54 protein-coding genes (1 of these 54 only partly in view) are annotated in these 56652 nt (G+C 72.0%); 35 read left to right on the forward strand and 19 right to left on the reverse strand.

All coding sequences use genetic code 11. The features are described from left to right. Together FB470_RS00005 and FB470_RS00010 are read right to left on the reverse strand one after the other, a co-directional pair. Window positions 1-402: hydantoinase B/oxoprolinase family protein (locus FB470_RS00005; protein WP_306987659.1), on the reverse strand; the 402-nt coding region annotated here is incomplete at its 3' end. Continuing rightward, window positions 399-2444 carry a hydantoinase/oxoprolinase family protein gene (locus tag FB470_RS00010; RefSeq protein ID WP_306987661.1) on the reverse strand — a complete coding sequence of 682 codons (2046 nt, stop codon included), beginning with the start codon at window positions 2442-2444 and terminating at the stop codon, window positions 399-401. The genes FB470_RS00005 and FB470_RS00010, both read right to left, overlap by 4 nt. A gap of 123 nt (window positions 2445-2567) precedes the next feature. Between FB470_RS00010 and FB470_RS00015 the strand changes: the two genes are divergently transcribed. Beyond that, window positions 2568-3626, forward strand: coding sequence for a LacI family DNA-binding transcriptional regulator (locus tag FB470_RS00015; protein ID WP_306987662.1), 1059 nt, complete (start codon window positions 2568-2570; stop codon window positions 3624-3626). Window positions 3627-3636: 10 nt separating this feature from the next. On the opposite strand, the gene FB470_RS00020 is transcribed toward FB470_RS00015, so the two are convergent. The 5 genes from FB470_RS00020 to FB470_RS00040 all read right to left on the reverse strand — a co-directional run bounded on the left by FB470_RS00020 (window position 3637) and on the right by FB470_RS00040 (window position 7627). Next, window positions 3637-3765 carry a hypothetical protein gene (locus tag FB470_RS00020; protein ID WP_306987664.1) on the reverse strand — a complete coding sequence of 43 codons (129 nt, stop codon included), beginning with the start codon at window positions 3763-3765 and terminating at the stop codon, window positions 3637-3639. Further along, complete coding sequence (locus FB470_RS00025) at window positions 3762-4451, reverse strand: DsbA family oxidoreductase (protein ID WP_306987665.1); 690 nt, start codon at window positions 4449-4451, stop codon at window positions 3762-3764. The genes FB470_RS00020 and FB470_RS00025 overlap by 4 nt, the downstream gene beginning before the upstream one ends. 123 nt (window positions 4452-4574) lie before the next feature. Further along, complete coding sequence (locus tag FB470_RS00030) at window positions 4575-6143, reverse strand: serine/threonine-protein kinase (protein WP_306987667.1); 1569 nt, start codon at window positions 6141-6143, stop codon at window positions 4575-4577. Between the two features lie 9 nt (window positions 6144-6152). Beyond that, window positions 6153-6740, reverse strand: coding sequence for a CPBP family intramembrane glutamic endopeptidase (locus tag FB470_RS00035; RefSeq protein WP_306987668.1), 588 nt, complete (start codon window positions 6738-6740; stop codon window positions 6153-6155). Further along, window positions 6737-7627: an NAD(P)H-binding protein gene (locus FB470_RS00040; RefSeq protein WP_306987669.1), complete on the reverse strand. Its 891-nt coding sequence runs from the start codon at window positions 7625-7627 to the stop codon at window positions 6737-6739. Before FB470_RS00040 ends, FB470_RS00035 begins: the two co-directional genes overlap by 4 nt. A gap of 125 nt (window positions 7628-7752) precedes the next feature. Between FB470_RS00040 and FB470_RS00045 the strand changes: the two genes are divergently transcribed. Further along, window positions 7753-8289 (forward strand): MarR family winged helix-turn-helix transcriptional regulator, encoded by a 537-nt coding sequence (locus FB470_RS00045; RefSeq protein ID WP_306987670.1) that lies wholly within the window; start codon window positions 7753-7755, stop codon window positions 8287-8289. A 57-nt stretch (window positions 8290-8346) separates the two neighbouring features. Beyond that, on the forward strand, window positions 8347-8586 hold the full coding sequence (locus FB470_RS00050; RefSeq protein WP_306987671.1) for a hypothetical protein: 240 nt from the start codon (window positions 8347-8349) through the stop codon (window positions 8584-8586). A gap of 39 nt (window positions 8587-8625) precedes the next feature. Here FB470_RS00050 and FB470_RS00055 read toward each other — a convergent pair whose 3' ends face one another. Then, window positions 8626-10074, reverse strand: a complete 1449-nt coding sequence (locus FB470_RS00055; protein ID WP_306987672.1) for an aldehyde dehydrogenase family protein — start codon at window positions 10072-10074, stop codon at window positions 8626-8628. Window positions 10075-10253: 179 nt separating this feature from the next. On the opposite strand from FB470_RS00055, the gene FB470_RS00060 reads away from it, so the two are divergent. The 16 genes from FB470_RS00060 (at window position 10254) to FB470_RS00135 (ending at window position 23565) form a co-directional block, all read left to right on the forward strand. Then, entirely contained in the window at window positions 10254-10763 is a 510-nt protein-coding gene (locus FB470_RS00060) for a cupin domain-containing protein (protein ID WP_306987673.1), read from the forward strand. Window positions 10764-10766: 3 nt separating this feature from the next. Then, window positions 10767-11702 (forward strand): PDR/VanB family oxidoreductase, encoded by a 936-nt coding sequence (locus FB470_RS00065; RefSeq protein ID WP_306987674.1) that lies wholly within the window; start codon window positions 10767-10769, stop codon window positions 11700-11702. A gap of 3 nt (window positions 11703-11705) precedes the next feature. Next, window positions 11706-11897 (forward strand): recombinase-like helix-turn-helix domain-containing protein, encoded by a 192-nt coding sequence (locus tag FB470_RS00070; protein WP_306987675.1) that lies wholly within the window; start codon window positions 11706-11708, stop codon window positions 11895-11897. Further along, window positions 11894-12937 carry an aromatic ring-hydroxylating oxygenase subunit alpha gene (locus tag FB470_RS00075; RefSeq protein ID WP_306987676.1) on the forward strand — a complete coding sequence of 348 codons (1044 nt, stop codon included), beginning with the start codon at window positions 11894-11896 and terminating at the stop codon, window positions 12935-12937. The genes FB470_RS00070 and FB470_RS00075 overlap by 4 nt, the downstream gene beginning before the upstream one ends. Before the next feature lie 21 nt (window positions 12938-12958). Then, complete coding sequence (locus FB470_RS00080; protein WP_306987678.1) at window positions 12959-13882, forward strand: VOC family protein; 924 nt, start codon at window positions 12959-12961, stop codon at window positions 13880-13882. Beyond that, window positions 13879-14655 (forward strand): aspartate dehydrogenase domain-containing protein, encoded by a 777-nt coding sequence (locus tag FB470_RS00085; protein WP_306987679.1) that lies wholly within the window; start codon window positions 13879-13881, stop codon window positions 14653-14655. The genes FB470_RS00080 and FB470_RS00085 overlap by 4 nt, the downstream gene beginning before the upstream one ends. Continuing rightward, a complete protein-coding gene (locus FB470_RS00090) occupies window positions 14652-15365 on the forward strand; it encodes an alpha/beta fold hydrolase (RefSeq protein WP_306987680.1) in 714 nt (237 codons plus the stop codon). Before FB470_RS00085 ends, FB470_RS00090 begins: the two co-directional genes overlap by 4 nt. Next, window positions 15356-16090 (forward strand): SDR family oxidoreductase, encoded by a 735-nt coding sequence (locus FB470_RS00095; protein ID WP_306987681.1) that lies wholly within the window; start codon window positions 15356-15358, stop codon window positions 16088-16090. The genes FB470_RS00090 and FB470_RS00095 overlap by 10 nt, the downstream gene beginning before the upstream one ends. Before the next feature lie 9 nt (window positions 16091-16099). Beyond that, complete coding sequence (locus tag FB470_RS00100) at window positions 16100-16879, forward strand: SDR family oxidoreductase (protein ID WP_306987682.1); 780 nt, start codon at window positions 16100-16102, stop codon at window positions 16877-16879. 61 nt (window positions 16880-16940) lie between these two features. Next, window positions 16941-18563, forward strand: coding sequence for a thiamine pyrophosphate-binding protein (locus FB470_RS00105; protein ID WP_306987684.1), 1623 nt, complete (start codon window positions 16941-16943; stop codon window positions 18561-18563). 34 nt (window positions 18564-18597) lie between these two features. Continuing rightward, complete coding sequence (locus FB470_RS00110; protein WP_306987686.1) at window positions 18598-19191, forward strand: dienelactone hydrolase family protein; 594 nt, start codon at window positions 18598-18600, stop codon at window positions 19189-19191. Further along, window positions 19188-20564: an MFS transporter gene (locus FB470_RS00115; protein ID WP_306987688.1), complete on the forward strand. Its 1377-nt coding sequence runs from the start codon at window positions 19188-19190 to the stop codon at window positions 20562-20564. Before FB470_RS00110 ends, FB470_RS00115 begins: the two co-directional genes overlap by 4 nt. Before the next feature lie 62 nt (window positions 20565-20626). Beyond that, on the forward strand, window positions 20627-21043 hold the full coding sequence (locus FB470_RS00120) for a GNAT family N-acetyltransferase (RefSeq protein WP_306987690.1): 417 nt from the start codon (window positions 20627-20629) through the stop codon (window positions 21041-21043). A gap of 9 nt (window positions 21044-21052) precedes the next feature. After that, window positions 21053-21982 (forward strand): non-homologous end-joining DNA ligase, encoded by a 930-nt coding sequence (ligD, locus tag FB470_RS00125; protein WP_306987692.1) that lies wholly within the window; start codon window positions 21053-21055, stop codon window positions 21980-21982. A gap of 92 nt (window positions 21983-22074) precedes the next feature. Beyond that, window positions 22075-22260, forward strand: a complete 186-nt coding sequence (locus FB470_RS00130) for a CsbD family protein (protein ID WP_306987693.1) — start codon at window positions 22075-22077, stop codon at window positions 22258-22260. 63 nt (window positions 22261-22323) lie between these two features. Continuing rightward, a complete protein-coding gene (locus FB470_RS00135; RefSeq protein ID WP_306987694.1) occupies window positions 22324-23565 on the forward strand; it encodes a benzoate/H(+) symporter BenE family transporter in 1242 nt (413 codons plus the stop codon). On the opposite strand, the gene FB470_RS00140 is transcribed toward FB470_RS00135, so the two are convergent. After that, a complete protein-coding gene (locus tag FB470_RS00140) occupies window positions 23560-23931 on the reverse strand; it encodes an ArsR/SmtB family transcription factor (RefSeq protein ID WP_306987695.1) in 372 nt (123 codons plus the stop codon). The two genes, FB470_RS00135 and FB470_RS00140, sit on opposite strands and share 6 nt — an antisense overlap. 62 nt (window positions 23932-23993) lie before the next feature. On the opposite strand from FB470_RS00140, the gene FB470_RS00145 reads away from it, so the two are divergent. Further along, entirely contained in the window at window positions 23994-24944 is a 951-nt protein-coding gene (locus FB470_RS00145) for a cation diffusion facilitator family transporter (RefSeq protein WP_306987697.1), read from the forward strand. On the opposite strand, the gene FB470_RS00150 is transcribed toward FB470_RS00145, so the two are convergent. Genes FB470_RS00150 through FB470_RS00160 form a run of 3 tightly spaced genes read right to left on the reverse strand, consistent with a single transcriptional unit; the run spans window position 24939 to window position 30308 of the window. Beyond that, window positions 24939-27554 carry a LuxR C-terminal-related transcriptional regulator gene (locus FB470_RS00150; protein ID WP_306987699.1) on the reverse strand — a complete coding sequence of 872 codons (2616 nt, stop codon included), beginning with the start codon at window positions 27552-27554 and terminating at the stop codon, window positions 24939-24941. The genes FB470_RS00145 and FB470_RS00150 overlap by 6 nt on opposite strands. Window positions 27555-27586: 32 nt before the next feature. Further along, a complete protein-coding gene (glpK, locus tag FB470_RS00155) occupies window positions 27587-29527 on the reverse strand; it encodes a glycerol kinase GlpK (protein WP_306987700.1) in 1941 nt (646 codons plus the stop codon). Window positions 29528-29543: 16 nt separating this feature from the next. Then, window positions 29544-30308 carry an IclR family transcriptional regulator gene (locus tag FB470_RS00160; RefSeq protein ID WP_306987702.1) on the reverse strand — a complete coding sequence of 255 codons (765 nt, stop codon included), beginning with the start codon at window positions 30306-30308 and terminating at the stop codon, window positions 29544-29546. A 153-nt stretch (window positions 30309-30461) separates the two neighbouring features. On the opposite strand from FB470_RS00160, the gene FB470_RS00165 reads away from it, so the two are divergent. From FB470_RS00165 to glpD, 3 genes are read left to right on the forward strand one after another with little or no spacing between them, the layout of a single operon-like run. Continuing rightward, entirely contained in the window at window positions 30462-31277 is an 816-nt protein-coding gene (locus FB470_RS00165; protein ID WP_306987704.1) for an MIP/aquaporin family protein, read from the forward strand. A gap of 18 nt (window positions 31278-31295) precedes the next feature. After that, window positions 31296-32807 (forward strand): glycerol kinase GlpK, encoded by a 1512-nt coding sequence (gene glpK / locus FB470_RS00170; protein ID WP_306987705.1) that lies wholly within the window; start codon window positions 31296-31298, stop codon window positions 32805-32807. 19 nt (window positions 32808-32826) lie between these two features. Continuing rightward, a complete protein-coding gene (gene glpD, locus FB470_RS00175; protein ID WP_306987707.1) occupies window positions 32827-34515 on the forward strand; it encodes a glycerol-3-phosphate dehydrogenase in 1689 nt (562 codons plus the stop codon). A 56-nt stretch (window positions 34516-34571) separates the two neighbouring features. Here glpD and benC read toward each other — a convergent pair whose 3' ends face one another. The 3 genes from benC to benA are packed head-to-tail and all read right to left on the reverse strand — an operon-like array spanning window position 34572 to window position 39106. After that, window positions 34572-37238: a benzoate 1,2-dioxygenase electron transfer component BenC gene (gene benC / locus FB470_RS00180; protein WP_306987708.1), complete on the reverse strand. Its 2667-nt coding sequence runs from the start codon at window positions 37236-37238 to the stop codon at window positions 34572-34574. A gap of 9 nt (window positions 37239-37247) precedes the next feature. After that, window positions 37248-37760, reverse strand: coding sequence for a benzoate 1,2-dioxygenase small subunit (gene benB / locus FB470_RS00185; RefSeq protein ID WP_306987709.1), 513 nt, complete (start codon window positions 37758-37760; stop codon window positions 37248-37250). Beyond that, window positions 37757-39106, reverse strand: a complete 1350-nt coding sequence (gene benA / locus FB470_RS00190) for a benzoate 1,2-dioxygenase large subunit (protein WP_306987710.1) — start codon at window positions 39104-39106, stop codon at window positions 37757-37759. Before benA ends, benB begins: the two co-directional genes overlap by 4 nt. A 222-nt stretch (window positions 39107-39328) precedes the next feature. Here benA and FB470_RS00195 point away from each other — a divergent pair, with 222 nt between their 5' ends. Genes FB470_RS00195 through catC form a run of 4 tightly spaced genes read left to right on the forward strand, consistent with a single transcriptional unit; the run spans window position 39329 to window position 42518 of the window. Then, complete coding sequence (locus FB470_RS00195; RefSeq protein WP_306987711.1) at window positions 39329-40237, forward strand: LysR substrate-binding domain-containing protein; 909 nt, start codon at window positions 39329-39331, stop codon at window positions 40235-40237. Next, window positions 40234-41337, forward strand: a complete 1104-nt coding sequence (locus FB470_RS00200; RefSeq protein WP_306987712.1) for a mandelate racemase/muconate lactonizing enzyme family protein — start codon at window positions 40234-40236, stop codon at window positions 41335-41337. The genes FB470_RS00195 and FB470_RS00200 overlap by 4 nt, the downstream gene beginning before the upstream one ends. Window positions 41338-41372: 35 nt before the next feature. Beyond that, entirely contained in the window at window positions 41373-42218 is an 846-nt protein-coding gene (catA, locus tag FB470_RS00205) for a catechol 1,2-dioxygenase (RefSeq protein WP_306987714.1), read from the forward strand. 24 nt (window positions 42219-42242) lie between these two features. Next, complete coding sequence (catC, locus tag FB470_RS00210) at window positions 42243-42518, forward strand: muconolactone Delta-isomerase (protein WP_306987716.1); 276 nt, start codon at window positions 42243-42245, stop codon at window positions 42516-42518. 123 nt (window positions 42519-42641) lie between these two features. On the opposite strand, the gene FB470_RS00215 is transcribed toward catC, so the two are convergent. Continuing rightward, complete coding sequence (locus FB470_RS00215) at window positions 42642-44018, reverse strand: M14 family zinc carboxypeptidase (protein ID WP_306987717.1); 1377 nt, start codon at window positions 44016-44018, stop codon at window positions 42642-42644. A gap of 405 nt (window positions 44019-44423) precedes the next feature. Between FB470_RS00215 and FB470_RS00220 the strand changes: the two genes are divergently transcribed. Together FB470_RS00220 and FB470_RS00225 are read left to right on the forward strand one after the other, a co-directional pair. Continuing rightward, a complete protein-coding gene (locus tag FB470_RS00220; protein WP_306987718.1) occupies window positions 44424-44918 on the forward strand; it encodes a hypothetical protein in 495 nt (164 codons plus the stop codon). Continuing rightward, window positions 44911-45795 (forward strand): hypothetical protein, encoded by an 885-nt coding sequence (locus FB470_RS00225; RefSeq protein ID WP_306987719.1) that lies wholly within the window; start codon window positions 44911-44913, stop codon window positions 45793-45795. Before FB470_RS00220 ends, FB470_RS00225 begins: the two co-directional genes overlap by 8 nt. A 4-nt stretch (window positions 45796-45799) precedes the next feature. Here the strand turns inward: FB470_RS00225 and FB470_RS00230 are convergent, their stop codons facing one another. Both FB470_RS00230 and FB470_RS00235 read right to left on the reverse strand, forming a co-directional pair. Next, window positions 45800-47365, reverse strand: a complete 1566-nt coding sequence (locus FB470_RS00230; protein ID WP_306987720.1) for an AMP-binding protein — start codon at window positions 47363-47365, stop codon at window positions 45800-45802. Further along, window positions 47365-48261, reverse strand: coding sequence for an NAD(P)H-dependent flavin oxidoreductase (locus FB470_RS00235; protein WP_306987721.1), 897 nt, complete (start codon window positions 48259-48261; stop codon window positions 47365-47367). Before FB470_RS00235 ends, FB470_RS00230 begins: the two co-directional genes overlap by 1 nt. Window positions 48262-48865: 604 nt before the next feature. Between FB470_RS00235 and FB470_RS00240 the strand changes: the two genes are divergently transcribed. The 6 genes from FB470_RS00240 to FB470_RS00265 are packed head-to-tail and all read left to right on the forward strand — an operon-like array spanning window position 48866 to window position 56545. Further along, window positions 48866-49792 carry an ABC transporter permease gene (locus tag FB470_RS00240; protein ID WP_306987723.1) on the forward strand — a complete coding sequence of 309 codons (927 nt, stop codon included), beginning with the start codon at window positions 48866-48868 and terminating at the stop codon, window positions 49790-49792. A gap of 47 nt (window positions 49793-49839) precedes the next feature. Beyond that, complete coding sequence (locus FB470_RS00245; protein ID WP_306987724.1) at window positions 49840-50916, forward strand: sugar ABC transporter substrate-binding protein; 1077 nt, start codon at window positions 49840-49842, stop codon at window positions 50914-50916. A 27-nt stretch (window positions 50917-50943) separates the two neighbouring features. Beyond that, window positions 50944-53145, forward strand: coding sequence for an ABC transporter permease (locus tag FB470_RS00250; protein ID WP_306987725.1), 2202 nt, complete (start codon window positions 50944-50946; stop codon window positions 53143-53145). A gap of 9 nt (window positions 53146-53154) precedes the next feature. Then, window positions 53155-54276 (forward strand): SMP-30/gluconolactonase/LRE family protein, encoded by a 1122-nt coding sequence (locus tag FB470_RS00255; RefSeq protein ID WP_306987727.1) that lies wholly within the window; start codon window positions 53155-53157, stop codon window positions 54274-54276. Continuing rightward, window positions 54273-55820 (forward strand): sugar ABC transporter ATP-binding protein, encoded by a 1548-nt coding sequence (locus tag FB470_RS00260; RefSeq protein WP_306987728.1) that lies wholly within the window; start codon window positions 54273-54275, stop codon window positions 55818-55820. The genes FB470_RS00255 and FB470_RS00260 overlap by 4 nt, the downstream gene beginning before the upstream one ends. A 56-nt stretch (window positions 55821-55876) precedes the next feature. Beyond that, the gene (locus FB470_RS00265) at window positions 55877-56545 is read left to right on the forward strand and encodes a TetR/AcrR family transcriptional regulator (RefSeq protein WP_306987729.1); all 669 of its coding nucleotides are present in this window, start codon (window positions 55877-55879) and stop codon (window positions 56543-56545) included. A gap of 21 nt (window positions 56546-56566) precedes the next feature. On the opposite strand, the gene FB470_RS00270 is transcribed toward FB470_RS00265, so the two are convergent. After that, on the reverse strand, window positions 56567-56652 hold the end of the coding sequence (locus tag FB470_RS00270) for an acyl carrier protein (protein WP_306987730.1). It continues 145 nt past the right edge of the window; the window shows 86 of its 231 coding nt (coding positions 146-231); its start codon lies off the right edge, out of view; it ends in the stop codon at window positions 56567-56569.

Consider the following 56652-nt stretch of genomic DNA (forward strand, 5'->3'; position numbering starts at 1 on the left):
GTGGTGGGCCAGGTTCGCCACCCACGCGGTGATCTCACCGTCGAGGAACACCGGCGACACCAGCACGATGTCGGGCAGGTGCGAGCCGCCGCCGGTGAACGGGTCGTTGCCGATGAAGGTGTCGCCGTCGTCGATCGTGCCCGCGGGGTAGCGGCGGGTGATCTCGTCGACGACGCCCATCAGCGAGCCCAGGTGCAGCGGTGACCCGCCCTCGTCCTGCGCGAGCATCCGGCCGCGCGCGTCGAACACCGACGCGGTGCAGTCGCGGCGTTCCTTGATGTTGGTGGAGTAGGCCGCGCGCACCAGCGTCTCGCCCATCTCCTCCACGATGGACGACAGCGCGGAGCCGATCACCTCGACGAGCACGGGGTCCTGCATGGTCTTCCCTTCCGTGGGCGTCATCGGCCCACCGTCACGACGAGGTTGCGCAGCTCGTCGACGACCGCGACGTCGCCGGGGAGCAGCAGCGTGGTGGTGTCCATCTGCTCGACCACCGCCGGTCCCTCGATGCGGTGGCCGGGCCGCAGCAGCTTGCGGTCGTACACCGGGGTTGTGGTGAACCCGCCGCTTTCCGGCAGGTAGACCTCGCGGGTGGCGCGGATCGCGCCGCCGGCGTCGGCGTCGCCGCGTTCCGCGCGGTGCAGCTCGGCGCGGGCGACCTCACCGACGGCCCGCAGGCGGAAGGTGACCACCTGCACCTCGTCCTCGGTGGCGGAATACCCGTACATCCGCTCGTGCTCGGCGGCGAACCGCTTGGTCAGCTGGCTGACGGTGTCGGCGGTGATCACGCCCTCGGGCACGGGGACCGGCAGCTCGTGGTTCTGGCCGGCGTAACGCATCTCGGCGAACCGTTCGGTGCGGCGGTGCTCGGCGGGCACGTTCTCCTCGGCCAGCCACGCCGTCGCCGACGCCTCGAGCTCGGCGAACACCGCGGCCACCGCGGTCTCGTCGGGCGCCGTGATGCGGGTGCGCAGGAAGTCGGCGCGGATGTCGGTCATCAGCAGGCCGGCGGCGCACTGCGCGCCGGGCGTCTCCGGGACGAGCACCGTGCGCATGCCCAGCTCGCGGGCCAGGCGCACGGCGTGCAGCGGTCCGGCGCCGCCGAAGGGCACCAGGACGTAGTCGCGCGGGTCGTAGCCGCGCTGCACGGAGATGACCCGGATGGCGCGGGCCATGTTGGCGGTGATGACCCGGATGATCCCCTGCGCGGCGTCCAGGACGTCCATCCCCAGTGGATCGGCCACTGCGGACACCGCGGTGCGCGCGGCGGCGGCGTCGATCTTCATCCGGCCGTCCAGCAGGTACTCCGGGTTGAGCACCCGCAGCACGACGTTGGCGTCGGTGACGGTGGGTTCGGTGCCGCGGCCGTAGCAGGCCGGGCCGGGATCGGCGCCCGCGCTGCCGGGACCCACCTTGAGGGCGCCGCCCGCGTCGATCCACGCGATCGAACCACCGCCGGCGCCCACGGTGTGGATGTCCAGCATCGGCGCGCGCACCGGCCTGCCGTCGATCTCGGTGCCGTTGGCCGCCTTCGGGACGCCGTCCTGCACGAGCGAGACGTCCGAGGACGTGCCGCCGACGTCGAAGGTGATGATGTCCGGGAACCCGGCGGCGCGGGCGATCTCGGCCGCGCCCACGACACCGGTGCTCGGGCCGGACAGGACCATGCGCGAGGGCATCCGCTCGGCGGTTTCGAACGGGATGATGCCGCCGTTGGACTGGGTGACGTGCGGCGTCGCGCGCAGGCCCAGCTCGCTCAGGCGGCTCCGCAACCGCGCCAGGTAGCGGGCCACCACCGGGCCGAGGTAGGCGTTGACGACCACTGTGGACAGTCGCTCGTACTCGCGGAACTCGGGCAGCACGGCCGAGGACACCGAGATGTGCACGCCCGGCAGTTCCTCGGCGAGGATCCGCTCGGCCGCCCGCTCGTGCCCGGGATCGACGAAGCTGTAGAGGAAGCACACGGCGACGGCTTCCACGTTCTGCTCGCGCAGCCGCCGGGCCAGCGAACGGACCTGGTCCTCGTCGAGTGGGCGCTCGACCCGGCCGTCGTGGCGGACCCGCTCGTCCACCTCCAGCCGCAGGTCGCGGGAGACCAGCGGGGCGGGCTTGTCGGCCTGCAGGTCGTAGAGCGACGGGCGGCGGCCCCGGCCCAGTTCCAGCAGGTCGCGGAAGCCGGCGGTGGTGAGCAGGCCGGTGCGCGCGCCGCGCTCGGTGAGCAGTGCGTTGGTGCCGACCGTGGTGCCGTGGGCGAAGTAACCCACCTCGCCGAGGTCGCGTCCGCCGATCTCGTCGAGCAGCTGGGACACCCCCGCCACGATCGCCCGGCCGGGGTCGTCCGGCGTGCTGGACACCTTGCGCACGTACAGGCGCCCGGTCTGCTCGTCGAGGGCGCAGACGTCGGTGAACGTGCCACCGGTGTCGACGCCGATCCGAAGTGTCATGTGTGGCAGCCTCGCTGGAGTGAGAACCTTCTCAGTACCTGTTGGATGAGAACCTTCTCAGCCGGTGGTAGGTTCAGTCAAGACATTCGCCGTGAACGGTTCGGTTGCTGGGGAGGCGCGCAGGTGACGACGCACGATGCCTCGCTGATCGACGTCGCACGGGCCGCCGGGGTGTCGACGGCGACCGCGGGGCGCGCGCTCGGCGGGTACGGGCAGGTCAGCGAACGGACGCGGGAGCGCGTGCTGGCCGCGGCGGCCGAGCTGGGGTACCGGCCGAACAGCCTGGCGCGCAGCATGGTGACCGGCAGCACGCACACGATCGGCGTGGTGGTCACCGACGTGGCGAACCCGTTCTTCGCGACCGCGTTGCGCGGCATCACCGACGTGACCTCGCCGGCCGGGTTCGAGGTGCTGCTGGCCAACACGGGCGGGCAGCTGGCGAGCGAGCAGCGGGCGGTCACCGTGATGTCGGAGAAGCGGGTGGACGGCATGATCGTCGCGGCCGCGCGGCCGGGCGAGGGGGCGCACCTGCGGCACGCGATGGACGCCGGGGTGCCGGTCGTGCTGATCGACCGGCAGGTCAGCGGTGTGCCGGACGCGGACAGCATCACGGTGGACAACGACCACGCGGCGGCCGAGGCGGTCGCGCACCTGGTCGAACTGGGGCACCGGCGGATCGGGGTCATCACCGAGGCCGGCGACCAGCTGGCGCGGGTGCGGTCGGGCACCCGGCGGCGCGGGCTGTTCCCCAGTGCCGTGCGGCTGCGCGGGTACGTGAGCGCGCTGCGGTCGGCGGGGCTGGACGTGGACGAGACGCTGGTGGCGTCCGCGCGGTACGACCGCGAGTCCGCCTACGACGCGATGACGCGCCTGCTCGGGCTCGCCCACCCGCCGACGGCCGTGCTGTGCACCGACAACGTGCTGGCCTCCGGCGCCTACCGCGCGGTGCAGGACCGCGGGCTGCGCATGCCGGCGGAGGTGTCGCTGATCGGCTTCGACGACGAGCCGTGGACCACGCTGGTGCGGCCCGGGCTGACGATCGTCGAGCAGCCCACCTACGAGCTCGGCGCCCGCGCGGGACGGCAGCTGCTCGACCGCATCGCCGCGACGGAGGGGCCCCGGCGGCCGCAGCACATCCAGCTGCGCGCGAAGCTGGTCGCCCGCGGCTCGACGGTGCCCTAGGCCGGGCTGGTCAGGCCTCCTCCCCCGGCCCGGAGGGCGTGCGGTCCTCCGGCAGGGACTCGTCCTCCTCGCCGAGGCCCTCGTCCTGCTCGGTGGCCGGCTTGGCCTCGTCGAGGTCCTCGGGTCGCGGATCGGTCATCGGAACGCACCTCCGTCCTTCGCGGCGCGCTTCACCAGGTCGGCGAACACGCCGGGCTCGTCGCGGTCGACCACCGGGAAACCGGCGCCCTGCTCCCCCACCCAGTGCAGCTCGATCCCGGGGTTGTGCACGTCGTGGCCGTCCGGCAGGAACAGGTGCGGACTGCCCTGCACCAACTCCCGGTTCGCGCGGTAGTCGCGCATCATCTCGCCGCGGGCGCGGCCGTCGTCGAGCGACGCGGCGAGCGCGCCGGCGTCGACGTGGGCGCATCCACGAGCGATGTCGAGGATCTCGTGGTGCAGCGAGACGCACCGGCTGTCCCGGAACAGCGCCCTGCGCAACGCGAGGTCGAGCTCCTCCGCGGCCCGCATGGACTGCCGCTTCGCCGCGTGCACCGCCTCGTTGGCCGGCAGGGTGGTGACCGGCCAGTCCGACGGGTCGCCCTGCCACGTGGTCCAGCCGAAGTCCGGTTCCAGCGCTCCCGCCACCGGGATCTCCGAGTCCAGGAACCGCTTCGGGATCGGGACGCGGTTCACGTCCTCCAGCAGGAACAACCGGTGGTCCAGCCGCACGTCGAGGCCGAGTTCGTCACGCGCCCGCAGCAACCGCACGATCGCGACGGTCGACCAGGCGCACGCGACGTCGGTGTAGACGACGATGGTGCCCTCACGCGCCGGAACGCTCATACCGGCGACATACCCATCCGCGGCCGGCGTACCCGTCCCGCCTCGCCGGCGGGCTGGAGGAGTGGTCGTGCGCGGTCAGGGAGCAGGTGGCGGGGTTGTGCCGGGGCGGTCGGCGATGCTCGTCTAGCCCCGGTCGCGGCCGTGGCCGTGCCCCCGGCCCGGGTGGTCGTCCTTGCCGTCCTGGCCGCCCTTGTCGTCGCCGCCCGGCTTCTGGTCGGCGACGGTCGGGGAGGGGGTGGGGGACGGCGGCGGGGGCGGCGGAGTGCTCGTGGTGCTGGACAGGACGGTGTCGCTGTCGATGAGCGGCGCCGGGGCGGCGTGGATGAGCCCGAGCCGGTGCGGTTCGGTCACGACCCGGCCGTCGGCGAGGGTGTAGGCGATGGTCACGGTCACCGTGTTGTCCGCGACCACTTCGGGCGCCGCGGTCACCGTGAGTGCGGTGATGCCGGACCAGTACGCGCGGTAGGCGTCCTGGCCCTGCGCCTGCATCCGGGGGCCGAGGTGGGTCCAGGCGTTGTCCGGCCGGTCCGGCAGCAGGGCGTAGTACTCGCTCACCGTCCGGGTCAGTGACGCCGCGTCCAGCGCCGCGGCGGGCGCGGGCGGCTGAGCCGGCGCCGGTTCGTCGGGCGTGAGCTGCGTGAACAGCACCACGACCGCGATCAGCGCGACCGCCACGGCCGCCACCGGCAGCAGGAACCGCCGCCACGTCCGGGGCGCCTCCGCCACCGGTCGGTTGTCCAGGCGTGTCCCGGCCGGCGCGCCGGCCCCGACCGGGGTGACCGGCACCGTCGGGGAGGACGGCGTGACGACCGGCTGCGTGCGCGCACGCGCGGGGTTGAGCGCGCGCGGCGGCACCGGCTGCCCGTCGGCCACCGCCTGGAGAGCGGTGGTGACCTGCACGGTGCCGGGCCGCTGTGCGGGATCGGACCGCAGCATCGCCATCAGGACCGGGGCGAGCGGACCGGCCAGCTCCGGCGGTGCCACCTCACCCGCCGCCACCCGGTGCAGCAGCGCGATCGAGTTGTCGTCCTCGCCGAACGGCGGCACGCCCTCGACCGCCGCGTAGAGGGTCGCGCCGAGGGAGAACACGTCGGAGTCGGGCGCCGGTTCCCCTCCCCTGGCGATCTCGGGCGCCAGGTAGGCGGGCGTCCCGGCGACCACGCCGGCCTGGGTGAGGGCGACGTCGCCGGTCGCGCGGGAGATGCCGAAGTCGGCGATCTTGACAGTGCCGTCCTCGCCGACGAGCAGGTTCCCGGGTTTGACGTCGCGGTGCACGATGCCCGCGGCGTGCGCGGCGGCCAGTGCCGACGCGGCCTGCGCCCCGATCCGGGCGACGGCCGCGGGCTCGAGCGGCCCCTGCTCGGCGACGACCGCAGCGAGGCTGCGCGAGGGCAAGTACTCCATCACCAGCACGGGCAGGCCGTTGTGCTCGGCGACGTCGTGCACCGTCACCGCGTGCGGGTGCCGGAGCCGGGCCGCGATCCGCCCCTCGCGCATGATGCGTTCCCGCGCCTCGTCGCTGTGCGCGGGCCCGGGCCACAGCTGCTTGACCGCGACCGGCCGTTCGAGCCGTTCGTCGAGCGCGAGCCAGACGACACCCATCGCCCCGGCGCCCAGCCGGCTGCGCAGCCGGTACCTCCCGGCGAGGAGCCCGCCGGCGCCGTCCACGGTCAGCCCGTCCGTAGTCGTCACCCGGACAGGTTACGGATCCGACGGCTCCGGTACGAGAGCGGGCAGGCGCCACACCATCAGCGCCGACCACACCAGGTGCGTCAGCAGCGGCGCCCGGACGCCCCCGCTGGCTTCGCGTTGCCACGCGAACAACGCGCCCATCACCGCCGATGCCGCCACCAGCGCGGGGTTGCGGGTGGCGCCGGTGACGAGGACGTAGAGCGCGGTCGACCGGACGGGACCGACGGCCTCGTGGACGGCGCCGCGGAAGAAGACCTCCTCGGCCGCGCCGTTCGCCAGTGTGGTCAGCAGCACCGCGCCGCGGTTACCCGCCGTGGCATACCGAACGACTTTGCGTAAGGCCCGGCGCAGCGGCGGGACGCGGCGCGCGACCTCCACGCCCGTCCGGAACAGCGCGAACGCCCCGGCACCTGACGCCAGCGGGGCCAGGACCGGGCCGTGCGCGGACGGTCTGCACCGGGCGAGACCACCGGCGAACCAGATGGCCGCGGTGGCCCCGGTCGCCGCGAAGAACGACGGCGATCCCGGCTCGCGCGACAGCGACCAGCCCAGCATCCCGGCGCCGGACGCGGCCGTCAGCCCCAGCGCCGGTGTCACCGCGGAACCCGTTCGGCCGCCCGCTCGCGCAGCGCGGCGACCACCGCGGCGTCGAACCCCATCGGCTCGAACGGCACGACTTCGCGCAGGCTGTGGTCGCGCACCACGACCTCGTTGATCATCGAGCCGACGAGCGAGCGGCCGGTGGCGGCGTCGACGTCGGTCACCAGCGACAGCCACAGCGCCGACAACCGCGGTGACAGCAGCGGGACCGGCACGATCAGCCGGTGCCTGCCCTCGATGCCGGCGACGCGGCGCAGCATGTCGCCGTAGGCGAGGACGTCCCCACCACCGGCTTCGAACACCCGTCCCGGCGGCACGTCCAGCAGGGCGACCAGGTAGCGGACGACGTCGGCCAGCGCGATCGGCTGCGTCCGCGTGTGCACCCAGCGCGGGGTGACCATCGCCGGCAGGTGCTCCACGAGCTGCCGGGTGATCTCCCACGAGATCCCGCCGTGGCCGATGACGATCCCGGCGCGCAGCGCGGTGACCGGCACGCCCGCCTCCCCGAGCAGGCCTTCGACCTGGCGTCGGCTGCGCAGGTGGGGCGAGAGGTCGTCGGCGTCGTCGCCCAGCCCGCCGAGGTAGACGATCCGGGTCAGCCCGGCGCGGGCGGCGGCCCGGCCGAACGAGCGCGCGGCGTCGGCGTCGCGGCGCTCGAAGTCCGGCTCGCCCAGGGAGTGCACGAGGTAGTACGCCGCGTCGGCGCCGGCGAGGGCCTGGTCGAGGGACCCGGCGTCGTGCACGTCGCCGTGGACGGGTTCGCCCGCCCCGGCGTAGTCGTCCGGATGGCGCGTCATCGCGGCGACGTCGTGCCCGGCGCCGGTGAGCGCCGGGCACAGGCGCCGCCCGACGAACCCCGATGCCCCCGCTACCAGCACCCGCATGACGGCTCCTCTGAATCGATGCACGATCGAGGCATGGGATGACGGTAGTCGACGCGGGGCCGGTGTGCATCGTGGAGCTATCTTAGCGGTGATATTCTTACCGCAGAGATTTTCGAGGGGGTGGGATGGCCAAGCGCGACAAGCCGCAGCCGGACGCGGTCGACCTGATGCTCGCCGAGTGGCGCCGCGAGACGCCGGAGATCGACGCCTCGCCGCTGGCGATCTTCGGCCGTCTGCACCGGGCGTTCGACGGGTACACGGTGCAGCTGAACCGGGTCTTCGGCCGGTACGGCATCAACATCTCCGCGTTCGGGATCCTGGCCGCGTTGCGGCGGGTGGGCGCGCCGTACCGGCGGACGGCGGGTGAGCTGGCGGACGCGAACCTGCTGACCACGGGCGGGATCACGCAGCGGGTCGACAAGCTGGCGGCCGCGGGGCTGGTCTACCGCGACCGCGACGCCGACGACCGCCGTATCGTCTACATCGGACTGACCGAGGACGGCCTGGCGCTGACGGACAAGGTCGCCGAGGTGCATTTCGCGAACGAGAACCGGATGCTCGCGGGTCTGACGAAGACCGAGCGCACGCAGCTGGCGCAGCTGCTGAGCAGGCTCGAGCACTCGATCCGGCTGGCCGAGCTCGCCGATCGCGCCGAGTCGTAGGGAACCGATCGGCGGTCCGACGAGGCGGCGGTCCTGTTCGGCACGATCGACCACGCGATGCTGGCGGCGGGCGAGATCGACACCGGTTTCGCGCCGTTCGCGCTCTCGGCGGCCGACGACGGCGGGCGGGTCGCGACGCGGTTCGTCGACGGCGAGGAGGACTTCACGGGGGTCGCCTTCGCGCAGCGGTACGCGCGCCAGGACGACCATCTCGAACCGGCCGGGAACCCGCTGCTGCTCCAGCACCGTCCGGAGCCGCCGATCCCGCCGGCGGCACCCCGGCCGGCCGCCGGCTGACCCGGGCAGTGGGGGACGACGCGCCACCGGCGCCACAGGTCAGCCGGCCCAGGGCAACGGCCCCTCGTCCAACCCCCAGTACACGCTCTTCTGCCGCATGTACCCGAGGATCCCGTCCCGGCCCTTGTCCACCCCGAGCCCGCTCTCCTTCATCCCGGAAAACGGCGTCGAGATGCTGAACTGCTTGTAGGTGTTGATCCACACCGTCCCGGCCTCGACCCGCCGCGCGATCCGCCACGCCCGCCGGTAGTCGGCCGTCCAGATCCCGCAGGCGAGCCCGTAGACGCTGTCGTTGGCCTGCCGGACCAGGTCGTCCTCATCCACGTAGGGCAACAGCACCCCCACTGGCCCGAAGATCTCCTCCTGGCAGGTCTTCGACGTGTTCGGCAAGCCCTCCAGCAGCGTCGGCGGGTAGTAGGCGCCGGCCGACGAGGGCACCGCTCCCCCGCACAACACCCGCGCCCCCTCCTCCCGGGCCCGGTCCACCAGCGCCGCCACCCGGTCCCGGTGCGCGAACGTCACCAGCGGCGCCACCTGCGTGTCCCCCGCCACGCCCGGCCCCAGCCGCAGCCGCGAAGCCCCCGCCACCAGCAGGTCCCGGAACTCGTCGTACCGGGCGGCCGGCAGGAAGATCCGCGAGCCCGCGATGCAGCTCTGCCCGGTCGAGGAAAAGATCCCGTACAGGATCCCGGCCACCGCCTGCTCCGCCGAGGCGTCCGGGCACACGATCGTCGGTGACTTCCCACCCAGTTCCATCGTCACCGGCATGATCTTCTCCGCCGCGATGCGCCCGATGGCCCGCCCGGTCGACGTTCCCCCGGTGAACGCGACCTTGCCGACCAGCGGGTGCCGTACCAGCGCATCCCCCACCACCGAACCCGACCCGGGTAGCACGGACAACAGCGGGGCAGGCACCCCCGCCTCCAGCACCAGCCGCGCCAGCGCGAGTGACACCAATGGCGTCGCTTCGGCGGGCTTGAGCAGTACCCCGTTCCCGGCCGCCAGCGCGGGCGCGATCTTCTGGGCGTCACTGGCGATCGGCGAGTTCCACGGCGTGATCGCGCCGACGACCCCGATCGGCTCGTACACCGACATCGTCAGGTACGGCCCGCGCTGCGGGGTCAGCGCGGTCTCCATGGTCTCCAGCGCCGCCGCGTAGAACCGGAACGTCGCCGCGGCACTGGCCACCAGCGCCCGCGTCTCCCGCAGGGCCTTGCCGGTGTTGCGCGTCTGCAGCAACGCCAGCTCGTCCGCGTCCCGCTCGATCAGGTCCCCGACCCGCATGAGCACCCGTGCCCGTTCGTGCGGCAGCAGCGCCGCCCACTCGGGCACCGCGGCCGCCTGCGCCGCATCGTCGACGTCACGCGCCGACGCCGCGTGCACGACCGCGAGCGGTTCCCCGGTCGCCGGGTCAACGCACTCCAGCGGGGCGCCACCGCCCCGCCGCCACCGCCCGGCCACCAGGATTTCGTCCGCGGGCACTGTCATCGAGCCACCTCCACGTGTCCAGGACCGGCAGAATAGCTTAGCCCTAAGCTAATTAGAAGACGTGAACGGCACGAATCCGGGGCGCCAGAAAACTTAGCGCTAAGGGTTGTCGTCACCCGGGAGGCGGTGCTACAAACACTTCCCAAGTTCCCTTAGAGCTAAGACATCAAGGAGATCCCGTGACGACCACGCAAGCCGGCCTCGAGGAACTGATCGACTCCTGCATCGCGACCCGCGAGTCGCGCTACGAGGACTGGGACACCCTCGGCTTCCAGGCCAAGGCGGGCGAGCAGTTCCGCCGGGCGCAGGTCCGCTACATCGGCTCCGGCGCCACCGGCAACCACGACACCGACAACCGCATCCTGCCCTCGGAGCACTTCACCTTCTCCAACATGCGCCTGCCGGCCGGCGCGATCGGCCCGGAGCACACGCACCACGACGTGGAAGAGGTCTTCTTCGTCCTGGAGGGCACCCTCGAGGTGACCGTCCACGACGTCGAGGACGGCACCAAGACCGCCAGCCGCGTGCTGGGCTACCGCGACCTGATCCGCGTGCCCGCCGGGGTGCCGCGCAGCCTGCGCAACATCGGCGAGGGTGACGCCCTGTTCGCCGTGATCATCGGCGCGCAGAAGCCGCAGTTGCCGACCTACCCGCCGACCTCGCCGATGCACGGCGTGACCCGCGGCTGAGCCATGACCCGGACGGTACGAGTTCACCAGAGCACCTGGCTGGCCGACGGGGTCGTGGGCGTCGAGCTGCGCGACCCCGCCGGGGCGGCCCTGCCGGCCTGGGAGCCGGGCGCGCACCTGTCGCTGCACCTGCCCAACGGGCTGGTCCGGGAGTACTCGCTGTGCGGCGACCCGGCGGACGGGCACAGCTGGACCGTGGCCGTCCTGCGGGAACCGTCGTCGCGCGGTGGCAGCGCCTGGGTGCACGAACGCCTCACCCCCGGCACGGTGATCGAGGTCGACGGGCCGCGCAACAACTTCGCGCTGGAGGACGCGCCGCGGCACCTGCTCATCGCCGGTGGCATCGGAATCACACCGTTGCTGGCGATGGCGAACGCCCTGCAGCAGCGCGACTCCGCCTGGTCGATGCTCTACTGTGGACGTTCTCGGTCGGGCATGGCCTTCCTCGGCGACCTGCCCCCGGACCGGGTGCGCGTGCACGCCGACGACGAGCGCGGCGGCCCGCCGGACCTCGCGTCCGAGCTGGCCGGCCTCGAGCCGGGCACGCTCGTCTACTGCTGCGGCCCGGAACCGCTGATCGCCGCGGTCGAGGCCGCACTCCCGGACACCGCGATGCTGCGCGTGGAGCGGTTCCGCGCCCCCACCGCCGCGCCGGCCGCCGCCGACGAGGGCTTCGACGTGGTGTGCGGCGGTTCCGGGCGGCGGATCCCGGTGCCGGCCGGGGTGTCCATCCTGGACGCGCTCGCCGGCGCCGGGGTGGCCGTGCCGAACTCCTGCCGTGAAGGCGTGTGCGGCACCTGCGAGACCAAGGTGCTGTCCGGGGAACCGGAGCACCGCGACTTCCTGCTGAGCGATGACGAGAAGGCGGCCGGCGGCTCGATGCTCATCTGCGTGTCGCGCAGCCGGTCGGCCGAGCTCGTCCTGGACGTGGAGGACTGAGCCATGCCTTCCAGCTACGAGAACGCGTTCGGCGACGAACTCGAGGCGATCTACGGCCGCGGCGTGCACGACCTGCCCGGGGTCGTGGCCGCCCTCAACGCCTCCGGGGTGCGCCCCGCCGGCGGCGAGGACTGGACCGAGCCGTCGTTCACCGCCGAACTGGCCCGCCTGAGCGGAACGGAGAACCACTCGTGAACCCCTTGCACACCACGGAGGGCCTGCTGCGGTTCGGGCTGCGGGACCGCTGGTACCCGCTGTGCCCGTCGGAGCACGTGCGCACCGGCGAGCTGGTCCGGATCGACCGCGCGGGCGAGCAGCTGCTGCTGTGGCGCGACGCCGCGGGCACCGTGCACGTCCAGGAGGACCGCTGCCCGCACCGCGGCGCCCGGCTGTCGCAGGGCGTGCACATGGGCGACCGGATCGCCTGCAACTACCATGGCGTGCAGGTCGACGCGGAGGGCACCGTGGTGTCCGTACCGGGCAGCCCGGGCTGCGCGCTGGAGGGCCGCCGCGTGCTGCGGACGTTCCCGGCTCAGGAGCACGCGGGCGCCGTCTTCGCGTGGTTCGGTGTCGACGAGTCGGCCCCACCGGCCACGCTGGAGGTCCCGGCGCCGATCGCGGGCGGGGCGTGGTCGCGGTTCCTGTGCTACGTCGAGTGGAATGCGCCGTACCTGTACTCGCTGGACAACCTGCTCGACCCGATGCACGGCGCCTTCCTGCACCGCAACAGCCACACGATGTTCGCCGGCAAGCGCGAGGCGGTGTTCCAGATCCGTGTCACCGACACCGGATTCGTGTTCGAGAAGACCGACCAGCGCGGCGTCAACTTCGACTGGGTCGAGTTCACCCACGGGGGCGCCGACTGGGTCACCCTCGAGATCCCGTACCCGGACACGGCCGGGCCGGGCGGGCCGTTCACCATCGTCGCCGGGCTGTGCGCGATCTCGGAGAACCGGCACGCCGGGTTCTTCTGGCGCTGCCGCGAGGTTTCCGGCTGGGAGCGGGACAGCTGGCGCTTCCTCTACCGCAACCGGCTGGAGGCGCGGCACTACGCCGTGCTGGAGCAGGACCGCGAGATGGCCGAGGCGATGCCCGCCGACGCGTGGGACCGGGAGAACCTCTACCAGCACGACATCGCCCTGGTCCGGATGCGCCGCCTGCTGAAGGCGGAAGCCGCGAAACAGGCGGCCCGCCTCACCGAGCCCGCGACCGCAGCGCCGGTCCCGGTCGCCTGACAACTTCCCTTGGAGGACACCATGTCCGAACCCGTCGTCCGGTTGCGGGCGCTGCGGTCGGTCACCCTGCGCTCCACCGCGTGCGCCGACGCGGGCGAGTTCTACCGCGAGGTGTGGGGACTGCGGCAGGTCGAGCAGGACACCGGCGCGGTGTGGCTGCGCGGCACGAGCAGCGAGCACCACGTGCTGCAGCTGCAGCAGGCCGAGCGGAACGCGCTCGGCAAGGTCGCGTTCGCCGTGGCCACGCCGCGGGAGATCGACGAGGCCGCGAGCCGCCTGGTCGCGCAGGGCATCCCGCTGGTGACCGAGCCCGGCAAGCTCGACCAGGTCGGCGGCGGGTACGGTCTGCGGTTCGCCGACCCCGAGGGCCGGCTGGTCGAGTTGTCCGCGGACGTGTGGGCCGTGACCCCGGACGATCCCGACGGCCACCCCGCGGTGCCGCGGAAGCTGGCGCACGTGGTGCTCAACACCGTCGACATCGACGCGGCCTGCCAGTTCTACACCCGCGTGCTCGGCATGCGGATCTCCGACTGGTCCGAGCACCAGATGGCGTTCCTGCGCTGCAACGCCGACCACCACGTGATCGCGTTCAACCAGGCGCCGTTCACGTCGGTCAACCACGTCGCCTACGAGATGGCCTCGATCGACCACTTCATGCGCGGCATCGGACGACTGCGGCACCACGGCATCACGCCGCTGTGGGGTCCGGGGCGGCACGGGCCGGGCAGCAACACCTTCGGCTACTTCGCCGACCCGGCCGGGCTGGTGTGCGAGTACACCTCCGAGGTCGAGCAGGTCGTCGAGGACGCGTGGCTGTGCCGGGTCTGGCGGCGCACCCCGGAGCTGTCCGACCTGTGGGGCACCGCGGGACCGCCGTCGAAGGACGTGCGCGCCCACATGGCCGGCGTGCCCGACCCGGGCTACTCCGCGTGGTGGCGGGGATGAGGGCCGGGGTGATCGGCGCGGGCTCGATCGGCGGCGTGGTCGCCCGCGCGCTGCGCGACGGGGGCGTGCCGGGTGCCACGCTGTCCGGTGTCGTGGATCCGGCCGGCCCGGCGGACCTCCCCGTGGTGCGGCCGGACGAGCTGCTGTCCACTTCGGACCTGGTGGTCGAGGCGGCCGGGCAGCGGGCGCTCGCGGAGCTGGGGCCGCGGGTGCTGGCCGCGGGGCTCGACCTCCTGGTCGTGTCCGTCGGAGCGCTCGCCGACGACGCCCTGCTGGAGACGTTGCTGTCTGCCGGCCCAGGTGAGCTGCACCTGTCCACCGGCGCGATCGGCGGGCTCGACCTGCTGCGCGCGGCGGCCCGGATGGCGCCGCTGGCGCGGGTGACGATCGAGACGACCAAGCTGGCCGCGAACCTGGTGCAGCCGTGGATGACGGCGGCCGAGGCGGAGCGGCTGCGGACGACCGAGGTGCCGGTCGAGCTCCTGCGCGGCGCGGCGCGGGAGGTGACCGCCGCGTTCCCGAAGTCGGCGAACGTGGCGGCGTCGGTCGCGCTGGCCGCGGGAAGCTGGGACGTCGTGGAGGCCGCGGTGATCGCCGATCCCGCCGCCACCGTGACCTCCCACGTCATCACCGCCGAGGGACCGGCCGGGTCGTACCGGTTCGAGATCCGCAACCGGCCCTCGCCGGTGACGCCGACGAGCAGCGAAGTCGTGCCGCACGCCGTGCTCAGCGCGCTCGCCGCGCTGGCCGAGCCGAGGGTGGTGTTCCGGTGAGCCCCGTGCTGTTGCTCCACGGCATCGGGGGGTCGAGTGCCTCGTTCGAGTCGCAGGTGAACGTCCTGTCCGAGCGGCACCGGGTGGTCGCGTGGGACGCGCCCGGCTACGGCGAGTCGCCGGATCCCGAGCGGGCGGACATCGGCTGGTACGCCGGGCAAGCGGCGCGCGTCTTCGGCGAGCCCGCGCACGTGGTGGGCGTGTCGTGGGGCGGGGTCATCGCGACCCGGCTCGCGCTGGACCACCCCGTGCTGTCGCTGACGCTGGCCGATTCGACGCGCGGTTCCGGGACGAGTCCCGAGGCCGCGGCGCGGATGCGGGCTCGGGTGGACGAGCTGGCCGAGGTGGGCCCCGCAGAGTTCGCCCGACGGCGGGCGCCGCGTCTCAGCGCGGACCCGGCCACCCGCGCGAAGGTCGAGGCGACGATGGCGCGGGTACGCCTGAACGGGTACCGGGCGGCGGCGGAGTCGATGGCGACCACCGACCACGGTCCGGTGCTCGGCCAGATCTCGGTGCCCACGCTGGTCGTGGTCGGCTCCGCCGACCAGGTGACCGGAGTCGAGGAAGGCCGGTTGCTGGCACGGGAAATCCCCGGAGCCCGCCTGCGGGTGATCGGCGGCGGGCACGCGGCGAACCAGGAGTGCCCGGACGAGTTCAACGAAGTCCTGCTGGAGTTCCTGTCCGAAGTGGAGGCTTCCCGATGCGGCTGATCGTGGTGACCGGCGCCGGGCGCGGGCTCGGCTGGGCGATCGCCGACGCACTGGGGGCCGCCGGCGCGCAGGTGGTCGTGGCCGAGCGCGATCCGCGGCGGGCGGCCCGCGGGGTCGCCGAGCTCGCGGAGCGCGGGCGGACCGTGCACCGCGTCGACACCGACGTCGCCGAGCCCGATTCGGTGGCGCGGCTGGCCGAGCGGGTCGCCGAGATCGGGCCGCTGCACGGCCTGGTCAACAACGCGGCGATGGCCGACGGGGTGGGGGGCAAGCACTTCGCCGACCTGGAGGTCGACGCGTGGGACCGGCTCATGACGGTCAACGCCCGCGGCCCGTGGCTGGTCGCCCGCGCGCTGTACCCGCAGCTGGCGGCCACCGGCGGGCGGATCGTGAACATCGCCTCCGACGTCGCGCTGTTCGGACCACCGCGCCTGGTGCACTACGTGTCGTCGAAGGGCGCGGTGATCGCGATGACGCGTGCGATGGCCCGCGACGCCGGCCCGGACGGGGTGACGGTGAACGCCGTCGCGCCGGGGCTGACCGAGGTCGAGGCCACCCAGCGCGTGCCCCGCGAACGGCACCGGCTCTACGCGGACAACCGGGCGCTGTCCCGCCCCCAGCAGCCGGACGACGTGGTCGGCGCGGTGGAGTTCCTGCTCTCCGACGCGGCCGCCTACATCACCGGGCAAACGTTGGTCGTCGACGGCGGATTCGTCTGCCACTAGGAGCTTGTGATGGACCTCGGACTTTCCGGGCGGGCGGTCGTCGTGACCGGTGCCAGCTCCGGCGTCGGACTGGCCACCGCGGCGATGCTGCTCGCGGAGGGCGCGCACGTCGCCGCGTGTGCCCGCGACGTCGTGCGCCTGGACACGGCGCTGGCCGGCCTGCCCCGCGCAGCGAGCGCACGGTTGCACACCGCCGCGTGCGACGTCCTCGACGCCGACGACGTGCGCCGGTTCGTGACCGGCGCCGGCGAAGCGTTCGGCGGGCTGGACGGCGTGGTCAACAACGCCGGCCGCTCGCTGATGGCGCGGCTGGCCGAGACCAGCGACGAGCAGTGGCGCGACGAACTGCACCTCAAGGTGTTCTCGGTGCTGCACGTCGTGCGCGCCGCCCAGCCGTGGCTGCGGCCCGGTGCGGCGGTGGTCAACGTCAACGCGATCCTGTCCCGCCAGCCCGAACCGAAGCTCGCCGCGACCTCCGCGGCGCGGGCGGCGTTGCTGAACCTGTCCAAGACGCTGGCCGCGGAGCTGGCGCCGGAGGTCCGGGTCAACTCGGTGTGCCTCGGGCTGGTGGACACCGGGCAGTGGCGGCGCCGGTACGAGCAGAGCGGCACGTCCCTGGCGTGGGAGGAGTGGACCCGCGAGCTGGCCGACGACCGCGGCATCCCGCTCGGCCGGCTGGGCACCGCCGACGAGGTCGCCTTCCCGATCGTGGCGCTGCTGTCGCCGCGAGCTTCCTACATCACCGGCTCCGCCCTCGACGTCGGTGGCGGCGTCGCCCGGTACGTCTAGGGAAATTCAGATGAGTACGGCTTGCCCAGCGGCGCGAGCTGCCCAGGCGGAAGGAAAGAGTGTGAAACACGGTAACGGCGGGGACCTGCTCGCCCAGATCCTGGTCGACAACGGTGTGGACACCGCGTTCGGCATCGTCAGCGTCCACAACCTGCCGCTGGTGGAGGCGATCGCGGGGCGGCTGCGGTTCGTGCCGGTGCGGCACGAGGCCGCGGCGGTCAACGCGGCCGACGGCTACGCGCGGGCCCGGGGCGGGCTGGGCGTGGCGATCACCAGCACCGGCACCGGGGCGGGCAACGCGGCGGGTTCGCTCGTGGAAGCCCTGACGGCGGGCAGCCGCGTGCTGCACGTGACCGGGCAGATCGACTCGCCCTACCTCGGCCGAGGACGCGGGGTGATCCACGAGACCCGCGACCAGCTGGGCATGCTCACCGCGGTGTCCAAGCACGCCGCGTCGATCACCTCGGTGGCGGACGCGGAGGACGTGCTCCGGGACGCGATCCGGCGCGCGGTTTCGCTCCCGTGTGGACCGTCCAGTGTGGAGTGGCCGATCGATCTGCAGTACGCGCGGCACTCGTTCGGCACCCGGGGACCGGAGCGTGCCGCGCCCGTGCCGGCGCCGGACGACGCGGCGGTCGCCCGGGCGGCCGAGCTGATCGCCTCGGCGCGACGCCCGGTGATCTGGGCGGGCGGTGGCGCGGTGGACGCTCGCGACGAGGTGCGCGCGCTGGCCGAGCGGCTGCCCGCGCCCGTGTTCACCAGCAACTCCGGGCGGGGCACGCTGCCGGAGGACCACGACCTGGTGGTCGGCAACTTCGCCACGAGCCCGGCGGCGGCGGACCTGCTCGCCGACGCGGACCTGCTGATCTCGATCGGCACGCACTTCCGGTCGAACGAGACCCGGCACTACCACCTGGAGCTGCCGTCGGCGCACATCCAGATCGACGTCGACCCCGCGGCCCTGGGGCGCGTTCACCCCGTGACGGTGGGCATCGCCGGGGACGCGGCGACCGTGCTGCGGCAGCTGCCCGCGGCGACGGGCGAGGTGGCGTGGCGGTCGCGGGCGATCACCACGCGGCGGGCGGTCCGGTCGCACCTGCGGGAAGCGATCGGCCCGTACCGCGAGATCTGCGACGCGCTGCGCGCGGGTCTGCCGCGGGAGTCGGTGATCGCGCGGGACGTGACGATCCCGTCCAGCCAGTGGGGCAACCGGCTGCTGGACATCCACGATCCGCGCACCAACCTGTTCCCGGTCGGCGGCGGGATCGGTCAGGGACTGGCGACCGGCATCGGCGCCGCGATCGCGACCCCGGACGCGCCGACGCTGGTCATGGCCGGCGACGGCGGGCTGGCCGTGCACCTGGGCGAGCTGGGCACGCTCGCGCAGGAGAAGCCGTGGCTGGTGCTGGTGGTGTTCAACGACGGCGGGTACGGCGTGCTGCGGAACATGCAGGACCACCACGGCGGGTCGCGTGCCGGGGTCGACCTGTACACCCCGGACTTCTCGCGGCTCGCGCAGTCGCTGGACCTGCCCTACCAGCTGGTGAGCAGGCCGTCGCTGTTCGCGGAGGCGCTGGGCAAGGCCGTCGCCGAGCACGGCCCGTCGATGATCGAAGTGGACGTAACCGCGCTCGACCCCGCGCCGCGCCCGTTCGTGCCTCCCGTTCCGGTGCCCGCCGCGTGACACCCCTCCCGGCCGACGACGCCCAGGAGCACCCATGACCCACCCGACGACCGGCCACCACCACGGCCACGCTCCCGCGAACCGGCGACGGCGGATTCTGAAGACCGCCGCGCCGCTGCTCGTGCGCGTTCCCGCCGCACGCGCCCGTCGTGCGGTGATCCTCCTGCACGACGAGCGCGGGCTCACCGAGGCGGCCGAGGCCGGCTGCCGCGCGCTCGCCGGCTGCGGCTACCTCGCCGTGGCCCCGCTGCTCTACTACGACACCGGCGGCCGGATCTTCCCCGACGGCAACTTCGCCGCCCTCGAACCCGGCGACCTCGCCGCCGACGTCGCCGGCGCCCTCGGCCACCTCGACCGCCGCCTCGGGCTGTCGCCCCGCGCGACCGCCGTCGCCGGTCTCGGTCAGGGTGCGCACCTCGCCGCATGGGCCGCCGCGGAACACGGCCTGCCCGCGTTCGGCGTCGAACCGCGCGAGGGTCCCTGGCCCGCGCTCCCCGCGCTGCCGGTGCTCACCGGCGGCCTGGGCGCGTCCTGGCTGTCCCTGCGTGACGAAGCCGGCACGTGGGACGAAGCAGTGCGATTCCTCGATTCAGCCCGCACACTATTGCCCGACGAGGAGACCGAATGAGCATCGACGCGACCCCCGCAACGACGCAGGGTGACATAGCGGCCCGCCTGGAGCGGCTGCCGATGTCGCGCTGGCAGATCACCGTCCGGCTGCTGATCGGCGTCGTGACGTTCTTCGAGGCGTTCGACCAGCTGCTGATCGCCTACACGCTGCCGGTGCTGTCCCGCGAATGGAACCTCTCGGCGGCGACGAGCACGGCCGCGCTCACGATCGGCTCGGTCGGCATGCTGCTGGGCGCCCTGGTGTCCGGCTGGGCCGCCGACCGCGTCGGACGCGTCCGCGTCATCGCGCTCTGCGTCGGCATCAGCGCGTTGTGCAGCGTCGGCATGGCGGCGTTCGACTCGCTCACGCCGTTCCTCGTCCTGCGGTTCGTGCAGGGCCTGGCGATCGGCGGCGAGGTCCCGACCGCCGCGGCCTACATCAGCGAGATCACCCGCGCCCACAAGCGCGGCCGGTTCGTGCTGCTCTACGAGGTGGTGTTCCCGGCCGGGCTCGCGGTGAGCGCGCTGGTCGCCGCGTGGCTGATCCCGCTGTGGGGCTGGCGTTCGCTGTACCTGCTGGCCGCGGTCCCCGGCCTGATGGCGTTCGTGATCGTGCGCGCGGTGCCGGAGTCGCCGCGCTGGCTCGCCTCGCGCGGCAAGTTCGGCAAGGCCGCCGCGGCGATGGCCGTGATGGAAATGCGCATCCAGCGCTCGACGGGCGAACCGCTGCCCGCACCCGCTCCCGCCGCCCCGGTGACCCCGCCCGAGAAGGGCAACGCCCTGCGCGACCTGTTCGCCGGCCGCTACCGCCGCCGCACGCTGACGGTGTGGACGATCTGGTTCGTCGGCTACCTCGCCAACTACGGCATCACGTCCTGGCTGCCGACGATCTACCGCGGTGTGTTCCACCTGCCGCTGGGCCAGGCGCTCTGGTACAGCACCGCGACCTCGGGCGCCGGGCTCGTCGGCTGCGTGCTCGCCGCGCTGGTGATCGACCGCGTGGGCCGCCGCGTGGTGCTGGCCGCCGGGCTCGGTGCGACCACCGCGATGCTGGTGGCGCTGGGCGCGCTCGGCGCCGGGTCGCCGGTGCAGATGCTGGTGTGGTCGTCGCTGGCGGCGGTGTTCAACTTCGCCGTCAACATCAGCCTGTACCTGTACACGCCGGAGCTGTACCCGACGCGCAGCCGCGCGCTGGGCTGCAGCCTGGGTGGCGTGATGAACCGGCTGGGCCTGATCCTCGGGCCGATCCTGGTCGGCGCGGTCTACGCCGGCGGCACCGCGCTGGGTTCGGTGTTCCTGCTGATCAGCGGGATCACACTGGTGGGCACGATCGTCGCGGCGGTCTTCGCGGAGGAGACGCGCGGCCGCACGCTGGAGGAGATCGCGCCCTGACGAGGGTGGACGTGGCGCCTCCTCGGTGCCCATCATGGAACCCGGCACCGAGGAGGCGGGCGATGGCGCTCACCTGGGTCAAGGAGGAGTCCCCGCGGTGGGACGCGGCCAAGCGCGCCGCGTTCGGGGACCGCCCGGAGGTGTTCGGGCTCGAACCACGGGACGGCCAGCTGCTCGCCGACGAGTGGTGGGCCGCCCGCGACGGCGACGAGGTCGTCGGCTGGGGCCGGCTGGACAGCGCGTGGGGCGACGCGGAGATCCTCGTCGTGGTCCGGCCGGAACGGCGCGGGCGGGGCGTCGGGGCGTTCGTGCTGGAGCACCTGGAGCGGGAGGCCGCGCGGGAGGGCCTGAACTACGTCTACAACAGCGTGCGGACGACCGAGCCGGGTGACGCGGCGGGCTGGCTGCGGCGGCACGGCTTCACCGAGAACCCGCCCGGTCAGCTGCGAAAACGCGTGCGCGCCGGTGTTTCACGCTAGGTTCGGCCCATGGCCAAGGACTCGGCGGTGGAGCTGGAGGTCGGGGACCGCACGGTGCGGATCTCGCACCCGGACCGGGTCTACTTCCCGGCGCGGGGCGAGACGAAGCTCGACCTCGCGCGGTACTACCTGTCCGTCGGCGACGGGATCGTGCGCGCGCTGCGGGAACGGCCGTGCATGCTGCACCGCTTCCCGTCCGGCGTCAGTGGCGACAAGGTGCACCAGAAACGGGTCCCCGCGGGGGCGCCGCCGTGGCTGGAGACCGTGCGCGTGCACTTCCCGCGCTACCACCGCCACGCCGACGAGCTGTGCGTGACCGAGCTGGCGCACGTGATCTGGGCGGTGCAGATGAGCACGGTGGAGTTCCACCCGTGGAACTCGCGGCGCGCGGACACCGAGAAACCCGACGAGTGGCGCATCGACCTCGATCCCGGCCCGGCGGCGGACTTCGCGACGGTGCGGCGGGTGGCCCACGTCGCGCACGAGGTCCTCGACGAGCTCGGCGCGACCGGGTGGCCCAAGACCTCGGGCGGCAGCGGACTGCACATCTACGTGCGCGTCGAGCCGCGGTGGGGGTTCACCGAGGTGCGCCGGGCGGCGCTGGCGTTCGCGCGCGAGGTGGAGCGCCGGGCTCCCGACGACGCGACGACGACCTGGTGGCGCAAGGACCGCGACCCGGCGCTGGTGTTCGTCGACTACAACCAGAACGCGCGCGACCACACGATCGCCAGCGCCTACTCGGTCCGGGGCGTTCCCGGGGCGACCGTGTCCACGCCGGTCACGTGGGACGAGATCGACGACGTCGAACCGGGCGACTGCACGATCGCGACGGTCCCCGCCCGGTTCGCCCAGCTCGGCGACCTGCACGCCGGCATCGACGACACCGCGTACCCCCTGGAAACCCTGCTCGAGTGGGCCGACCGCGACGGCCTGGAGTAACCCCGGCTCCCGGGGCTCGCCGGCGGGGTTGCGTGTGGCGGGATAACGATCACTCGGACGGGGTACACCCATGCCTCCAGGAAGGAGCGGACATGAGCGACTCGGACAAGGCCGAGAACAAGGCCGAAGAGCTGAAGGGCAAGGCCAAGGAGACCCTGGGCAAGGCCACCGACAACGAGCAGTGGGAGAGCGAAGGCAAGGGCGACCAGGGCAAGGCCGACGTCAAGCAGGCCGGCGAGAAGGTCAAGGACGCGGCGAAGGACGTGTTCGACCGCTGATCCGCCTGTGGCACCTGCCACAACCCGGTGTACGCATTGCGACCTCAAGTTCAGCATGCGTACATGCCATCCACTCTCGACGAGAAGACGCGCACGCCGCGGTTCGAGCGGCCGGAACTCCCGGTCGCCGGGCCGCGGCGGCTGCGTGCCGACCTCACCGGCACCACCCTGACCAACGGCGTGATCGGCCTGGTGTTCTCCGCGACCGGGCCGATCGCGGTCATCCTCGCCGTGGGCGTGCGGGGCGGACTGTCCCCCGCGCAGCTGGCGTCGTGGATCTTCGGGGTCTTCTTCCTCAACGGGATCCTGACCGTGCTCGCGTCGTGGCTGTACCGGCGGCCGCTGGCGTTCTTCTGGACGATCCCCGGCACGGTCGTCGTCGGCGGGTCGCTGACCCACCTCGCGTGGGCCGAGGTGCTCGGCGCGTTCGTGGTCACCGCGCTGCTGATCCTGCTGATCGGCCTGACCGGCTGGGTCCGCGCGGTGATGGCCGCGCTGCCGATGCCGATCGTGATGGCGATGGTCGCGGGCGTGTTCCTCAAGTTCGGGCTGGACCTGGTGACCTCGATCGGGGTGGACCCGGCGGTCGCGGTTCCGATGGTCGTGGTGTTCGTGCTGCTGTTGGCGGTTCCCGCGGCCGGGAAGCGGATGCCGCCGATCCTCGGGGCACTCCTGGCCGGCGTGATCGCGGTGGCGGCCTCCGGCCGGTTCTCACCCAGCGGCACCGGCTGGCTGGCCGAACCGCTGCTGCAGGCGCCCCGGTTCTCCTGGCCGGCGCTGCTGGAACTGGTGGTGCCGCTCGCGGTCACGGTGCTCGTCGTGCAGAACGGGCAGGGCGTCGCCGTGCTCAAGCAGGCGGGACACGAGCCGCCCACCAACGTCGCCACGGTCCTATGCGGACTGTGGTCGCTGCCCGCCGCGGCGGTGGGTGCGGTGTCGACGTGCCTGACCGGGCCGACGAACGCGCTGCTGGTGGCGTCCGGTGAACGCCACCGCCAGTACACCGCGGGCATCGTGTGCGGTCTCGGCGCGATCGTCACCGGCCTGTTCGCACCGGCGTTCGTGCGCCTGATGCTCGCCACACCACCGGCGTTCGTCGCGGTGCTCGGCGGGCTGGCGATGCTGCGGGCCCTGCAAGGCGCCTTCGTGACGGCGTTCCGGACGAGCTTCACACTCGGCGCGCTGGTGGCGTTCCTGGTGACCGTGTCGGGCGTGCAGCCGCTCGGGATCAGCTCCGCGTTCTGGGGGCTGGTCGCCGGGCTCGCGGTCTCGTTCCTGCTGGAGCGCGCCGACTTCCGCTCATGACGCGCGCGGGCGGTGCGGCTCGGGGTGGCCGGACCCGGCCGGGAGGTCCCGGTCGACGTGGTCGGCGTGGTACAGGGCCTGGGCCAGCAGCCGGCGCACGTGGTCGTCGGCCGCGGAGTAGTAGACGAAGGTTCCCTCGCGGCGGCCCTTGACCAGGCCGGCCAGCCGCAGTTTCGCGAGGTGCTGCGACACCGCCGTCGGGGTCGCCCCGGCGAGTTCGGCCAGGCACGCCACCGACGATTCGCCCTGCAGCAGCGCCCACAGCACCCTGATCCGGGTCGGGTCGGCCAGCAGGCGGAACGACTCGGCGGCCAGGTGCACCTGCTCGTCGTTGGGCATGTCGAACTCCGGCAGCGAACTGTGCATCCACGTACCCTACTACCTGCGTACCTTCATGTATACGCAGATAGGCTGGTACTGTTCCCGCCATGACGACGCGACTGTGGCACCGGATCCGCCACGTCCTCACCCCGCACCACCACGACAGCGCCGAGCGCTGGGACGACGCGCTCGAGACCAGCCGGTCCGGGGTCCGCGCCCTGACCTGGTCCTTCGCCGCGCTGTTCGCCACCGCGCTGGTGCAGTTGGCCCTGGTGCTGCTCACGGACTCGGTGGCGCTGCTGGGCGACACGATCCACAACTTCGCCGACGCGCTGACCGCGCTGCCGCTGGGGCTCGCGTTCCTGCTCGGCCGCAAGGCCGCGACCCGGCGCTACACCTACGGTCTCGGTCGAGCCGAGGACCTCGCCGGCGTGGTCGTGGTCCTGATCATCGCCGCGTCCGCCGCGTTCGCCGCCTGGGAGGCGGTCGGCCGCCTGCTCGACCCGCGGCCGGTGGAACACCTGTGGGTCGTCGCGCTCGCCGGGGTCGTCGGGTTCGCCGGCAACGAGCTCGTCGCGCGTTACCGCATCACCGTGGGCCGCCGGATCGGCTCCGCCGCGCTCGTAGCCGACGGCCTGCACGCCCGCACCGACGGCTTCACCTCACTGGCCGTCGTCCTCGGCGCCCTCGGTGTCGCGCTCGGCTTCCCCGCCGCCGACCCGGTCGTCGGCCTCGTCATCACCGTCGCCATCCTGTTCGTCCTGCGCGACGCCGCTCGCGAGGTGTTCCGCCGCCTCATGGACGGCGTCGAGCCCGCGATCGTCGACCGGGCCGAACGGACCGCCCGCGCCGTGCCCGGCGTGCAGGACGTCGCGGACCTGCGGATGCGCTGGATCGGCCACACCCTGCACGCCGAGCTCGCCATCCGCGTCGAGGCCACCCTCACCGTCGACGAGGCGCACCGGCTCGCCCACGAGGTCGAACACGAGCTCCGCCGGGCGACCCCGCGCCTCGCGGCCGCCGTCATCCACACCGAGCCCGCGGCGGTCCGCTCATGACCCGTCACCGGGGGAACGGCGCCGCGCGGCCAGCTCCGCGCGGGACCGGATGCCGAGCTTGGCGTAGATCCGGGTGAGGTGGTATTGCACCGTCTTGGTGGACAGGAACAGCTCCGCCGCGACCTCCCGGTTGGACAGTCCACTCGCGACCAGCTGGGACACCGCCTCCTCCTGGGGCGTCAGCTCGTCGAACCCGCGGTCGCCGCGCGGGGCGTGCACGCCGCCGGCCTTGAGCTCGCGGTCGCAGCGCGCCACGTAGGTGGCGGCTCCCAGTGCCGCGAACGCGTCGCGCGCCGTGGTGAACACGGTGTCCGCCTCGCGGCGTTTACCCGCGCGGCGCAGGATCTGGCCGTAGGCGAAGTTCACCCGCGCCAGGTCGTAGCGCAGCGGCAGGTCCTCCAGCAGGCCGACGGCCTCGTCGAACGCCGCCCGCGCGCCGTCCAGGTCGCCCCGCGTGCCCCGGAGCCGGCCGCGGGCGGCGCCCAGCCGGGCCCGCGCCGACGCCCGGTCCCGCTGTGCCGCGAGCCGCTCGTGCGGCACCAGGAACGCGTCCGCCTCGGCAGTCTTGCCCTCCAGGACCAGCGCGTGCGCGTACATCTCCGCCCACGGCCAGTACCCCGGCTCGTCGATGCTCCCGCCCGCCCACGGCAGGGTGAGCGGGCGCAGCGCGCGCAGCACGCCGGCCGAATCGGCGCGGGCTTCGGCGATCTGGGCGCGCGCCAGGCACGACGGCACGCGCATGATCTCGTAGTCCTGCGGCCCGGCGTCGGCGCGGCGCAACGCTTCCTCGGCCCGGTCCCAGTCGCCGCGCAGCGCGTGCACGGCGACCGTGGTCCACGCCAGCAGCGGTCCGGCCAGCACGATGCCGGAGCGGTCCAGCAGTGGCTCGGCCTCCGCGACCGTGCGCAGCGCGTCGTCCCACTCCCCCGTCACGAACTGCGCCCGCGCCAGCCAGCCCCGCGCCCACAGCGAGATCCGCGTCGAACCGCCCAGGAACGTGGTGGGCACCGAGATCTCCAGGTCGGTGCGCGCCTCGTCGATCGCGTCGACCATCAGGTTCAGCCAGCCCCGGCCCATCAGGATCCGCTGCGCCTGCGCGCCGTGCTGCACGCGTTCGGCCAGCGCGTCGTAGCCGGCCAGCGCCTCGTCCGCGCGCCCGCTGCCGGCCAGGCCCAGACCCCGGATCGCCGCCGCCTCGACCGCCGCCGGCGCGTCCGGCCGCACCAGCGAGATCGCGCGGTCGGCCCAGCGCACCATGTCCCCGGCCTGGCACCGGGACAGCGAGTGCAGCACGTAACGCTGGCAGATCAGAGCCGCCACCTCGGGCTCCCGCTCGGCGTTGACCAGGTCCCAGGCCCGGCCGAGACGGGTTTCCGCCTCGGCGGCGCGGCCGCGCACGATCGCCAGGTAGCCGAGGACGGCGTTGCGCAGCGGCGTCTCCCGCAGGCTCTCCACCGCCGGGACCAGGGCGGCCGCGGCGAACGCGTCGCCGGCGCCGATCAAGGCGTCCACCGCCCGGGTGAGCCGGCTTTCACGCAGCAGCCGGTCGTCGGTGAGGCGGCTGGCGTCGGACAGCAGCGACGCCGCCACACCCCAGGCACCTTCGGCGGCGCGTTCCGCGGCCAGTTCGTCGAGCCGGTCGGCGACCGCGGCGTCCGGCACCGGCGAGGCGGCGACGAGCAGGTGCATGCGCCGGACCGGGTCGTCGATGAGGTCCGCGGCACGCCGGTGCGCGTCCGCCGCGGCGGCCGGGCCCATGGCGGCGAGCACCGCGGCGCGCACCATCTCGTCCGGCGGGCCGGCCTCGGTCAGCCCGCGCGGGGCGAAGGCGACCAGCCCCGCGGCGCACGCCTCGTCGAGCAGGGGCAGCACGTCGGTGCCGATCCCGGCGAGCGACGCGGCGTCCCGCACCGCGGTGCCGGCCCCGAGCACGGCGAACGCCTCGGCCAGCCGCCGCGCCTCCGCGGAACAGGAATCCAGGCCCTCGCGCACCCGTGCGGCGACGGCGGCGGGTGCGGGCAGGTCGGGGTCGAACCGCGCCCACGTCGAGGGCGGCACCTCGGCGAGCAACTGCACGATGTGACGCGGGATGCCGCCGGTGTGCCGCCAGAGCCGTTCGGCCATCGAGGGGTGCAGCAGGACGCCGTGCGCGGCGGCGAGTTCACCGACCTCGGGCGCGGTGAGGGGTTCCAGGCGGATCGTGGTGGTCGCGGCGCGGTGCAGCAGTTCCAGCGTCGCCGCCGGGACGTGCGGATCCCCGCTCACGCAGGTGGCGACGACGAGTGGTCCGGATTCCCCGTGCCGGACCGCGGACACCAGTGCCCGCAACGATTCCGCGTCCGCCCACTGTGCATCGTCCACAATAGCCACTTCCGGCTCGCCGCCGAGCTGGCCGAGCACGCCGCCGCCGCGGCCGGTTTCCCACGGCACCCCGGTCGCGCGCCGCAGCCCGGAGCCGTGCCGCGCGGCGAACTCGTCGGCCAGCGCGGTGCGCCCGACCCCGGCCGGGCCCGTGACCAGCACGAACGCCGGCTCGTCCCGGGCCGCGGCGTTGTCCAGGACGGCGAGCGCGGCGGCGCGGGCGATCAGCTGCGGGCGACGGTGGACCACACGGCCACTCTAGGCCGACGCCACCCGCGCACTCACAGCTGAACCCCGCCCCGCGGATCCGGGCCGCCGGCACGGGCCCGCTCCAGGCGCCGCGCGCGCTCGGCGGCGAACGCCCTGCCCAGGCCGAGCCGCTCGGCGGGGGACACGGTGCGCCGCAGCTCGTTGAGCAGCCCCCGCTCCTCGCCGCGGATGTGCTCGTCCACGGCGTTCTCCAGGCGCAGCAACGCCTTCTCCCCCTCCGGCCCGGGCTCGGTGATCGCCCGGACGTCGGCGGAGACGTCCGGGCCGGGCTCGGACGGGTGGAGCACGCGCTCGGTCGCCGCGGCGTGCGCGGTCAGCAGCGCGGCCAGCTCGGCCGTCAGCAAATCCCGGTCCGCCTGCTCGTCCCGCAACCCGCGGAACAGCTCTTCGAGGCGGCGGTGGTCGGCCTGGACCAGTTCCGTCACGTCCGATCCCGGCGTCGCGGCGGGGGCCGGGCGGGTCCAGCCGAAGGTCAGCGCCACCGCCTGCCGCCACTGCGCGTACTCCCGCTCGCGCCGCGCCAGGTCCATCTCGGGCAGCCACTGGGCCGCGCGGTGCCAGTTGCGCCGCAACCCCTCCAGGTCCGGCCAGTACCCCACCGACAGCCCCGCCGCGTAGGCAGCGCCCAGCGACACCGTCTCGGCGACCATGGGCCGGACCACCGGCACGTCGAGGACGTCGGCGACGAACTGCATGAGCAGGTTGTCCGCGGTCATCCCGCCGTCCACCCGCAGGGTCGACAGCGCGAGGCCGGAGTCGGCGTTCATCGCCTCGACCACCTCGCGGGTCTGCCAGCCGGTGGCCTCCAGCACGGCCCTGGCGAGGTGCCCCTTGGTGATGTAGGACGTCAGCCCCGCGATCACCCCGCGCGCCTCGCTGTGCCAGTGCGGGGCGAACAGGCCCGAGAAGGCGGGCACGATGTAGCACCCGCCGTTGTCGGAGACCGTGCGCGCCAGCGTCTCGATCTCCGGCGCGCTGCTGATCAGCCCGAGCCCGTCGCGGAACCACTGCACCAGCGACCCGGTCACCGCGATCGAGCCCTCGAGCGCGTACACCGCGGGTTCGTCGCCGATCCGGAAGCCGACCGTGGTGAGCATGCCGTGGGTGGACAGCACCGGCGTGGTGCCGGTGTTGAGCAGCAGGAAGCTGCCGGTGCCGTAGGTGCACTTCGCCTCGCCCGGCGCGAAGCAGGTCTGGCCGAACAGCGCCGCCTGCTGGTCGCCGAGCGCGGCGGCGATGTCGATGCCCGGCACCACGCGGGAGGTCGTGCCGTACACCTCGGTCGAGGAGCGGATCTCGGGCAGCATCACGCGCGGCACGTCGAAGAACTCGAGCAGCTCGTCGTCCCAGGACAACGTGCGCAGGTTCATCAGCATCGTGCGGGAGGCGTTGGTGACGTCGGTGACGTGCACCCCGCCGTCGGGTCCGCCGGTGAGGTTCCAGATCAGCCAGGTCTCGATCGTGCCGAACAGCACCTCGCCGCGCTCGGCCCGCTCCCGCAGCCCCGGGGTGTGCTCCAGCTGCCAGCGCAGGCGCGGCGCGGAGAAGTACGTGGCCAGCGGCAGCCCGCACAACCGGCGGACCCGGTCCGCGCCCGGCTCGCGGGCCAGCTGGTCGACCATCCCGTCGGTGCGGGTGTCCTGCCAGACGATCGCGCGGCCGACCGGGACGCCGGTCCGGCGGTCCCACAGCACGGTCGTCTCGCGCTGGTTGGCGATGCCCAGAGCGGCGACCTGCCCGGCCTCGATCCCCGCGTCGGACAGCGCCTGCGGGACCACCCGGCCGAGGTTGCGCCAGATCTCGACGGCGTCGTGCTCGACCCAGCCCGGTCGCGGGAAGTGCTGCTGGTGCTCGCGCTGGGCCACCGAGACCAGGCGCCCACGGGCGTCGAACAGGATGCACCGGGTCGACGTCGTGCCCTGGTCGATCGCCATCACGTAGCGCTGCACCATGCGGGCGGCCTCCTCGTCACCGGGATGCGACGAGGTCGCGGGACACCGCCCGGGCCGCGTCGCGGACGTAGGCGAGCAGCCGCGGTTTCGGGCTCCCGCCGGGTTCGCAGATCCGGTCCTCCGCGCCGGACACGCCGATCGCCCCGACCACGATGCCACCGTGGCCGCGGATGGGCGCGGCGATCCCGGCCTCGCCGGGGACCAGTTCACCGCGCTCGCCGGCCCAGCCCGCCCGGCGGACCTCGGCGAGCGCGTGTTTGATCGCCGCCGGGGTGACCAGCGTCCGGCGCGTGTAGGACTCCGGCTCGCCGGAGCGCCACGACGCCGCCAGCGCCGCGTCGTAGGCCAGCAGGACCTTGCCCAGCGCGGTCGCGTGCGGCGGCAGCAGGGCGCCGACGTCGAGGGTCTGCGGGGTGTCGTCCGGGCGGAAGACGTGGTGCACGACCAGCACCCGCCCGTCCAGCGGCGCGCCGATGCGCACCGTCTCCCCGCTGCGGGCCGCCAGCGCGTCGGCCCAGTTGATGGCCCGCGAGCGCAGCTCGTTCACGTCGAGGTAGCTGGTGCCCAGGTGCAGCAGCGCGGCGCCGAGCTGGTACTTGCCGGTGTCGCGGTCCTGCTCGACGAACCCGACGCCGGCCAGCGTGCGGAGGATGCCGTGCGCGGTGCCCTTCGCCAGCTCCAGCGACTCGGCGATCTCGGCCACCCCCAGCCGCCCGGAGCCGCGCGCCAGCAGCCGCAGCATCGCGGCGGCGCGCTCGATGGACTGGATGGGACCCGGCACAGGCGGGACCCTAACCGACCGGCGGCCGTTCGACAATGTCGAACCGCGCCCCGGAGTGTTCGACAATGCTGACCGCGGCGCGTTGCCCCGGTCTCACCCGCGGTCGTAGCTTCGGCGGACCAAGGGGGGAAACGGTCCTTTGTGGAGGAAGCAATGACGCGAAGCCTCAAGGCGCGCGGGCTCGGTGGCGAACTCGCCGCCGAGTTCGTGGGCACGATGATCCTCATCCTGTTCGGGTGCGGGGTGGTGGCGCAGGTCGCGGCCGCCGGTATCGGGGACCACGACAGCATCGCCTGGGCCTGGGGACTCGGCGTGACGCTCGGCGTCTACGTCGCCTCGCGGGTCAGCGGCGCCCACCTCAACCCCGCGGTCACCGTCGCGCTGGCCGTGTTCCAGGGGTTCTCCTGGCGCAAGGTGGCCCCCTACGCACTGGCCCAGACCGCCGGTGCGTTCATCGCCGCGCTGCTCGTGCGCTGGAACTACACCGAGGTCCTGCACGCCGCGGACCCGGGGCTGACGATCAAGACCCAGGGCGTGTTCTCGACGCTGCCGGGCAACGGCACGCTGCCGGTGGGCGACTGGGGCGCCTTCCGCGACCAGGTGATCGGCACCGCGATCCTGGCCCTGGTCATCTTCGCCATCACCGACCTGCGCAACACCGCGCCCGCGGCGAACCTCGGCCCGGTCGTGGTCGGATTCCTGGTGGTCGCGATCGGCATGGCTTGGGGCACGAACGCCGGTTACGCGATCAACCCGGCCCGCGACTTCGGCCCGCGCCTGGCGTCCTGGCTCACCGGCTACGACACCGCGTGGAACGACCAGTACGGCAACCCGTACTGGTGGGTCCCGATCGTCGCCCCGCTGATCGGCGCCGTGATCGGCGGCGGCATCTACAAGTACTTCATCAGCCGCCACCTGCCCCGCAGCGAGGACATCGGCCCCGCCAAGGCCCTCGAGCCGTCCGCCTGAGTTCACGAAGGAGTGACCATGCCCGATTTCGTCGGTGCCGTCGACCAGGGCACGACCAGCACCCGATTCATGATCTTCGACCACGGCGGCAACGAGATCGCCCGCCACCAGCTCGAGCACGAGCAGATCCTGCCCCGGCCGGGCTGGGTGGAGCACAACCCGACCGAGATCTGGGAGCGCACCCGCGCCGTGATCGCGAGCGCGCTGACCAAGGCGAACCTGACGGCCGGCGATCTCGCCGCGCTGGGCATCACCAACCAGCGCGAGACCACCGTGGTGTGGAACCGCCGCACCGGCCGCCCCTACACGAACGCGATCGTGTGGCAGGACACCCGCACCGACCGGATCGCCTCCGCGCTCGAACGCGGCGGCCAGGGTGACGTCATCCGGCGCAAGGCGGGCCTCCCCCCGGCGACCTACTTCTCCGGCGGGAAGCTGCAGTGGATCCTGGAGAACGTCGACGGCGTCCGCGCCGACGCCGAGAACGGGGACGCGCTGTTCGGCACCACCGACAGCTGGCTCATCTGGAACCTCACCGGCGGCACCGACGGCGGGGTGCACGTCACCGACGTCACCAACGCCTCCCGCACCATGCTGATGGACCTGGAGACGCTGGACTGGGACGACGAGCTGCTGTCGTTCTTCGGCATCCCCCGGCGCATGCTGCCGGAGATCAAGTCGTCCTCGGTCCACTTCGGCACCACCCGCTCCGACGGCCCGCTCGGCGGCGAGATCGCGATCACCGGTGTGCTGGGCGACCAGCAGGCGGCCACCGTCGGCCAGGTGTGCTTCCGCCCCGGCTCGGCCAAGAACACCTACGGCACGGGCAACTTCCTGCTGCTCAACACCGGGCACGAGCTGGTGCGCTCGAAGCACGGGCTGCTGACCACGCTGTGCTACCGCTTCGGCGACGACAAGCCGGTGTACGCGCTGGAGGGTTCGATCGCCGTCACCGGGTCGGCCGTGCAGTGGCTGCGCGACCAGCTGGGCATCATCAGCGGCGCGTCGCAGAGCGAGACGCTGGCCCGGCAGGTCGACGACAACGGCGGCATCTACTTCGTCCCCGCGTTCTCCGGCCTGTTCGCGCCGTACTGGCGTTCCGACGCGCGCGGCGCGATCGTCGGCCTGACCCGCGCCACCACCAACGCCCACCTGGCGCGGGCGACCCTGGAGTCGATCTGCTACCAGACGCGCGACGTCGTGGAGGCGATGCAGAACGACTCCGGCGTCCCGCTCGACGTGCTGCGCGTGGACGGCGGGGTCACCGCGAACGAGCTGTGCATGCAGCTGCAGGCGGACATCCTCGGCGTGCCGGTGTCCCGGCCGGTCGTCGCCGAGACCACCGCGCTCGGGGCCGCCTACGCGGCCGGGCTGGCCGTCGGGTTCTGGCGGTCGACCGACGAGCTGGAGCAGAACTGGAACGAGGACCGGCGCTGGGAGCCGTCGTGGAGCGACGCCCAGCGCGCCGAGGGGTACGCCGGCTGGCAGAAGGCCGTCGGACGCACCCTCGACTGGGTCGACGTCGAATAACGATCGCAAGGAGAAAGCCGTGCCCCAACCCCTGTCCCCCGCCTACCGCGGTGACGCCCTGCGGCGCCTGGCCAACGAAGAGTTCGACGTGCTCGTCGTCGGCGGCGGCGTGACCGGCGCCGGCGCCGCCCTGGACGCCGCCTCGCGGGGGCTGTCCGTCGCGCTGGTGGAGGCCCGCGACCTCGCCGCCGGCACGTCGAGCCGGTCGAGCAAGCTGATCCACGGCGGGCTGCGGTACCTGGAGCAGCTGGACTTCAAGCTGGTGCGGGAGGCGCTGCGCGAGCGCGCTCTGCTGTTGCGCACGCTCGCGCCGCACCTGGTGCGCCCGGTGAAGTTCCTGGTCCCGCTCAAGCACCGGGTGTGGGAGCGCGGCTACATCGGCGCGGGGGTCACGTTGTACGACACGCTCGGCGGGGCGCGGGCGCTGCCGCGGCACCGGCACCTGAGCCGGCGCCGCGCGTTCGAGGTGGCGCCCGGCCTCGCCGAGGACGCGCTGATCGGCGCGATCCAGTACTACGACGCGCAGGTCGACGACGCCCGGCACACGATGATGATCGCGCGCACGGCCGCGGACCAGGGCGCCGCGGTGGTGACGCGCGTGCGGGTCACCTCGCTGGCCCGGGACGGCGAGCGGGTCACCGGCGCGACCGTGGTCGACCGCGAGAGCGGCGCGGAGATCACGGTGCGGGCCCGCAGCGTGATCTCCGCGACCGGCGTGTGGAGCGACGACATCGCCGAGGCGGCGGGCATTCCGGCGCCGTTCCACGTGCGCGCCTCCAAGGGCATCCACCTGGTGGTGCCGCGCGCGAAGATCGACCTGGACACCGGGTTGATCCTGCGCACCGAGAAGAGCGTGCTGTTCGTGATCCCGTGGGGCCCGCACTGGATCGTCGGGACCACCGACACCGAGTGGGACCTGGACCGGGAGCACCCGGCGGCCAGCCGCGCGGACGTGGACTACGTGCTCGACCACGTCAACGCCGTGCTGCGCGAGCCGCTCACGCACGACGACATCGAAGGTGTCTACGCCGGGCTGCGGCCGTTGCTGGCGGCCAAGGCGACCGCGACCACCAAGCTGTCGCGGGAGCACGCGGTGGCGCACCCGGTGCCCGGTCTGGTGGTGGTGGCCGGTGGCAAGTACACGACGTACCGCGTGATGGCGGCCGACGCGGTCGACGCGGCGATGTCCGATGTGGACCGCCCGGCGCCGCCGTCGTGGACCGACCGGCTGCCGATCGTCGGCGCGCGGGGGTACGAGAAGGCCTACGCCGGCCGGCACGAGCTGGCGCGGCGCGCCGGATTGCCGGTGTCGCGGATCGAGCACCTGCTCGGCCGGTACGGCACCGCCGTCGACGAGGTCCTGGCGCTGACCGCGCAGCAGCCCGAGCTGGCCGGGGAGATCCCGGGCGCGCCGGAGTACCTCAAGGCGGAGGCGGTGTACGCCGTGACGCACGAAGGCGCGCTGCACCTGGAGGACGTGCTGACGCGGCGGACCCGGATCTCGATCGAGCAGCGGGACCGCGGGCTGGCCGCGGCGCCGGTGGTGGCGGATCTGATGGCCCCGCTGCTGGGGTGGTCGGCCTCGCGGCGGGACCGCGAAGTGGCCCACTACCGGGCCCGGGTGGACGCGGAGCGCGCGGCGCAGGAGGCCCCGGACGACGCGACGGCGAACGAGAGCCGCCTGGCCGTGCCCGCCCTGCTGGGCTGACACCGCGCCCCGGGTGATCTCCCTGAGGGGTGGGATCACCCGGGGCACCGGGGGTGTCAGCCGAGGTCGCCGCCCGCCACCGGCAGGACTGTGCCGGTGATGTAGGCGGCCTCGTCGGAGGCGAGGAACGTGATCGCGGCGGCCTGCTCGTCGAGCGTGCCGTAGCGCTTCATCAGCGACGAGTTCACCGTCTGGTCGATGTGGGCCTGGAACCAGGCCCGCTCCTGCTCGGTCTCCAGGGCCGAACCGCCGCGGCTGATCCGGCGCGGTGGCGCTTCGGTGCCACCGGGTGCGGTCGCCACCACCCGGATTCCCGTGCCGGCGTATTCGAACGCCAGCGAGGCCGTGATGGCGTTGATCCCGCCCTTCGCCGCCGAGTACGGGATGCGGTGGATCCCGCGGGTCGCGGCCGACGACACGTTCACGATCACCCCGTGCCCCCGCGCGGCCATCGACGGCAGCGCGGCGCGGCACGAGTACAGCGTCGTCATCAGCGACCGCCGGATCTCGGCGTCGATCTGCGCCGGCGTGAACTCGGTGAACGGCTTGAACCAGATCGCCCCGCCCACGTTGTTGACCAGCACGTCGATCCGGCCGTACCGGGCGATCGCCGCCTCGGTCACCGCCTGCGCGCCCTCCCACGTCTCCAGGTCGGCGAGCACCGGCAGGGCCTCGCCGGTCAGCTCGTCCGCCACACCGGTGACCAGGTCCGACCGGTCGGCCAGGACGACGGTGCCGCCCTCGGCGCTGATCCGGCGCGCGACCCGCTCGCCGATGCCCTGCGCGGCACCGGTCACCACCACGACCTTGCCGTCGAACCGGCCGGGGCTGAGGAACCTCGGCCGCCGGGCGGCCTTCGCGTCGTCCATCGCCCGGCGCATCGTGATCTTCGACCGCTCGGCGTGCTCGGCGACCAGGCGGCGCGCGGTCTGCCGGTCGCCCGCCTCGAACGCGGCCACGATGTCCAGGTGGTCCTGGGTGCACCGGGGGTGGCACCAGGTGGCGTCGCGCAGCGTCTCCTCCATGTGCCCCTTCACGCCGAGCGCGCGGTAGGCCTGGAGCAGGTGCTCGTTGCCGGTCTGGGTGAACAGGTAGTCGTGGAACGCGGCGTTGGTCTCGGTGTACGCGGCGGCGTCGACGAACCGGTCACCGTCCACATAGGGCACGCATGCCTCGGCCAGCAGCCGGTACCCGGCGAGCTGCCGCGAGGTGAGCCGGCCGATCGTGATCTCCACCGCGCCGAGCTCAAGGGCCTGCCGCGCCTCGAACACGGCATCCGACTCGTGCACCGACGGGTGCTCCTCGCCGATCTCGTAGCACCCGGGCCCGGTGAGCGGGGCGATTTCGGCGGGCGGCAGCATCTCCTGGCCCGCGATGGAGCGGGCCGCCACGGGAGCCGCCGTGTCGCCCGGGTCGAGCGCCCCGCCGGTTCCACCGGGCCAGACGGCCTGACCGGCGATGGTGCGCTTGGTCTGTCCGTCGTCGGCGACCGGGCCCGTCCCGCGCAGCGGTTCGATTTCGGTGGCCGGGAAGACGGTCTGCCCGGCCACGGCCCGGCCCGCCCCCGCCGGTTCCGGCGAAGGGGACGAAGCCGGATCGGCGGGGGCGGCCGGGACCTCCGGCGCGGCGGGCGCCGGGGCCAGGACAACCGGAGCCGGCTCGGGTTCCGGCGGGGCGTCGGGCTCGGGGGCGGCCTCCGTCTCCACCGCGGACGGCGCGGCGGAGAGCGCGAACTTCTCGTAGTAGAACCCCGCGGGCTCCACCCCGGCGTCGGCGAAGTGCTTGCGCACCGCCTCGACCATCGGGGGCGGGCCGCACAGGTACACGGCCACGTCGCCGCCGTGCAGGTGCTCGTCGCGGATCAGGGCGGTCACGTAGCCCTTGTTCGGCGCCGTGCTGTCCGGGTCGGCGACGCAGTAGTCCCAGGTCAGCCCCTCGACCTGGTCGGCCAGCCCGGCGAGGGTGTCCAGCTCGACCAGGTCGTCGTCGGTGGTGACGCCGTAGATCAGGTGCGCCGGGCGGGCCGACCCGCAGGCCCGCATCGCGCGCACGATCGACAGGATCGGAGCCAGCCCGGTCCCGCCGGCGAGCAGCAGCACGGGCCGGTCGGCCTCGCGCAGGAAGAAGCTGCCGTTCGGACCGGTGAACGTCAGCGCGTCCCCCGGCGCGGCGCGCCCGGTCAGGTAGTCCGACATCACGCCGCCCGGCGTGATCTTCACCAGGAACGTCAGCTGCTTGTCGTCCGGCGCGTTGCTGAACGAGTACGACCGCGTCTGCCCGGTGCCGGGCACCTCGATGTTGACGTACTGCCCGGGCAGGAACGCGAGCTTGTCCCGGTCCGGCGTTTCCACGGTCAGGGCGAACGTGGTCGGCGACAACCGGTCCAGCGCGGTGATCGTGCCGGTGTACGTCGCCGCCTGCGTCTTCGCCACCGCCGACGTGCTGGCGATCTGCAGCACCAGGTCGGAGCGGGGCTTCATGCTGCACGGCAGGACGTACCCGCGCGCCGCCTCGTCGTCGGACAGGGCGTCGGAGATGTAGGTGCCGCCGTCGTACTCACCGGACTCGCAGAACGCCTTGCACGTCCCGCACGCACCGTCGCGGCAGTCCAGCGGGATGTTGATGCGCTGCCGGTACGACGCGTCGGCGACCGTCTGGTCCGGCTCGCACGTGATGAAGCGGGTGACTCCGTCCTCGAAGGACAGTGCGACCTGGTGGGTCATCACGCCTCCTCAGATGTGGTAGACGTCGACGACGTGGTGGATGTAGTCGTTCTTCAGGATCACGGTCTTGCGGCGGATCAGGGGTGACTCGCCGGAGAAGTCGATCGTGTAGAACGACGTCCCGTAGTACGGGTCGACCGTCTTGTACCGGAAGTACATGGTGTGCCAGTTGAACCGCACGTCCACGATGTCGCCGCGCCGCTCGATCAGCTCGACGTTGGTGATGTTGTGGCTGGTGCGCGGTTCCGGGATCGACGTGGCGCTGGAGCGCTCGGTGCGGATCCGGAACACCCGGTCCTCCAGCCCGCCCTTGTTCGGGTAGTAGATGAGCGAGATCTGGCTCTGCGGGTCCTCGGTCAGCAGGTCGTCGTCGCCCCAGGAGGGCATCCAGAAGACGACGTCGTCGGCGTAGCAGTCCAGCCACCGCTCGAACTCGCGGTCGTCGAGGTAGCGCGCCTCGCGGTAGAGGAACTGCTCGATGTCGGTCTGGGTGATGGTCTTCGTGCCCGTGGTGACGCTCACTTGTCCGCTCCGATCGCCTTGAGCAGGGTCTCCCGCCAGTAGCCGTGCTGCACCGGGTACAGCCCCTCGTCCTCGTTCTTCCGCCCCGCCGAGATGACGCCCTTCATGTCCAGGGCCTCGGCGACCTCGTCCGGCCCGGTCACCCAGTGCTCGGCGCCGCGGCTCATGTCGTTCCATGGTGCGGCGGTGGCGCGGAAGGTCAGCTGGCAGGAGCGGAACTCCTCCAGGTCGTCCGGGGTGGCCATGCCGGAGGCGTTGAAGAAGTCCTCGTACTGCCGGATCCGCCAGGCGCGCGCGTCCGCGCTCTCCCCCTTGGGCGCGATGCAGTAGATCGTCACCTCGGTCTTGTCCGGCGCGATCGGCCGGAAGTGCCGGATCTGCGTGGAGAACTGGTCCATCAGGTACACGTTGGGATACAGGCACAGGTTGCGGGACCCCTTGACCATGAACTCGCCCTTGGCGTCGCCGTACCGCTCCTTCAGCTCGTCCATCCGGTTCCACAGTGGACGATCCTGCGGGTTGCCCGCCCACGTCCACAGGCACAGGTGGCCGTGCGGGAAGGACCAGTAGCCACCGCCGGACTTGCCCCAGCTGCCGGCGTCGAGCGTCTTGGTGTCGTTCGTGGACTCACCGGTGTTGCGGCGCGCGGTGGTGGCCGCGTAGTTCCAGTGCGTCGCGGTCACGTGGTAGCCGTCGGCACCGTTCTCCGCCTGCACCTTCCAGTTCCCGTCGTAGGTGTAGGTGGACGCGCCGCGCAGCACCTCCAGCCCCTCCGGGGACTGGTCGACGAGCATGTCGATGATCTTCGTGGTGTCGCCCAGGTGCTCGGTCAGCGGCAGCACGTCGGCGTTGAGGCTGCCGAACAGGAAGCCGCGGTAGCTGTCGAAGCGCGCGACCCTGGTCATGTCGTGCGAGCCGCCGGTGTTGAACGACTCCGGGTAGCCGGCGCCGTCGGGGTCCTTGACCTTGAGCAGCGTGCCGTCGTTGCGGAACGTCCAGCCGTGGAAGGGACACGTCAGCGTCATCCGGTTGTCGGTCTTGCGGCGGCAGACCATCGCGCCGCGGTGCGCGCACGCGTTGATCAGGCAGTGCAGCTCCCCGTCGCGGTCGCGCGTGATGACCACCGGCTGACGGCCGATGTAGGTGGTGAAGTAGTCCCCCGGGTTCGGCAGCTGGCTCTCGTGGGCGAGGTAGATCCAGTTGCCCTCGAAGATGTGCTTCATCTCGAGTTCGAAGATCTCCTCGTCGGTGAAGATCCGGCGGTTGGCCCGGTAGATCCCGGCGTCGCGGTCCTCGATGACGGCGTCGGCGAGGACGGCCGACAGGTGGTCCAGGGTCTCGGTCATGGAAACTCCCAACGGCCTCAAGCGGCACTGCTCGGCTCTGCGTGTTCCCCTGACCATGACAAGCCGTGGCACCAGTCACACCGGGCGATTACCTAGTCCTGACCCAGGGTGGTATTAATCGACGGCATCGATCAATCAAGCCAAAATCGCTCCTTGTCTTGACTCAATATCCGTACCTACGGTGAATCAATAGCCCGGCGAGGAGCAGGAAGGAGGCCGGCGATGGAGCTGCGTCACCTGCGGTACTTCACCGCGGTGGCCGACACCTGCCACTTCGGGAAGGCGGCCGAGCGCCTGCACATGGCGCAGCCCGCCCTGTCGCACGCGATCCGGCAGCTGGAGGCCGAGCTGGGCGCGCCGCTGTTCACCCGCACCACGCGGCAGGTCCGGCTCACCCCGGCGGGTGAGTTCCTGCTGGGTGAGGCGCAGCGGGTGCTGGACGCGGTCGAGGACAGCGTCCGCGGGGTGCGCCGCATCGCCGACGGCCGTCTCGGCCTGGTACGGGTGGGGTTCACCGGCACCTCGGCGTTCTCGCACCTGCCGCGCATCGCCCGTGCGGTGAAGGCGACCCTGCCCGGGGTCGCCGTCGAGGTCCACGCGGACCTGCTCACGCCCGCCCAGTGCGACGGCCTGCGCGACGGCGACCTGGACCTGGGCGTGCTGCGCCCGCCGGCCCGCGGCGACGACATCCACCTGCACACCCTCGAGGCCGAGCCGCTGATCCTCGCCGTCCCCGCCGACCACCGCCTGGCGGTCGAGCCGGTGGTGTCGATGGCGGACCTGCGCACCGAGGGGTTCATCACCTACGCCAGCAAGGACTCCGTCGTCAACGACGCCGTCCTGCGCAGCTGCCAGGCCGCCGGGTTCAGCCCGCACCGCGAGCACGAGGCGGCCGGCACCGCCGTGCTGCTCGCGCTGGTCGCCGGTGGTCTCGGCATCGCGGTGCTGCCCGCGTCGGCGCGCGCTCTGCCGCTGGCCGGGGTCGTGTTCCGCGACCTCGCCGACGCCGGCACCGTCGAACTCGCCCTGGCCTGGCGCCACGACAACGACTCCCCGCTCGTCCGGTCGGTGCTCGAGGTCCTCGAGGCCGCACTCGCCCCGCAAGCACACGTACCCGAGGTCAGCCGATGAAGATCACGCGCGTGGAGGCGATCCCGTTCGCCATCCCGTACCGCAAACCGCTCAAGTTCGCCTCCGGCGAGGTGCACGTCGCCGAGCACGTGCTGGTGCGGGTGCACACCGACGACGGGATCGTCGGCGTGGCCGAGGCGCCGCCGCGGCCGTTCACCTACGGCGAGACCCAGGACGGGATCATCGCCGTGATCGAGAAGATCTTCGCGCCCCAGGTGGTCGGCCTGAGCCTGCTGGAGCGCGAGACCATGGCGACCCGCCTCGCCCGCACCGTCGGCAACCCGGCGGCCAAGGCGGCGATCGACATGGCCGTGTGGGACGCGCTGGGCCGGACGCTGGACGTGCAGGTCACCGAGCTGCTCGGCGGCTACACCGACCGGATGCGCGTGTCGCACATGCTCGGGTTCGACGAGCCGGCGGCGATGGTCGCCGAGGCGCAGCGCATGCGCGACGAGCACGGCATCACCACGTTCAAGGTCAAGGTCGGGCGCCGCCCGGTCGGCCTGGACACCGCCGTCGTGCGGGCCCTGCGCGAGGGTCTGGGCGACGCCGTGGAGCTCTACGTCGACGGCAACCGCGGCTGGACCGCCGCGGAGTCGGCGATGGCGATGAAGGAGATGTCCGACCTCGGGCTGCTGTTCGCCGAGGAACTGTGCCCGGCCGACGACGTGCTGGGCAGGCGGTGGCTGGTGTCCCAGGTCGACGTCCCCTTCATCGCCGACGAGTCGGCCGTCACCCCGGCCGACGTGACCCGCGAGATCCTCGGTGGCTCGGCCACCGCGATCAGCATCAAGTGCGCCCGCACCGGGTTCACGCACTCGCAGCGGGTGCACCACCTGGCCGAGGGCCTGGGCCTGGAGGTCGTGATGGGCAACCAGATCGACGGCCAGCTCGGGTCCATCTGCACCGTCGCGTTCGGCGCGTCCTACCGGCTCACCTCGCGCCGGGCCGGGGAGCTGTCGAACTTCCTCGACATGAGCGACGACCTGCTCACCGAACCGCTCCAGATCCGGGACGGCGAGCTGGCCATCCGGCCCGGTGCCGGGCTCGGGGTCGAGATCGACCCGGAGAAGCTCGACCGCTACCGCCAGGACAACTGAACACTTCCCGGAATCACGGAATCAAGGAGGATCCCATGACCGCCACCCCCCACGCCCCCGCGGCCGCCGAGTCGGGCGCCAGCGCCACCCAGCGGTTCAAGGCGGACAAGTTCGCCGCCGTGGCCGACACCCCGAAGGAGCGGGTGTCGACGCTGGCGCGCGAGGTGATCGAGGCCGTCCACGAGACGATCCGCAAGCACAAGGTCACCTACGACGAGTACAACGCGCTGAAAGCGTGGCTGATCCAGGTCGGCGAGGACGGCGAGTGGCCGCTGTTCCTCGACGTGTGGGTCGAGCACGTCGTCGAGGACGTCGCCACCTCCCACCGCAAGGGCAACAAGGGCACCATCGAGGGCCCGTACTACGTGCCCGGCGCGCCCGAGCAGGGCTCGCGCGGCTCGGTCCCGATGCGCGAGAACGAGGGCGGCACCCCGCTGGTGTGGACCGGCAAGGTCACCTCGGTCGACGGCACCCCGCTCAAGGACGCGAAGATCGAGCTGTGGCACGCCGACTCCGACGGCCTGTACTCGCAGTTCGCGCCCGGCATCCCCGAGTGGAACCTGCGCGGCACCTTCTCGGTCGAGGAGGACGGCTCGTTCGAGATCCACACCGTGCGGCCCGCGCCGTACCAGATCCCGACCGACGGGGCTTGCGGCAAGCTGATCGCCGCCGCCGGCTGGCACGCCTGGCGTCCGGCGCACCTGCACGTGAAGGTGTCGGCACCGGGCCACGAGCTGCTGACCGCGCAGCTGTACTTCCCCGGCGACGAGCACAACGACGACGACATCGCCTCGGCGGTGAAGCCGGAACTGCTGCTCGACCCGAAGCCGGCCGACGGTGGCGAGACCGTGTCGTACGGTTTCGTGCTGGACCCCGCCTGATCTTTCGTTCTGGAGGACTCACCCATGTTGTTCCACGTCCGGATGGATGTGCACCTGCCCGAGACGCTCGACCCCGCGGAGCGGGCGGACATCGTCGCGCGGGAGAAGGCATACAGCCAGAAACTGCAGCGGGCCGGGAAGTGGCCCCACCTGTGGCGCATCGTGGGTGAGTACTCCAACATCTCGATCTTCGACGTCGAGTCGAACGACGAGTTGCACGAGCTGATTTCGGGGTTGCCGTTGTTCCCGTACATGGACATCCGGGTGATGCCCTTGGCGACTCATCCTTCCAAGATCTGAGCAGTGCGGCCGGGGCCGGGGCGCTGGCGCGTCCCGACCCCGGCCTCCCGGACGATCAGCCCGGCGGCGTCGATCCACCGCAGCCATCAGGCATCGCCCCAGCTCCCCGCTTCGAAGCACACGCTAGATCTCCGCCGGGCGCGCCACGTGCGCGGCCGCCGCCACCACCGCCCCGTACTGCGTGGCCACCAGGTGGCGGATCGGGATCGTCCGGTAGTCACCGATCGCAGCGTCCCCGGCCAGCCACTCCCCGTGCCGCGACGCGACCCGCTCGCGGGCCGCGCGCACCGTGGGCCGCGTGTTGCCCACCGCCAGCTCCCCGTCCAAGGCGCGCAACAGGATCCCGCCGTAGCGCAGCCGGAAGCTGTGCGTGTCCTCGGCCAGTGACGCGACCTCGGCGACCGTCGCCTCGCGGTCGGTGTCCGGCTGGGCGCTGCGCCGGCGGGCACTGCGCCCCGCGGCGGCCATCATTCCCGCGAACGACCGGCTGGCCCGCCAGAACGGCGAGTCCGGCACCATCAGCTCCGGCGTGACCGCGGTGATCGTCTCCGCCATCAGCGACGACAGGTCCGTCAGGGCCTGCGCGTGAGCGGCGAGCGCGGAGGCGTACCCGGTGCCGGCCGGGCCGTCGTCGTCGGCCGCTTCCGAGGTCCAGTACGGCAGTTCGGTGACCAGGGTCAGCGCGCCGTACCGGCCGGCGTAGGACGCGGTGCTGTCGCCCGCCGCGTTCGTCCACGGCTCGCCTTGCCCGGTCAGGTAGTCGTACGCGCCGCGGATCGACGAACCCTGGAAGATCGCGTCGTCGAGCCGCACGATGTAGGGCGCCTCGGGCTCGCCGCGGTCCAGCGGGAGGCCCACGTGCCCGGGCACCTCCTGCAGGATCCGGTGCAGCGCCGGCTCGGCACGGCTGAGGTAGTAGTAGACGCCGCCGAGTTCCCCGTTGTGCAGCGAGCACACCAGGTCGGGGCGGTCGGAGTCGATCAGCCGCATCAGGGCCTGCGTCTCCGGCAGGGCCGCGTCGAAGTAGGCGTCCTTGTAGTCCAGCGGGAAGGTCCACTCGACCTGGTCCGGGCCGGCCGGGCGGTAGAAGTGCCGCGCGTAGTGCTCACGGGTGAACGGCCCGGCCAGCCAGCCCTCGTTGAGCCGCAGCCCGTCCGGGTCGATGCAGGCGATGATCCGCCAGCGGTGCCGCAGCCGGGCCCGCAACCCCGGGTCGGCGCACAGCCGGCTCGCCAGGTGCAGCGCGGTCAGCCCGCCGATCGGCTCGTTCGGGTGCGGCAACCCGAACACCAGAGCCGTCGGGTCGCCGGGCTCACCGTCGACGGTCAGGCACAGCAGCGGCTCGCCGTGCCGGGACGTGCCGACGCGCTGCAACGTCGTGATCTCGCGGTACCCCGCCGCCAGCGTCCGCAGCCCGCGGTTCAGCTCGTCGACCCCCGCGAACGCCCGGTGGTCCCCCACCCCGTCGATCTCCTTGACCAGCCATTCCGGCAGCGGCACGGATCCCCTCCTCGTCTCCGGGTGCTCGTCGGTCCAGTTCACCCGGATACGCCGCGGAAAGCGAGGGCCGAGCAGGCGAACGCCGTCCCCCGGACGGTAACAAACACCCGGCGGCCGCCGGGGCGTACCTGCGTGAACCGGCTCGACGAGGTTCAGGACCGGTACTCGCCCAGCCCCGGCAGGACCTCCGCGTCACCGTCCACTCCGGACAGACGGTCGCCGCGCACGGGGCCCGGCGCCGCCCGGGCACGGCAGCGGCACGGCCGGCGGCAGTTTCGGCATCGCCTCGATCGCCCGAACCAGCACCGTCGGCCTCGGATTCACCCGAATGGCGCAGTCCGTTGCTGTATCAGGGCGCGCCCCGCGCGCGTCCTCGTAACAAGACCTCCCTCGGGACGGTGGGCTATGCGACGGTTCCCCAGTGTGTTGCTGATCGGCGCGGCCAGTGCCGCGGTGGTGGCGTGCGGCGCGAAGTCGCCGATCCCCGGAGAAGCGCCGGGGGACAGTTCGGTCGAGGTCACCAGCACCGCGACGGGCGGAACGGGTGGCGGGCCGGCGCCGGGCACCACCGGCCGGGGCACGACGAAGGGTGCGGCGCCCGGCGTGCCCGGCAGCCCGATCGACTACGACAGCACGGTCCGGGTCGCCGGCCCGGAAAGCGCGCAGCGCGCCATCCGCAACGAACTCGCGAGGATCTGCGGCCCGGGCCGGTGCGGGGTGACCGTGCGGATCGTCGGGTCGGGCAAGTGCGTGCCCGACATCTCACCGGACCCGGTCCGCCCGGGCGGGACGATCACCATCACGGCCGGACCCTGTGACCAGACCGGGGAAACCGGCACGGAGGGGTCCACTTCGGAGGAATCGTCGTCCGCCGGTGAGACCACCGAGTCCGGTGGCTAGGACCCGGCTGTCGCCACCCCGTCCCCGGGCGCAGCCGCAGACCGGCCCGGCCAGGGCGCTGCGCGTGGTCGCCACGCTCGCCGCGAACGCCACGCTGCTCACCGGGCTGCTCTACTACTTCGGGTTCCTGACCACGCAGGTGTTCTTCAGCTACTTCCGCGTGCACTACACGCTGCTGGGGCAGACGACGCCGGAGATCCTCGCGCGCGGTGTGGACGGGTTGCTGCTGCCGGTCGCCGAGATCGCCGCCGCGGTGTTCCTGCTGCTCGGCCTGATCCGCTTCCTGCACTTCCGGTTGTCCCGGCGGGCCTGGCAGGCACTCCTGCGCCGGGCGACGCCGGTGGCCGCGGTGCTGGGGGCGGCGCTGCTGGCGGTGACGATCGCGATCGCGCTGGACCCGGTGCCCTACCGGCGGTTCACCGCGCTGCCCGGTCTCGGGTTCGCGCTGGCCGTCGTGCTGCTGATCTTCGCCTGGCGCCGGTGGACGTCACCGGCCGGCAGCGCGCTGGGCGTGGCGGAATGGCTGGTCGCCTACGCGCTGGTGACGTTCGGGCTGTTCTGGGCGGCGGCCGACTACGCCGGCCAGGTCGGCGTGCGCCGCGCCTTCGAGACCGAGCAGGCGCTGGCCGCGCGCCCCGCGGCGGTCCTGTTCAGCACCCAGGAGCTGAACCTCCCGGGCGAGGTCCACTGCCCCGCCGCGGACGGGTCGTTCCAGTACCGCTACCCCGGGCTGAAGCTGTTGCTCCAGTCGGGCGGCCAGTACGTCCTCGTCCCGGACGGCTGGCAGCGCACCGGAGCCCCGACGTACCTCCTCCCCCGGACGAACACGGTGTGGCTGGAGTTCGGCCCGCCGGGCACCCCCGCGGCCGGATGCTGAGCCGTCAACCGATCCTCCGCTCCTGCCCGGCCCAGTACGGCGCGCGCAGCGACTTCTTGTCGACCTTGCCGGAGGCGTTCAGGGGCAGCGCGGACACGAAGTCCACGCTCTTCGGCGCCCACACGCTTCCCTTGCGTTCCTTCACCAGATCGATCAGCTCACCTGCGGCGACGTCGCAGCCCGGCTTCGGGACGACGACCGCCTTGACCGCCTCGCCCCACTTCGGGTCGGGCACGCCGAACACCGCGCAGTGCGCCACGGCGGGATGTTGCGTCAGGACGTCCTCGACCTGCCGGGGGAAGACGTTGAACCCGCCGGAGACGATCATGTCCTTCTTGCGGTCGACGAGGTAGAGGTACCCGTCGTCGTCGAGATAACCGATGTCGCCCGAGTGCACCCAGCCGCCCCTGATCGCCTCGCTGTCGAGGGCGGGATTGAGGTAACCGACCATCTGCCCCTCCTGCCGGGTGCAGACCTCCCCCACGTCACCGACCGGCAGGACGCGGTCGGACGCGTCCTGGATGCTCATTTCGACGTGGAACATCGGACGCCCCGCCGACGCCAGCCGGGCGAGTTCCTCGGGCGTGCCCGACCGGTGGTCCTCCTTCCGCAGTGTCGTCATGAACCCCGGTTCATGACCCGCGTAGGTCTGCACGAAGATCGGACCGAGCGCGGCCAGCGCTTGGCGAAGGCGTTCGGGCGCGATCGGCGACCCGGCGTAGATCACCGTGCGCAGCGAGGACAGATCAGCCGCGGCGAGCCGTGGATGGTCGAGCAGCAGGTACAACGCGGTCGGTACCACCGCCGTCGCCGTGACCCGCTCCTTCGCGACGGCGTCGAGCAGCAGGTCGATGTCCAGGGTGGGCAGCATGACGTTCGTCCCACCACGGATGAAGGTCGGCAACACGAACGCGCCGGTGAAGTGAGTGAGGGGTGCTCCGTGGGCGAACACCTCGCCGGGCCGGGTGTCGGCGATCTCCATGCCCGCGGTCACGATGTAGTGCGACCAGGCGTCGTGGGTGTAGATGACACCCTTCGGCGTGCCCGTCGTGCCGGAGGTGAAGGCGACGTAGGCCAGGTCGTGCGGGCCGGGCTCGGGCACCGGCGTCTCCGCGGGCGCCGCGCTGAAGACCAGCCCGTAGTCGGACGTTTCCGCCTGCGCCTCATCTTCGCCGAGCCGGATGTACCGGTGGAGGCCGGGCAGGCGGTGACGGAACTTGGCGACCACGGGATCGAACCGGGCGTGGTAGATCAGGGTCGAGGCGCCCGACTGCTCGAGGAAGAAGGCCAGATCTTCGGCCGAGGCGCGGGCCGGCATCTGCACCATCGCGGCGCCGGCCTTCCAGATGCCGTGTTGCGTGGGGATGAACTCGAGGCAGTTCGGCATCAGCAGGCCCACCCGGTCACCCTTCCGCACACCGAGTTCATGCAGGCCGTTGCCGACCCGGTCGGTCCACTCCCGCAACTCCCGGTAACGGAGCCGCCGGGCGCCGTCCACGATCGCCACCCGGTCCGGGTAGTAGGCGCAGGCGCGGTCCAGGACGCCAGGCAGCGTGCCCCACAACGACATCAGAACTCCTTTCCGGCCGGGCAGGCCTCGGCGAGGGAATCAAGGGGTACCGCTCGATGGGCCGTGTGGTACTCGGCCCGGGTCGACTCGACCAACTCGGCGACACTCTGCACGCGGCGGACACCGTGGGCGGTGTGTCCCGCGGCCCAGGCCCGGGGCGGGTCCACCAGGGATCGGAAGTCGAAAGTGGCCGGGTGCTCCCCGCTCCCACCGCTGCCCGCCGCCGCGAACGACCCGGCCAGGAAGTTCGCCGGCAACCCACTGGGTCCGCGGGACAGCACGATGTCATCGAGCGAGGCCTCGACGAGAGCGCGCCGGTAGTCGTCACCGGCGAGGCTCTCCTCGGTCGCGATGAACCGCGTGCCCATGTAGGCCAGGTCCGCCCCGAGCATCCGCGCGGCGAACAGCGCGACACCGTCGCTCACGCCTCCGGCGAGGACCACTGGTCCGTCGTAGCCCTCCCGGACCGCGCGCACGAACGCGAACGGGTTGTTCCAGCCGGTCTGGCCGCCGGCTCCCGCCGAGAGCAGCACCAGCCCGTCGGCACCGGCAGCGAGGGCCCGGTCCACGTGCCGCATCGTGGCGACGTCGGCGAACACGAGCGCTCCGGCGTCGTGCAGCGGCTGGATCACCGGTTCCGGGGAACCGACGCTCGTGATGACGACTTCTACGCGGTGGCGGACGAGGCAGGCCACGTCGTCCGCCAACCGGGGGTTCGACCGGTGAACGACGAGATTGGGCGCCACCGGCGCGGCGGCCGCCGGGAGGACCTCGCGCATCCTCGTCAGCCAGTGGCCGAGCTGCGCGGGACTCCTCGCGTTGTGGGTGGGGAACGACCCGACCACCCCGTGCCGGCAGGCGGCGATGACGAGGTCGGGACCCGAGACGGCCGTCATGGGCGCCGCGATCAACGGAAGGCGCAACCGTGCGGTCCAGGAGGAAGGAAGCATGCAGTTTTCTCCGAGCAACAAATGACCGGCGGGAAACAGTTCGGCGAATTAGACAAAAGAAGACGAGCGCGACCGAGAATGCGTCACACCGCTCCCTGCCGCGTCCGTGAGCACCACTGGCTATCTAACGCCCGATAAGTAGGGCACGCGCGGGCGGGTTTGTCAAGTTCGCCTTCCGGACAACCGCTGTCGGCGAGCCGAACCAGTTGAACCTTTGACCATTCAGGACTGAAACTTCCTTGTACACCACGCATTTCCGCCTCAGATGGCGCCATCGAAGGGCCTACAACAGACGGGAGCGTGATACCGAAGCGTTACCGCGACAAGGCGCTCGCGGACTTCGCCGCCTCACCCCAACGGGTGGTAACTCGGCCATGCTCGCCCCGAGGACTTGTCTGGAATGCAAACCCGTGTATCTTTCCCGTCAATCCTATCTAGTGCTCGCTAGACAACCCGCGCCTCGGACAATGGAGCGACGATGAGCGCAGTTCTCTCGGGGTTACGATCGTCATTCACGAACAAAATTTCCCAGGAACAGATAGTCCTGTTCGTGGTCGTGGCCCTCTTCGTGGTGTTCAGCCTGACCCTCGACGGGTTCCTCAACGTCAGCAACCTCGTCAACCTGGTCCGCAGCGTCTCCTCGCTGGGGATCTTCGGCGTGGCGATGGCCGTCGTGGTGATCGCCAGAGGCATGGACCTCTCGCTGATCGCCTCGATGGGCGTGGCCACCGCGGTGGCGATCCAGCTGATGCGGACACCGGTCAGCACGCCGGTCGCGCTGCTGGCCGGTCTCGGCATCGTCGTCATCATGGGCCTGCTGAACGGGTTCCTGATCGCGTTCGTCGAGATCCCGGCGCTCTTCGCGACACTGGCCTCCGGGTTGCTGGTCTACGGCCTCGCCCGGACGACCATCCTGGACGGACTGATCGCGGAGCTGCCCGGAGACCGCCGGTTCGTCCTGGCGCTCGGACAGGGCACGGTGCTCGGGATACCGGTCCCCATCATCGTGTTCGCCGTCGTCGCCGTCCTCGCCCAGCTGCTGCTCACCCGCACCCGGTCGGGTCGCTTCATCTACGCGCACGGGGACAACGCCGGCGCGGCAGCGATCACCGGTATCGCCGTCCGCCCGCTGACCATCGTCGAGTACACCGCCAGCGCCGCGATCGGGTTCGTCGGCGGGCTGGTCACGGCCGGCGCGGTCGGCGGACTCAACACGCAGGTCATCGACGGCTCGTTGATCTACGACGTGCTGCTCGTCGTCGTGGTCGGCGGCATCAGCCTGGTCGGCGGCCGGGGCAGCGTGCTCAGCGTCGTCGTCGGCACCGCGCTGATCGGCGTGATGCTCAACGGCATGACGATCCTGAACATGAACACCCACGAGCAGGACATCATCAAGGGTCTGATCCTGCTGGCGGCGCTCGTGCTGGACAACCGGCTGCACCCACGCGACGAGGAGACCGTCCGCCAGGGCGACTGACGCCCCGCACATCCCGGAATTTCCACAAAGGACAAGGAGGTCCTCCCATGCGTCCAATTCGTACCCGCGCCTTGCGCGCTCTCGCACTCGGCGCGGCCGCGACACTGATCGCGACCGGCTGTTCCACCGGCACCAGGGCGAATTCGGCGTCGACGAGCAGCGGCCAGATTCCGCCGACCGCGTCGGCGGGCGAGCTCCGCGACCACGCCCTGCAGAGCATCGAGGGCAAGACGGTGGCCTTCGTCCCGGTGGGACTGGGCACTCCGCTGATGGAGGAGTGGAACCGGCAGATGGAGACCGGTTTCAAGGCCGCCGGCATGAACTACGTCCTGCGCGATCCCAACTGGGACACCGCGAAACAGGCCGAAGCGGTGCAGTCGCTGATCAACGAGAAACCGGCCGTGCTGGTGGTGCACAACTTCGACGTCCAGATCCTGGCCAAGCTCATCCAGCAGGCGCAGCAGGCGGGGATCTACGTCATCCAGATCAACATGGTCTCCAACTACAAGTCCGACGCGTTCGTCGGCGCCGACACCATCGACCTCGGCCGTCGCATCGCGACCGACATCGTTGGCCAGTGCGGGGCGAACACGCCCACCTCGCACGAAGTGCAGATCGTCCAGGGCGACGCGACCTCCGGCTTCACCCTGGACGTCATGGCGGGCGCCAAGGAGATCTTCGACCAGCACCCGGAGATCAAGATCGTGTCCACCCAGGCCGCGAACTGGGACCGCACCAAAGCGCACGACATCACGGCGACGGTGATCCAGCAGCACCCGAACCTGTGCGCCAGCTGGGGATTCTGGGACCAGATGCAGTACGGCTCGGCGGCGGCGATCAAGGAGGCCGGCAAGCTCGGCCAGGTCAAGGTGTTCACCTCCGACCACAGCTCCATCGCCTGCGAGGGCATCCGAGACGGGATGTTCTACCAGTCCTACGGCTACTCCGTGCCCACGCAGGGCAAGGACATCGTCGCCATCTCCAAGTACCTCCTGCAGTCCGGTCAGGCGCCGGGCACCGCGCGCATCGCCGACTACACGCCCCTGGTCAAGATCGACCGGACCAACTGGAACCAGCCGAACATGTGTTACGACGGCAAGAGCGACGGGCTCACCGTTTCCTGACCAGCCCGGCACCGAGAGGGACCCGCCATGACGGCAAGTACGGAAGTCCGGCCCACCTCTGCCCGGCGCCGGCCTCCAGAGCGCAACGTCCTGGAGAACGAGAACTTCGGCACCCGGCTCCGGCACCTGCGGTACCGGTTCTCCCTGCAGCAACTGTTCGCCGAGCTCTTCGAGAAGAGGTGGATGGAACCGGCCATCCCCCTGGCCATCCTGGTCGGCGTGATCATCTTCTTCTCGATCGCCGCACCGGGCTTCGCCACGAGCGCGAACCTGTTGTCGTCGGCGGCCGAGCTCGCCGAGATCTCCCTCGTCTGCCTCGGCATGGCGATCGTGATGATCTCCGGCGGGATCGACCTGTCCGTCGGCTCGATGTTCGGCCTGTGCAACATCGTCGTCCTCCTGCTGATCACCGTCGTGGGTGTTCCCGTCGTGCCGGCGATCCTGCTGACCATCATGGCCGGGGCGGTGCTGGGATCGATCAACGGTTCGATCGTCGCCTACCTCAAGGCGAGGCCGTTCCTCACCACGCTCGTCACGCTGATCATCTTCCGGGGCGTCCTCAACCTGCTCGACCTGCACTACTCGGCGCAGACCGCGACCGTTTTCCTGATGGACCCGGTCTGGGACTGGTTCAGCACCGGCAAGGTAGCGGGAATCCCGTTCAGCTTCGTCACGCTGCTCGTCGTGCTCGTCGCGGGACACATCCTGCTCAGCAGGTCGAGGCTGGGATGGCACGTGACCGCCGTCGGCGCGAGCCGTCGCGCCGCGCGGCACGCCGGCATCCGGGTGGAACGGGTCCTGCTGCTGGGTTACGTGTTCTCCGGCGCCCTGTGCGCCCTGGCCGGTGTCTTCTACGCCGCGCGCCTCGGCAGCGCCAGCGCCCGGGTCGGCGAGGGGATGGAACTCAGCGTCCTGACCGCGGTGATCCTCGGCGGCATCAGCCTGTCCGGCGGCAAGGGAACGGTGTGGCGGGCGTTCATCGGCGCGGCCACGATCACCCTGCTGGGCAAGGGGCTGCTCCTGATGGACGTCGGCGGCGAGGTCCTGCAGACGACGCTCGCCGTCGTGCTGATCCTCGCCGTCGGGATCGATACGAAGTGGGGCAAGAACCGCGGCAAGGCGATCCAGAAGACCTACGTCAACCCGACGCTCGTCGAGTACGGGCCCCCTCCGGACGTCCGGCCGGGCTCGGGCACGCCGTACGAGATCAACGACCGCCTTGGCGACGCCGAGGAGATCGGTCTCGGCGAGGTCGAGGGCCCCGAGGACGTCATCCTCGACGACCAGGGCCGGATCTACTGCGGCACCCGGCAGGGCTGGATCCTGCGGTTCTCCGGGGAGGACTACCGCGATCGCGAGGTGTTCGCGCGCATCGGCGGGCACCCGCTGGGCCTGGCCTTCGACTCCGCGGGCAACCTGATCGTGTGCGTCGGCGGCATGGGCCTGTACTCGGTCTCACCCGATGGCAAGCACCGCAAGCTCTCCGACGAGACCAGCCGGACGTGGACGCGGCTGCGCGACGACTCGAGGCTGCGCCTGCCCGACGACCTGGACATCACGCCGGACGGCAAGATCTACTTCAGCGAGGCCACCAACAGGTTCGAGATGGCCGACTGGGTTCTCGACGGGATCGAGGGGCGGCCCAACGGGCGCCTCCTGTGCTACGACCCGGCCACCGGCAAGACCCGGACCGTGGTGCCGGACCTCGTCTTCCCCAACGGCGTGTGCTGCGCCCACGACGGCGAGTCGGTGCTCATCGCCCAGACCTGGCTGTGCCGCATCCTGCGGTACTGGCACAGCGGTCCGAAGAAGGGCCGGCTCGAGGTGTTCATGGACAACTTCCCCGGCTACGTCGACAACATCAACCGGGCCTCCGGCGGGGCCTACTGGGTCGCGATCTGCGGGATGCGCTCCCCCGCCTACGACCTCGCGATGCGCATGCCGAAGTTCCGCCGCCGCATGATGAAGCGCATCTCGCGCGACGAATGGCTCTACCCGAGCATGAACCACGGCTGCGTGGTGCGGGTGTCGGAGCAGGGCGAGGTGCTCGACACCTACTGGGACCCGGGCGGGAAGAAGCACTCCACCATCACGTCGATGCGCGAGCACGACGGCTACCTGTACATCGGCGGGCTGGAGAACAACCGCATCGGCCGCATCAAGGTGCGCGATCTGCCCGAGGCGGCCTCCGGTGAGGCACGCGAGACGCGCCACGCGTCGGTGAGCTGAGGAGGAACCATGCCACGAGTGGAAGCGTGGGAACTGGTCAAGGAGTTCCTGTTCCCCGGCCGGTCCGGTGCGCGGGCGATCCCGCCCCTGGACGGCGGGCTGACCCCGAACGACGCGCTGGAGCGCATCGAGGAGTCGATCGACGAACTGCCCGAGCCCGACGACGTGGTGCGCGATGTGTTCGGATCGCTCTACGTCACCACGGCCGACAAGGTGGTGCGGCGGTTCGGCCTGAACTTCGCCCACCACGAGATCACCGCGACCGTGCCGGGCGATGCCGGCGCGATCGCTCTCGACCACGAGGGCGGGCTGCTGGTGTGCGTGGCGGGTCTCGGGCTGGTGCGCATCGATCAGGGCGGCGGCACCGAGGTCCTCGTCGACGCCGATGCCGACGGCGTGCCCACCCACTGCCTGACCGATGTCGCGGTGGCCGGCGACGGGACGATCTACGTCACCGACGGGTCGCTGCGCCACCACGGCGGCGACTGGGTGCGCGACCTGATGGAGCAGAACGCCCTGGGCCGGCTCCTGCGGTACGACCCGCGGACCCGCCGGACCACGGTGCTGGCCCGCGGGCTCGCCCACCCCAGCGGGCTCACGCTCACCGCGGACGAGGACGCGCTCGTCGTCAGCGAGGCGTGGTCGCACCGGCTGGTGCGGTACCCGCTTCCGGATCCCGGCCGGCCGGAGGTGCTCCGGGACAACCTGCCCGGCTACCCGGGGCGGATCAGCCGCGCCTCCGGCGGCGGGTACTGGCTCGCGTTGTTCGCGCTGCGCACCCAGCTGGTCGAGTTCGTGCTCACCCAGCGCGACTACGTCGAGGAGATGATGCGCACGATCGAACCCGACCTGTGGATCCGCCCCGCGCTGCGCGGCCTCGACTCGGGCCTGGAACCGCTGCAGGGCGGTCAGATCCGCAAGCTCGGTGTGATCAAGCCATGGGCGCCACCCCGGTCCTACGGCCTGGTGACCCGGCTGGACCCGGACGGTTACCCGGTCCGCAGCATGCACAGCCGTGGCGGCGGGCGGCGGCACGGGGTGACGTCGGTGAAGCAGTACGGCGACCGGTTGTTCATCGCGGTCCGCGGTGGCGACGAGGTCCTGATCACGAGGGCGGGTGACGCGCGATGAGCCGGTCCCTGGTGGAGCAGCTCGACATCGATCCGGCCGACAGCGACACGCTGCTCGTGGACATGGCGAAGGTGACCAAGACCTACCGCGGGGTGCACGCCATCCACGAGGTCGACTTCGACCTGCGCGCCGGCGAGGTGCACGCGCTCGTCGGGGAGAACGGCGCGGGCAAGTCGACGCTGTGCAAGATCCTCGCCGGCGCCGTGCAGCACTCGAGCGGAGTGGTGCGCATCGGCGGGGAGGAGGTCTCGTTCCGGCGCCCGTACGAGGCCCTCGACCACGGCATCGCGATGGTGTACCAGGAGACGAGCCTGGTGCCGACGATGACGGCGGCGCAGAACATCGAACTCGGCCACGAGAAGCTGCTGACCCGGTTCCGCTCGCTGAACATCGGCGCCCAGCAGCTGCTGCAGTCGATGAACTTCCACGTCGACCCGACGGCGTACGTGTCCAACCTCGGCGCGGCCAAGAAGCAGATGGTCGAGATCGCGCGTGCACTGCGGACGGGTGCCCGGATCGTCATCTTCGACGAGCCGACCGCGAGCCTCACCCCGGAGGAGACCCTGCACCTGTTCAACGTGATCGAGGATCTCCGGGCCGCCGGGCTGGGCATCATCTACGTGTCCCATGCGCTGGAGGAATCGCTCGCCATCGCCAACCGCGTCACGGTGCTGCGCGACGGCAAGCGGGTGGCCTGCCTGGACGCGAAGCAGACCTCGCGGGACGAGATCGTGAGGTACATGGTGGGCCGGTCGCTCGACGGGGCCGCGCGGAACCGCCCCGCCGCGCGCGAGGGCGATGTCCGGCGCCGCCGGGTGCTGGAGGTCGAGAACCTGATCCTCGGCAACGTCGTGAAGAACATGTCCTTCTCCGCCTACGCCGGTGAGGTGCTCGGCATCGCCGGGCTGATCGGCAGCGGCCGGACGGAGACGGCGAAGATCATCACGGGCGCGCTGAAGCGCAACCGGATCCACGGTGGCCGGGTGCTGCTCAACGGCAAGCCGGTCCGTTACCGGGTGCCGAAGCAGGCCATCGACGACGGGATCGTGTACATCACCGAGGACCGCAAGCTCGACGGGTTCTTCGAGACGATGACCGTGGCCGACAACATCTACCTCGGCTACCTCGCGTCGCGCCGGGGCCGGCGGCAGTGGCTGCTGTCCGGGTCGCAGCGCAGGCACATCGCCGACGAGTGGTCGAAGAAGCTGCGCATCAAGGCGATCAACGCGGACGCGAAGATCATCGAGCTGTCCGGCGGGAACCAGCAGAAGGTGGTGGTCGGCAAGTCGCTGGTCGCCGAGCCCGAGGTGGTCATCTTCGACGAGCCGACCCGCGGCGTCGACGTCGGCGCGATCGACGAGATCCACCACCTGATCCGGACGCTCGCCGACGAGGGCAAAGCCGTGATCGTCATATCCTCCTACCTGCCGGAAATCCTCGCCGTGTCCGATCGCATCCTGGTCACCAGGTTCGGCCGGGCCGTCGCGGAGTTCAGCCGCGCGGAGGCCACGCAGGAGAAGATCATGTACGCCGCGATCTACTGAGGCGGGGCGTAACCTTGGCAGGCACCGGGAAACGGACGAAAGTCGGGTAGACAGGCGTGAAAGCAGCAGCGAGGAAGACCCATCCGGAGCGGGGCGCGCGGGAGGACTGGCGCACCTTCGAGCCACTCGACCTGACCCCCCTGCTGGTCGCGGCGCTCGAAGCCTTCTACGAGCGCGGCTTCTACGGCACCTCGGTGCGGGACATCGCGCGCCGGGTCGGCCAGACCGTGCCCTCGCTCTACTACCACCACGAGAACAAGGAGGGCGTGTTCGTCGCGTTGCTCGAGAAGGGCACGCGCGAGGTGGCGTGGCGGGCGAGGGCGGCTGTGGAGGACGGCGGCGACCGGCCGGAGCAGCAGTTCGTCAACATGATCGAGGCCGTGGTCCTCTACATGACGCACCGAGTCCAACTCGCCACCCTCGACGTCGAACTGCGGTACCTGTCGGCGCCGAACCGCAGGCACTACGCGGCGATCCGCAAGGAGGTCGAGGACCTCCTGGTCCGGGTCGTCACGGACGGGACGTTGCAGGGGGTCTTCAGGGTGACCCGGCCCGCCGAGACGGCGCGCGCCCTGCTCGGCATGTGCCAGTCCATCGCCCGCTGGTACCACCCCACCGGACCGATGCAGCCCGAGGAGGTCGCCCAGCGTTACATCGACATCGCCTTGATGACCGTGGGGGTCCACCAGCGGCCCAAGCACCTGAAGGGCGTCTCCGGCCGGTGACGACACCGGCCGGAGACCCGGTCAGCTGCGCGAGTCCGCCAGCTCGAGGACCTGGTCGAGGGTCAATTCCATCGAATCGATGTCGTCCTGCAACGGCACGTTCCACT

The sequence above is a fragment of the Amycolatopsis thermophila genome (assembly GCF_030814215.1).
In the GTDB taxonomy this organism is placed as follows: Bacteria; Actinomycetota; Actinomycetes; order Mycobacteriales; family Pseudonocardiaceae; genus Amycolatopsis_E; species Amycolatopsis_E thermophila.

Excerpts from the sequence above, each read along its gene's own strand:
- FB470_RS00025 (WP_306987665.1), bottom strand. The coding sequence starts at position 4,451 with ATGAGCGTTCCGGCGCGTGAGGGCACCATCGTCGTCTACACCGACGTC.
- FB470_RS00165 (WP_306987704.1), top strand. The coding sequence starts at position 30,462 with ATGACGCGAAGCCTCAAGGCGCGCGGGCTCGGTGGCGAACTCGCCGCC.
- FB470_RS00085 (WP_306987679.1), top strand. The coding sequence starts at position 13,879 with ATGAGGGCCGGGGTGATCGGCGCGGGCTCGATCGGCGGCGTGGTCGCC.
- FB470_RS00250 (WP_306987725.1), top strand. The coding sequence starts at position 50,944 with ATGACGGCAAGTACGGAAGTCCGGCCCACCTCTGCCCGGCGCCGGCCT.
- FB470_RS00120 (WP_306987690.1), top strand. The coding sequence starts at position 20,627 with ATGGCGCTCACCTGGGTCAAGGAGGAGTCCCCGCGGTGGGACGCGGCC.
- FB470_RS00245 (WP_306987724.1), top strand. The coding sequence starts at position 49,840 with ATGCGTCCAATTCGTACCCGCGCCTTGCGCGCTCTCGCACTCGGCGCG.
- FB470_RS00230 (WP_306987720.1), bottom strand. The coding sequence starts at position 47,365 with ATGTCGTTGTGGGGCACGCTGCCTGGCGTCCTGGACCGCGCCTGCGCC.
- benA (WP_306987710.1), bottom strand. The coding sequence starts at position 39,106 with ATGACCGAGACCCTGGACCACCTGTCGGCCGTCCTCGCCGACGCCGTC.
- FB470_RS00070 (WP_306987675.1), top strand. The coding sequence starts at position 11,706 with ATGCCTTCCAGCTACGAGAACGCGTTCGGCGACGAACTCGAGGCGATC.
- FB470_RS00195 (WP_306987711.1), top strand. The coding sequence starts at position 39,329 with ATGGAGCTGCGTCACCTGCGGTACTTCACCGCGGTGGCCGACACCTGC.
- FB470_RS00110 (WP_306987686.1), top strand. The coding sequence starts at position 18,598 with ATGACCCACCCGACGACCGGCCACCACCACGGCCACGCTCCCGCGAAC.
- FB470_RS00055 (WP_306987672.1), bottom strand. The coding sequence starts at position 10,074 with ATGACAGTGCCCGCGGACGAAATCCTGGTGGCCGGGCGGTGGCGGCGG.
- catC (WP_306987716.1), top strand. The coding sequence starts at position 42,243 with ATGTTGTTCCACGTCCGGATGGATGTGCACCTGCCCGAGACGCTCGAC.
- FB470_RS00220 (WP_306987718.1), top strand. The coding sequence starts at position 44,424 with ATGCGACGGTTCCCCAGTGTGTTGCTGATCGGCGCGGCCAGTGCCGCG.
- FB470_RS00020 (WP_306987664.1), bottom strand. The coding sequence starts at position 3,765 with ATGACCGATCCGCGACCCGAGGACCTCGACGAGGCCAAGCCGGCCACC.
- FB470_RS00145 (WP_306987697.1), top strand. The coding sequence starts at position 23,994 with ATGACGACGCGACTGTGGCACCGGATCCGCCACGTCCTCACCCCGCAC.
- benC (WP_306987708.1), bottom strand. The coding sequence starts at position 37,238 with ATGACCCACCAGGTCGCACTGTCCTTCGAGGACGGAGTCACCCGCTTC.
- FB470_RS00095 (WP_306987681.1), top strand. The coding sequence starts at position 15,356 with ATGCGGCTGATCGTGGTGACCGGCGCCGGGCGCGGGCTCGGCTGGGCG.
- FB470_RS00235 (WP_306987721.1), bottom strand. The coding sequence starts at position 48,261 with ATGACGGCCGTCTCGGGTCCCGACCTCGTCATCGCCGCCTGCCGGCAC.
- FB470_RS00010 (WP_306987661.1), bottom strand. The coding sequence starts at position 2,444 with ATGACACTTCGGATCGGCGTCGACACCGGTGGCACGTTCACCGACGTC.
- FB470_RS00045 (WP_306987670.1), top strand. The coding sequence starts at position 7,753 with ATGGCCAAGCGCGACAAGCCGCAGCCGGACGCGGTCGACCTGATGCTC.
- FB470_RS00260 (WP_306987728.1), top strand. The coding sequence starts at position 54,273 with ATGAGCCGGTCCCTGGTGGAGCAGCTCGACATCGATCCGGCCGACAGC.
- FB470_RS00100 (WP_306987682.1), top strand. The coding sequence starts at position 16,100 with ATGGACCTCGGACTTTCCGGGCGGGCGGTCGTCGTGACCGGTGCCAGC.
- FB470_RS00115 (WP_306987688.1), top strand. The coding sequence starts at position 19,188 with ATGAGCATCGACGCGACCCCCGCAACGACGCAGGGTGACATAGCGGCC.
- catA (WP_306987714.1), top strand. The coding sequence starts at position 41,373 with ATGACCGCCACCCCCCACGCCCCCGCGGCCGCCGAGTCGGGCGCCAGC.
- FB470_RS00140 (WP_306987695.1), bottom strand. The coding sequence starts at position 23,931 with ATGCACAGTTCGCTGCCGGAGTTCGACATGCCCAACGACGAGCAGGTG.
- ligD (WP_306987692.1), top strand. The coding sequence starts at position 21,053 with ATGGCCAAGGACTCGGCGGTGGAGCTGGAGGTCGGGGACCGCACGGTG.
- FB470_RS00050 (WP_306987671.1), top strand. The coding sequence starts at position 8,347 with ATGCTGGCGGCGGGCGAGATCGACACCGGTTTCGCGCCGTTCGCGCTC.
- FB470_RS00080 (WP_306987678.1), top strand. The coding sequence starts at position 12,959 with ATGTCCGAACCCGTCGTCCGGTTGCGGGCGCTGCGGTCGGTCACCCTG.
- FB470_RS00130 (WP_306987693.1), top strand. The coding sequence starts at position 22,075 with ATGAGCGACTCGGACAAGGCCGAGAACAAGGCCGAAGAGCTGAAGGGC.
- glpK (WP_306987700.1), bottom strand. The coding sequence starts at position 29,527 with ATGGTGCAGCGCTACGTGATGGCGATCGACCAGGGCACGACGTCGACC.
- glpK (WP_306987705.1), top strand. The coding sequence starts at position 31,296 with ATGCCCGATTTCGTCGGTGCCGTCGACCAGGGCACGACCAGCACCCGA.
- FB470_RS00255 (WP_306987727.1), top strand. The coding sequence starts at position 53,155 with ATGCCACGAGTGGAAGCGTGGGAACTGGTCAAGGAGTTCCTGTTCCCC.
- FB470_RS00200 (WP_306987712.1), top strand. The coding sequence starts at position 40,234 with ATGAAGATCACGCGCGTGGAGGCGATCCCGTTCGCCATCCCGTACCGC.
- FB470_RS00135 (WP_306987694.1), top strand. The coding sequence starts at position 22,324 with ATGCCATCCACTCTCGACGAGAAGACGCGCACGCCGCGGTTCGAGCGG.
- FB470_RS00040 (WP_306987669.1), bottom strand. The coding sequence starts at position 7,627 with ATGCGGGTGCTGGTAGCGGGGGCATCGGGGTTCGTCGGGCGGCGCCTG.
- FB470_RS00065 (WP_306987674.1), top strand. The coding sequence starts at position 10,767 with ATGACCCGGACGGTACGAGTTCACCAGAGCACCTGGCTGGCCGACGGG.